The 57,671-nt window shown below is 55.1% G+C and carries 51 protein-coding genes, 2 tRNA genes and 1 pseudogene; 24 read left to right on the forward strand and 30 right to left on the reverse strand.

The window, feature by feature from the left end:
• Positions 1–102, forward strand: a pseudogene (locus tag VPK24_RS17865) (IS5/IS1182 family transposase); the annotation flags it as partial.
• Between the two features lie 578 nt (positions 103–680).
• On the opposite strand, the gene VPK24_RS17870 reads toward VPK24_RS17865, so the two are convergent.
• From VPK24_RS17870 to glmU, 3 genes are all read right to left on the reverse strand, one after another.
• Positions 681–818 (reverse strand): photosystem II reaction center protein K, encoded by a 138-nt coding sequence (locus tag VPK24_RS17870; RefSeq protein ID WP_099532854.1) that lies wholly within the window; start codon positions 816–818, stop codon positions 681–683.
• A 462-nt stretch (positions 819–1,280) separates the two neighbouring features.
• Positions 1,281–1,499, reverse strand: a complete 219-nt coding sequence (locus tag VPK24_RS17875; protein ID WP_393015433.1) for a hypothetical protein — start codon at positions 1,497–1,499, stop codon at positions 1,281–1,283.
• A gap of 424 nt (positions 1,500–1,923) precedes the next feature.
• A complete protein-coding gene (gene glmU / locus VPK24_RS17880; protein WP_393015435.1) occupies positions 1,924–3,279 on the reverse strand; it encodes a bifunctional UDP-N-acetylglucosamine diphosphorylase/glucosamine-1-phosphate N-acetyltransferase GlmU in 1,356 nt (451 codons plus the stop codon).
• Positions 3,280–3,889: 610 nt separating this feature from the next.
• Between glmU and VPK24_RS17885 the strand changes: the two genes are divergently transcribed.
• Complete coding sequence (locus VPK24_RS17885; RefSeq protein ID WP_393015437.1) at positions 3,890–4,267, forward strand: phasin family protein; 378 nt, start codon at positions 3,890–3,892, stop codon at positions 4,265–4,267.
• Here the strand turns inward: VPK24_RS17885 and nrtS are convergent.
• A complete protein-coding gene (gene nrtS / locus VPK24_RS17890; RefSeq protein ID WP_393015439.1) occupies positions 4,264–4,626 on the reverse strand; it encodes a nitrate/nitrite transporter NrtS in 363 nt (120 codons plus the stop codon). The genes VPK24_RS17885 and nrtS overlap by 4 nt on opposite strands.
• Positions 4,627–4,853: 227 nt before the next feature.
• Here nrtS and VPK24_RS17895 point away from each other — a divergent pair, with 227 nt between their 5' ends.
• On the forward strand, positions 4,854–6,155 hold the full coding sequence (locus tag VPK24_RS17895) for an HhoA/HhoB/HtrA family serine endopeptidase (RefSeq protein WP_393015441.1): 1,302 nt from the start codon (positions 4,854–4,856) through the stop codon (positions 6,153–6,155).
• A gap of 113 nt (positions 6,156–6,268) precedes the next feature.
• Here the strand turns inward: VPK24_RS17895 and glcD are convergent, their stop codons facing one another.
• Positions 6,269–7,756 (reverse strand): glycolate oxidase subunit GlcD, encoded by a 1,488-nt coding sequence (gene glcD / locus VPK24_RS17900; protein ID WP_393015442.1) that lies wholly within the window; start codon positions 7,754–7,756, stop codon positions 6,269–6,271.
• 291 nt (positions 7,757–8,047) lie between these two features.
• Entirely contained in the window at positions 8,048–9,988 is a 1,941-nt protein-coding gene (locus tag VPK24_RS17905; RefSeq protein ID WP_393015444.1) for an ABC-F family ATP-binding cassette domain-containing protein, read from the reverse strand.
• Here VPK24_RS17905 and VPK24_RS17910 point away from each other — a divergent pair.
• Entirely contained in the window at positions 9,959–10,519 is a 561-nt protein-coding gene (locus tag VPK24_RS17910) for a hypothetical protein (protein ID WP_393015445.1), read from the forward strand. The two genes, VPK24_RS17905 and VPK24_RS17910, sit on opposite strands and share 30 nt — an antisense overlap.
• An 88-nt stretch (positions 10,520–10,607) precedes the next feature.
• On the opposite strand, the gene VPK24_RS17915 is transcribed toward VPK24_RS17910, so the two are convergent.
• Positions 10,608–10,967, reverse strand: a complete 360-nt coding sequence (locus VPK24_RS17915; RefSeq protein WP_393015446.1) for a XisI protein — start codon at positions 10,965–10,967, stop codon at positions 10,608–10,610.
• Positions 10,955–11,371 (reverse strand): element excision factor XisH family protein, encoded by a 417-nt coding sequence (locus VPK24_RS17920; protein ID WP_393015448.1) that lies wholly within the window; start codon positions 11,369–11,371, stop codon positions 10,955–10,957. Before VPK24_RS17920 ends, VPK24_RS17915 begins: the two co-directional genes overlap by 13 nt.
• Positions 11,372–11,556: 185 nt before the next feature.
• Between VPK24_RS17920 and VPK24_RS17925 the strand changes: the two genes are divergently transcribed.
• On the forward strand, positions 11,557–15,282 hold the full coding sequence (locus VPK24_RS17925) for a tetratricopeptide repeat protein (protein ID WP_393015449.1): 3,726 nt from the start codon (positions 11,557–11,559) through the stop codon (positions 15,280–15,282).
• Positions 15,283–15,522: 240 nt separating this feature from the next.
• On the opposite strand, the gene VPK24_RS17930 is transcribed toward VPK24_RS17925, so the two are convergent.
• The gene (locus VPK24_RS17930; protein ID WP_393015451.1) at positions 15,523–16,920 is read right to left on the reverse strand and encodes a hypothetical protein; all 1,398 of its coding nucleotides are present in this window, start codon (positions 16,918–16,920) and stop codon (positions 15,523–15,525) included.
• On the opposite strand from VPK24_RS17930, the gene VPK24_RS17935 reads away from it, so the two are divergent.
• Complete coding sequence (locus tag VPK24_RS17935; protein ID WP_393015453.1) at positions 16,919–17,863, forward strand: DMT family transporter; 945 nt, start codon at positions 16,919–16,921, stop codon at positions 17,861–17,863. The two genes, VPK24_RS17930 and VPK24_RS17935, sit on opposite strands and share 2 nt — an antisense overlap.
• Positions 17,864–18,016: 153 nt before the next feature.
• Here VPK24_RS17935 and rpsU read toward each other — a convergent pair whose 3' ends face one another.
• Positions 18,017–18,196, reverse strand: a complete 180-nt coding sequence (gene rpsU / locus VPK24_RS17940) for a 30S ribosomal protein S21 (RefSeq protein WP_099532024.1) — start codon at positions 18,194–18,196, stop codon at positions 18,017–18,019.
• Positions 18,197–18,381: 185 nt separating this feature from the next.
• The gene (locus VPK24_RS17945) at positions 18,382–18,864 is read right to left on the reverse strand and encodes a DUF2752 domain-containing protein (protein ID WP_393015454.1); all 483 of its coding nucleotides are present in this window, start codon (positions 18,862–18,864) and stop codon (positions 18,382–18,384) included.
• A gap of 198 nt (positions 18,865–19,062) precedes the next feature.
• Here VPK24_RS17945 and VPK24_RS17950 point away from each other — a divergent pair, with 198 nt between their 5' ends.
• Entirely contained in the window at positions 19,063–20,430 is a 1,368-nt protein-coding gene (locus VPK24_RS17950; RefSeq protein ID WP_393015456.1) for a UDP-N-acetylmuramoyl-tripeptide--D-alanyl-D-alanine ligase, read from the forward strand.
• A gap of 42 nt (positions 20,431–20,472) precedes the next feature.
• Here the strand turns inward: VPK24_RS17950 and VPK24_RS17955 are convergent, their stop codons facing one another.
• The 4 genes from VPK24_RS17955 to VPK24_RS17970 all read right to left on the reverse strand — a co-directional run bounded on the left by VPK24_RS17955 (position 20,473) and on the right by VPK24_RS17970 (position 25,394).
• Complete coding sequence (locus VPK24_RS17955) at positions 20,473–21,147, reverse strand: pentapeptide repeat-containing protein (protein ID WP_393015458.1); 675 nt, start codon at positions 21,145–21,147, stop codon at positions 20,473–20,475.
• A gap of 46 nt (positions 21,148–21,193) precedes the next feature.
• Positions 21,194–22,516: a DICT sensory domain-containing protein gene (locus tag VPK24_RS17960; RefSeq protein ID WP_393015460.1), complete on the reverse strand. Its 1,323-nt coding sequence runs from the start codon at positions 22,514–22,516 to the stop codon at positions 21,194–21,196.
• Positions 22,517–23,530: 1,014 nt separating this feature from the next.
• Complete coding sequence (locus tag VPK24_RS17965; protein WP_393015462.1) at positions 23,531–24,262, reverse strand: hypothetical protein; 732 nt, start codon at positions 24,260–24,262, stop codon at positions 23,531–23,533.
• 907 nt (positions 24,263–25,169) lie between these two features.
• Positions 25,170–25,394, reverse strand: a complete 225-nt coding sequence (locus VPK24_RS17970; RefSeq protein WP_190526143.1) for a hypothetical protein — start codon at positions 25,392–25,394, stop codon at positions 25,170–25,172.
• 583 nt (positions 25,395–25,977) lie between these two features.
• Here VPK24_RS17970 and VPK24_RS17975 point away from each other — a divergent pair.
• Both VPK24_RS17975 and VPK24_RS17980 read left to right on the forward strand, forming a co-directional pair.
• The gene (locus tag VPK24_RS17975) at positions 25,978–26,865 is read left to right on the forward strand and encodes a Tic22 family protein (RefSeq protein ID WP_393015464.1); all 888 of its coding nucleotides are present in this window, start codon (positions 25,978–25,980) and stop codon (positions 26,863–26,865) included.
• A 124-nt stretch (positions 26,866–26,989) separates the two neighbouring features.
• Positions 26,990–27,790, forward strand: a complete 801-nt coding sequence (locus VPK24_RS17980) for a Tic22 family protein (RefSeq protein WP_099534511.1) — start codon at positions 26,990–26,992, stop codon at positions 27,788–27,790.
• Positions 27,791–27,916: 126 nt separating this feature from the next.
• Here VPK24_RS17980 and petA read toward each other — a convergent pair whose 3' ends face one another.
• Positions 27,917–28,879: a cytochrome f gene (gene petA, locus VPK24_RS17985; protein ID WP_393015466.1), complete on the reverse strand. Its 963-nt coding sequence runs from the start codon at positions 28,877–28,879 to the stop codon at positions 27,917–27,919.
• A 52-nt stretch (positions 28,880–28,931) separates the two neighbouring features.
• Positions 28,932–29,471 carry a cytochrome b6-f complex iron-sulfur subunit gene (gene petC, locus VPK24_RS17990; RefSeq protein WP_190526138.1) on the reverse strand — a complete coding sequence of 180 codons (540 nt, stop codon included), beginning with the start codon at positions 29,469–29,471 and terminating at the stop codon, positions 28,932–28,934.
• Positions 29,472–29,943: 472 nt separating this feature from the next.
• Here petC and VPK24_RS17995 point away from each other — a divergent pair, with 472 nt between their 5' ends.
• Positions 29,944–30,261, forward strand: coding sequence for a DUF3067 family protein (locus VPK24_RS17995; RefSeq protein WP_393015468.1), 318 nt, complete (start codon positions 29,944–29,946; stop codon positions 30,259–30,261).
• 121 nt (positions 30,262–30,382) lie between these two features.
• Here the strand turns inward: VPK24_RS17995 and VPK24_RS18000 are convergent, their stop codons facing one another.
• The 5 genes from VPK24_RS18000 to VPK24_RS18020 form a co-directional block, all read right to left on the reverse strand.
• Positions 30,383–30,778, reverse strand: coding sequence for a GlcG/HbpS family heme-binding protein (locus tag VPK24_RS18000; protein ID WP_393015470.1), 396 nt, complete (start codon positions 30,776–30,778; stop codon positions 30,383–30,385).
• 168 nt (positions 30,779–30,946) lie between these two features.
• On the reverse strand, positions 30,947–31,648 hold the full coding sequence (gene ubiE / locus VPK24_RS18005; RefSeq protein WP_393015471.1) for a bifunctional demethylmenaquinone methyltransferase/2-methoxy-6-polyprenyl-1,4-benzoquinol methylase UbiE: 702 nt from the start codon (positions 31,646–31,648) through the stop codon (positions 30,947–30,949).
• 217 nt (positions 31,649–31,865) lie between these two features.
• Positions 31,866–32,705 (reverse strand): prephenate/arogenate dehydrogenase, encoded by an 840-nt coding sequence (locus VPK24_RS18010; RefSeq protein ID WP_393015472.1) that lies wholly within the window; start codon positions 32,703–32,705, stop codon positions 31,866–31,868.
• Positions 32,706–32,809: 104 nt separating this feature from the next.
• Complete coding sequence (gene psb34, locus VPK24_RS18015; protein ID WP_393015474.1) at positions 32,810–32,980, reverse strand: photosystem II assembly protein Psb34; 171 nt, start codon at positions 32,978–32,980, stop codon at positions 32,810–32,812.
• Positions 32,981–33,066: 86 nt separating this feature from the next.
• On the reverse strand, positions 33,067–33,927 hold the full coding sequence (locus VPK24_RS18020; RefSeq protein ID WP_190353830.1) for a thiazole synthase: 861 nt from the start codon (positions 33,925–33,927) through the stop codon (positions 33,067–33,069).
• A 395-nt stretch (positions 33,928–34,322) separates the two neighbouring features.
• Between VPK24_RS18020 and nblR the strand changes: the two genes are divergently transcribed.
• Entirely contained in the window at positions 34,323–35,042 is a 720-nt protein-coding gene (gene nblR, locus VPK24_RS18025) for a response regulator transcription factor NblR (protein WP_393015476.1), read from the forward strand.
• A 371-nt stretch (positions 35,043–35,413) separates the two neighbouring features.
• Here nblR and VPK24_RS18030 read toward each other — a convergent pair whose 3' ends face one another.
• From VPK24_RS18030 to VPK24_RS18055, 6 genes are all read right to left on the reverse strand, one after another.
• Positions 35,414–35,833, reverse strand: a complete 420-nt coding sequence (locus VPK24_RS18030) for a peptidylprolyl isomerase (protein ID WP_099534504.1) — start codon at positions 35,831–35,833, stop codon at positions 35,414–35,416.
• Positions 35,834–36,094: 261 nt separating this feature from the next.
• On the reverse strand, positions 36,095–36,847 hold the full coding sequence (locus VPK24_RS18035; RefSeq protein WP_099534503.1) for an HAD-IA family hydrolase: 753 nt from the start codon (positions 36,845–36,847) through the stop codon (positions 36,095–36,097).
• Positions 36,844–38,049, reverse strand: coding sequence for a tRNA epoxyqueuosine(34) reductase QueG (gene queG / locus VPK24_RS18040; RefSeq protein WP_393015478.1), 1,206 nt, complete (start codon positions 38,047–38,049; stop codon positions 36,844–36,846). Before queG ends, VPK24_RS18035 begins: the two co-directional genes overlap by 4 nt.
• Before the next feature lie 193 nt (positions 38,050–38,242).
• A complete protein-coding gene (gene rnhA, locus VPK24_RS18045) occupies positions 38,243–39,130 on the reverse strand; it encodes a ribonuclease HI (RefSeq protein WP_393015558.1) in 888 nt (295 codons plus the stop codon).
• A 561-nt stretch (positions 39,131–39,691) separates the two neighbouring features.
• Positions 39,692–39,764 (reverse strand) — tRNA-Phe (locus VPK24_RS18050).
• Between the two features lie 107 nt (positions 39,765–39,871).
• Positions 39,872–40,330, reverse strand: coding sequence for a PPC domain-containing protein (locus tag VPK24_RS18055; RefSeq protein WP_393015480.1), 459 nt, complete (start codon positions 40,328–40,330; stop codon positions 39,872–39,874).
• A gap of 361 nt (positions 40,331–40,691) precedes the next feature.
• On the opposite strand from VPK24_RS18055, the gene VPK24_RS18060 reads away from it, so the two are divergent.
• From VPK24_RS18060 to VPK24_RS18090, 7 genes are all read left to right on the forward strand, one after another.
• Positions 40,692–42,002 (forward strand): peptidylprolyl isomerase, encoded by a 1,311-nt coding sequence (locus VPK24_RS18060; protein ID WP_393015482.1) that lies wholly within the window; start codon positions 40,692–40,694, stop codon positions 42,000–42,002.
• 302 nt (positions 42,003–42,304) lie between these two features.
• Positions 42,305–42,715, forward strand: a complete 411-nt coding sequence (gene aroH, locus VPK24_RS18065) for a chorismate mutase (RefSeq protein ID WP_099534499.1) — start codon at positions 42,305–42,307, stop codon at positions 42,713–42,715.
• 44 nt (positions 42,716–42,759) lie between these two features.
• Positions 42,760–44,184: an MFS transporter gene (locus tag VPK24_RS18070; RefSeq protein WP_393015484.1), complete on the forward strand. Its 1,425-nt coding sequence runs from the start codon at positions 42,760–42,762 to the stop codon at positions 44,182–44,184.
• Between the two features lie 147 nt (positions 44,185–44,331).
• Positions 44,332–44,403 (forward strand) — tRNA-Gln (locus VPK24_RS18075).
• 410 nt (positions 44,404–44,813) lie between these two features.
• Positions 44,814–45,239 (forward strand): YkgJ family cysteine cluster protein, encoded by a 426-nt coding sequence (locus VPK24_RS18080; protein WP_393015486.1) that lies wholly within the window; start codon positions 44,814–44,816, stop codon positions 45,237–45,239.
• A 236-nt stretch (positions 45,240–45,475) separates the two neighbouring features.
• On the forward strand, positions 45,476–45,748 hold the full coding sequence (locus VPK24_RS18085; RefSeq protein ID WP_099534496.1) for a hypothetical protein: 273 nt from the start codon (positions 45,476–45,478) through the stop codon (positions 45,746–45,748).
• On the forward strand, positions 45,748–46,596 hold the full coding sequence (locus VPK24_RS18090) for a prepilin peptidase (protein ID WP_393015488.1): 849 nt from the start codon (positions 45,748–45,750) through the stop codon (positions 46,594–46,596). The genes VPK24_RS18085 and VPK24_RS18090 overlap by 1 nt, the downstream gene beginning before the upstream one ends.
• Before the next feature lie 7 nt (positions 46,597–46,603).
• On the opposite strand, the gene VPK24_RS18095 is transcribed toward VPK24_RS18090, so the two are convergent.
• A complete protein-coding gene (locus tag VPK24_RS18095) occupies positions 46,604–47,728 on the reverse strand; it encodes a squalene/phytoene synthase family protein (RefSeq protein WP_393015491.1) in 1,125 nt (374 codons plus the stop codon).
• Positions 47,729–48,835: 1,107 nt separating this feature from the next.
• Between VPK24_RS18095 and accD the strand changes: the two genes are divergently transcribed.
• The 6 genes from accD to VPK24_RS18125 all read left to right on the forward strand — a co-directional run bounded on the left by accD (position 48,836) and on the right by VPK24_RS18125 (position 54,285).
• Entirely contained in the window at positions 48,836–49,822 is a 987-nt protein-coding gene (gene accD, locus VPK24_RS18100; RefSeq protein ID WP_393015493.1) for an acetyl-CoA carboxylase, carboxyltransferase subunit beta, read from the forward strand.
• Between the two features lie 711 nt (positions 49,823–50,533).
• A complete protein-coding gene (psbV, locus tag VPK24_RS18105) occupies positions 50,534–51,031 on the forward strand; it encodes a photosystem II cytochrome c-550 (protein ID WP_393015494.1) in 498 nt (165 codons plus the stop codon).
• A 334-nt stretch (positions 51,032–51,365) separates the two neighbouring features.
• On the forward strand, positions 51,366–51,821 hold the full coding sequence (locus VPK24_RS18110) for a YtxH domain-containing protein (RefSeq protein WP_190526127.1): 456 nt from the start codon (positions 51,366–51,368) through the stop codon (positions 51,819–51,821).
• A 26-nt stretch (positions 51,822–51,847) separates the two neighbouring features.
• Positions 51,848–52,738 (forward strand): hypothetical protein, encoded by an 891-nt coding sequence (locus tag VPK24_RS18115; protein ID WP_393015496.1) that lies wholly within the window; start codon positions 51,848–51,850, stop codon positions 52,736–52,738.
• A gap of 9 nt (positions 52,739–52,747) precedes the next feature.
• Positions 52,748–54,004, forward strand: coding sequence for a CCA tRNA nucleotidyltransferase (locus VPK24_RS18120; RefSeq protein ID WP_393015498.1), 1,257 nt, complete (start codon positions 52,748–52,750; stop codon positions 54,002–54,004).
• Between the two features lie 98 nt (positions 54,005–54,102).
• On the forward strand, positions 54,103–54,285 hold the full coding sequence (locus VPK24_RS18125; RefSeq protein ID WP_099534512.1) for a hypothetical protein: 183 nt from the start codon (positions 54,103–54,105) through the stop codon (positions 54,283–54,285).
• Between the two features lie 584 nt (positions 54,286–54,869).
• Here the strand turns inward: VPK24_RS18125 and VPK24_RS18130 are convergent.
• On the reverse strand, positions 54,870–57,239 hold the full coding sequence (locus VPK24_RS18130) for an NB-ARC domain-containing protein (protein ID WP_393015499.1): 2,370 nt from the start codon (positions 57,237–57,239) through the stop codon (positions 54,870–54,872).
• Positions 57,240–57,671 lie beyond the last annotated feature (432 nt).

Consider the following 57,671-nt stretch of genomic DNA (forward strand, 5'->3'; position numbering starts at 1 on the left):
TTGAGCAAGGACTATGAGTTGTATTCGGAGACGAGTGAAGGGATGATCTATGGCTGCTTAATGCATTTGATGGTGAGAAGATTGGCTGCTCTAGATGCTTAATAATTGATTTATAAATCAGCTCTAATATATTGGGCTTAATATATTGGGCTTAATATATTGGGCTTCATACATTGGGCTTCATACATTGGATCAAAGTTGCAGAGCCAGTCGTGGTAACAAGGGGCTTGACATCTTGCTGCTTAACGATCAGGTGACGGTAACAGCCATGTCATTTAACCCAACAAATTAAGGCAGCCACGCTACTACAGGCTGCCAGCGCAATTCCAAAGTGATTCCAGTGCAATTCCAGAGCAATTAACTTGGATGTTGGAAGACACAAAAAAAGCGCACGATCGTACGCCTTTTTGGTCAGAAGATAATGAAAATCTGAGTTGATCTAATTCAGGAAAGCTGCGTTGAACTGAGCTGAATCAGTGGGCGATCGCTCTCGATCGCGCGCTCAAATGTCCAGTCGTTAAGCCACAACCTAGACAGGGAATCTCAGGTCATTAAGCTCAGAGAAACTTAGAGAAACTCAGCGAGGCTGGGACAGAATTGGACGCTTTTGGACAATCTTGGATGAGGACGGATTCAACAGGCTGGTTTTTAGCCCAGGTCGAGCCGAAGGGTGTTGTGCTTTAGCGGAAACCAACAGCAGCTTGCCACACAAAGGCCAGCGCCAGGAACAGCAAAGGGATAATCGGCAGAACGTCAACCAACGGCGAGAAGGCGGAGTAAGCTTCGGGCAACTTGGCCAACAGCAAGGCGGCTTCCATTGTGTGTATCCTCTCCAACACGAATTTTATTAAAAGCTGCCGAAAATTTTATCAGAAAACAGGGTTCCAGCCCCGCCCTTTTGGGGCTGCAACGATCGCCGCCTGTCCACCACAATTCACCGCTGGCCGATCGGGATCCAGTTCTGAGCCAGGAGAAACCGAAAAAAACACGAAAAAAGCGCCGGCTCTGTCGGACGGCGCTTTAGCTGTGCTGAGTGTGCTTTAAGGGCTTTAGGCATCTCAGGGGTTGCCTAGAAACCGCACTGAGATACAAAAGCGGTGTGGATTTGACTGGCGCGATCGCGAGGGAATTGTGATGCTGCGGCCCAATCGTTGGAGTCTTTGCCCTTGGGTGGATGGCGGTCAAAGGGGTTGACCGCCGAACCCGGAACGATTGTTGTGACTGAGCTTGGGGATATCAAGGCAGCCTTCAGGACTGAATCCCATGAGCTGCTGACCCCACTACACCAGTGTGGACAAATCGCTCACTATCTCCACCCGCCCACGACGAATCGATCGCAAAAGACGATCAATAGAGGCTCGTTCTTCTTCCGTGATCGAGTCGTCTAGGAGCGCTGCGAGCAAGCCGTAGCGATCGGCGAGGGTGAGGCGACCGGTCGCCGTCACTTGGGCAAATAGCTCGGACAATGCAAAGGGCAATAGTCGAACGGGCGGTTGCATAATTCACCCCTGCATCGACATTCGCAGTCGAATCTACGTTTCTAATATGACGCTTTGGGTGTGCTGGCTAGGTGATTCACCCCAGTAAGGGAGCGTGATCATTGCGGAAGATCAAGGCGATCGCAATAGACCGTATTCTGTGATACATATCTTTACTTGCTGCGATCGAGATCGCCATCAGGCGTGCATTGTGTCACTGAGCTTCCTCAAGTCTGTCAGCGACGGGGCTTGCGCCAAGCTACTCGCGAAATGGCCACGCTCCAGGTGTTTTTTAGCGAAAAAGCCATTCTGAATCGGTAATTTGGCAGATTTTTCTAAAATTTTCCTTAAATCACTCTGAAAATCACTCTGAAAAAACATCGGGCGCTAGGAACTGCAACAGTTCGATAGCGCCCAATGGGAAGAGGCTATTTGGAGCACGAGCCTAGTCGGCACTGGGCAAGCGCCAACCGGGTTTGACGACCTGGCGCGATCGGGCAATCACCAAGGCATCGTCGCTCACATCTTCGGTGACCGTGGAACCGGCGGCGATCGTCACGTCTTGGCCAATGGTGATGGGAGCCACCAGCACTGTGTTTGCACCGGTTTTGCTGCGATCGCCGATCGCGGTGCGGTGTTTGTTCACGCCGTCGTAGTTTGCCGTGATCGTTCCTGCGCCGATGTTGACCCGATCGCCCAAGGTGGCATCACCCAAATAGGACAGATGGGAGGCTTTGGTGTTGCTACCCAATTGCGCATTTTTCAGTTCCACGAAGTTCCCCAGGCGACAATCGGGGCCCGTGCTCGCATGGCCGCGCACATGGGCAAAGGGCCCCACTTGGTTGTTAGGGCCAATTTCGCTGTCGGTGACGACGGAATAGAGCACTTGGCAGCCGTCCCCGATCGTGGCGTTTTCAATCAGTGAGCCGGGGCCAATTCTGGCTCCGGCTCCGATCGAGCTGTGACCGCGCAAATGGGTTTGGGGTTCAATGATCGCATCGGGGCCAATGGTGACCGTATCGTCGATCGTGATGCTGCTGGGATCAATCAGGGTCACGCCCGATCGCATCCATTGTTCCTTTGTGCGTCGTTGCAGCACCTGGGCCGCCGCCGCCAGTTGCACCCGATCGTTAAATCCCCAAATTTCCTCCGGATCGGCCACATCCAAAGCCATGACCGGATCCAAGGCCCCGATCGCGTCGGTTAAATAATATTCCCCTTGGCTATTGTCATTTTTGAGATGGGGTAAAAAAGCCGCCAATGCCGACCAGCGAAAACAATAAATTCCGGCATTAATTCGGCAATTTTGACATTGCTCAGGGCTGCAATCTCGGTCTTCGATAATTTCTTGAACAATCAGATTTTGATCACAAAAAACGCGACCGTATCCCTGAGGATTCGCCAGTTGTGCTGTCAAAATGGTGGCAGCATTTTGATGAGTTTGATGAACTTTCAGAAGGTTGGCTAGGGTTTCTGGGCGCAAGAGGGGCACATCCCCATTGAGCACCAGCAAATCACCTTCATAGTCCGCTAAAGGGTCGAGTAATTGTTGAACAGCATGGCCAGTTCCTCGTTGCTCCCGTTGTTCCACAAATTCCATTTGGGGCCAGGCGACCAGGTGCGATCGCACTAAGTCTGCTCGATGGCCAACAATGGTCAGGCATCGATCGACCGATAATTGAGACAAGCTATCCAAGACTCGGGCGATCGCGCTTTTGCCCCCCAATTCATGTAACACCTTGGGTAAATCAGATTTCATGCGCGTGCCTTTACCGGCCGCAAGAATCGCAACGGCAACCACAGGAATTTCCTCAAGAAACAACAAGAAAGAGCAACAGAAGAAAACAGCGAAAACAAGCAGCAAAAACAAGCCATTTTGTCAGCAAGCTGCTCAAGCAAACCGGGCCAGCAAGCGGAGCCAGTGACCAGAGCAAACAGGGCAGACGATCGCCCATTCAGCCGCAAAACCGCCGGGCGAACAAGCGTTTTGGCCATCCCTGGCAATTTTGACCAGGAATCGATCGTGTTCAACAACGCTCTACAAGTATCTCTCTACCCGTATCGATACCAGTATCGATGGATGATTTATGGATGAAGATGATCCTGATGATCCTATAGGTGATCTATCGTGATCTATCGATGAGCCAGATAACGATCCAGACAACAAGCCAGACAACAAGCCAGACAACCGTTGCCGCTTGCCCAATCTCGACAACACCATAGCCGTTGATCGGCCCTGAATTTACCCAAAATTCGCTGGAAAGAACGGCGCGATCGGGGAACTCCCGCGCTAGGCTGGATGCGAATCCTTGGCGGGTTTGCCCCGGTGCTGGGCCCTTGGGCTTTGGCCCCGGCCGCCGCCCGATTTTGCCCATCCGTTCGATCGACCCGTTTCCTCAGGAGCAAGCAACATGCCTGACTTCGGTAACTTGGTGCAAAAAGCCCTGTATTTAGGTGTTGGCCTTGCCAGCTATGCCGGTGAAAAGGCCAGCGAAACCTTCACCGACTTGCCCAGCAAACTGCAACAACTGGCCGATGAGATGGTGGCAAGAGGTGAAATGTCCACCGAAGAAGCTCGCCGCGCCGTGGAAGCCCTGATTCAACAATCCCAAGACAACGCCCCCAGCCGCGAGCCATCCGCCGGCCAAGAGCCGCGCCGCATTGAAATTTTGGACGCGGAAGTGAGCGCAGATCCGGCCAATGGTGGGGCCAATCTGGATGCCATGCGCCAAGAAGTGGAACGGCTCCAGGCAGAATTGCGACGGCTGCGGGATCAGGCGGGATCCTAGTTACCCTTTTCCTCGCGATCGGCCATGGGCGATCGCCCCAATTCCCGCAGGGTGGAAACGGAAGCAAAGGTGGCAACCAGATAGGGAACCATGTAAGTTAGCCCAATTTTGGCAAGGCGATCGGGCGGACAGTCGCGCCGCAGCAGAGCATCGCCGTGATTAATACCCACCAGGATCGTGCCCACCAACAGCGAGGTACGCAGGGCCCGCTGCACCACGGAGCGCTGGCGGGCCAGCAACCACCAATCGGGCCCGCTGGCGGGCAGCTTGGGGGAAGCGGGGGCATTGGGTGGACTCAAGCGGGGCGATCGGGAATGGGCGGACGGTTCAGGTTGCGGGGGAGATACCAAAGGAGCCATAGCGTCAGAGGATAAGAACCCAAAATAGGAGATCTGGACAGCAAGATCCAGCAATCAAGATCCAGCAATCCCCTCGTTATCATGGACTAAACGTGGCTCTCCGCTGGCTTAGCGTGAACCGTTTGCCGCGCAAGCGTCATCACTGCGTCATGTCTGTACCATAACCCCGTCAAACAAGCTGACTAGATTGGGGTCAAACAGGCCAGAATGGATAAGGACACAGCCCGATGACGTTTCGACTGCCAAAAGCTGCCATGACATCTCCCAACGATCGCCCCGATCGGGTGCAATTTCAAAATCCCCCCAATCGTTCCGGTGGCGGATCGAAGGCCCTGCTCTACGTTTCCCTGATCCTGTTTGGGGCGGGGGCGGCTTTGGCAGGGGTGCGGATGGTGTCGCCTAATGCCTGGGGCATTTTAGCCAATGGGGGCGAGCCGGCCTTGCTGCCCAACACCAGTTCCGTGCCGGTGTCGCTGCCGTTGGGATCTGCTGCCAATGCCAACAACCCTGGTAACTTCGTCACCACCGTGGTCAATCGCGTGGGGCCAGCCGTGGTGCGCATTGACTCCGCCCGCACCGTTCGGAACGAAATTCCCGGTGAATTTAGCAATCCCTTTTTCCGTCGCTTCTTTGGAGAAGAAGGGCCCGCCCCCCAGGAACGGGAAACCCGTGGCTCCGGTTCGGGCTTTATTGTGACCAATGACGGCAAAATTTTCACCAATGCCCATGTGGTGGAAGGAGCCACTTCGGTGACCGTGACCCTGAAGGATGGGCGCAAGTTTGACGGCAAAGTGGTTGGGGCGGATTCCCTGACGGATGTGGCGGTGGTGCAAATCAACGCGAAGGATTTACCGACGGTCAACTTGGGCAACTCTGACCAATTGCAACCGGGGCAATGGGCGATCGCGATCGGGAACCCTTTGGGGCTGGACAACACAGTCACCACTGGAATTATTAGCGCCACCGGGCGATCGAGTAATCAGGTCGGCGTACCGGACAAGCGGGTGAACTTCATCCAAACCGACGCAGCCATTAACCCCGGTAACTCCGGCGGCCCGCTGATCGATGAGCGGGGAGCCGTGATTGGCATGAACACGGCCATCATCCGAGGGGCCCAGGGGATTGGCTTTGCCATTCCGATCAATCGGGCCCGCCAAATTGCCGAGCAACTGGTGGCCAAGGGCCGGGCGGATCACGCCTTCGTGGGGGTGCGGATGGTGAAGCTCACGCCCGAACTGAAGCAGCAAATCAACGAAGACCCGAACAGCAACGCCAAAATCGAACTGGATGCGGGGGTGCTGATTGTGCAAGTGATGCCCCGATCGCCCGCTGCGGAAGCGGGTTTGCGCCCCGGAGACACGGTGTTTCAGATTGATGGCAAGGTGGTGGAAGATCCCAGCGAAGTGCAGCAAATGGTGGAAGCCACGGGCACAACCCGTCCCCTCACCTTTGCCATCAATCGCAACGGTCAAAACCTGTCATTGCAGGTGAAACCCCAGGTTATGAGTCCCGATCGCGCCAATGAGTGATGAGCAAGCAGTGGGATGACGGGCGATCGAGCAATTTTGAATCAAGAACTCGATCGCCCCATCTCTGCCCTGCTCATTGATTCCCGGCCGGATGGGTATTTAGAGATGAGTATTTAGAAGCGATCGGCTCCCTCAACCAATCGCTGTGCTGGAGCCTGAGCATTCGCCGCTTCCCCGCAGGTTTTGGGCGTGGGAAATACCTTGTCAGGATTGGCTAACCGCAAGGGATCAAAGGCCGATCGCAGCCATTGCATTGTTTCTAAATCCGCCGCCGAAAACATATCGGGCATGTAGCAGCGCTTCTCGGCACCAATGCCATGCTCGCCGGAGATTGTGCCGCCCGCTTGCACACAGCGCTTGAGGATTTCGCCGCCCATTTCCTCCACCGCTTCCAGTTGTCCCGGCACGGACTTATCGTACAAAACCAACGGGTGCAAATTGCCATCGCCCGCATGGAACACGTTGGCTACTTTGTAGCCGTATTCCTCACTCAGCTTGGCAATTTCTTGCAAAATCCAAACTAATTTGCCGCGTGGTACAACACCATCTTGCACATAGTAATCGGGGCTGACATGGCCGGCAGCGGCAAAGGCAGACTTGCGACCTTTCCAGAGCTTGAGGCGTTCTTGGGGATCTGTGGCGATCGCAATATTCCGCGCCCCATTCTCGCGGCAAATTTGGGCCACCCGATCAGTATTGGCTTCCACTTCCACCGCCAAACCATCCAATTCAACCAATAGAATTGCCTCCGCATCTCGGGGATAGCAATTGGTTTTGGCCACATCCTCCACCGCATTAATGCTGAGGTTATCCATGATTTCCATGCCACCAGGAATAATCTTGGCAGCAATGATATCGGCCACACTCTTGGCCGCCGCATCCATACTGGTGAAATCTGCCAGCAAAACAGCAATTTCATCAGCGGTTTTCAGAATTCGTAAGGTGACTTCCGTGGCGATTCCCAATGTGCCTTCGGAACCCACAAAAATTCCCGTCAAATCGTAACCGGGCATCTCCGGCACGGCGCTGCCCACTTCCACAATTTCCCCATCGGGTAACACCAATTTCAACCCCAAAACATGGTTAGTCGTTACGCCATATTTGAGGCAATGAACCCCGCCGGAATTTTCCGCCACATTCCCCCCGATCGAGCAAATAATTTGACTCGATGGATCGGGCGCGTAATAAAATCCTGCACCGCTCACCGCCTGCGTCACCCAATTGTTAATTACCCCCGGTTGCACCACCACCCGTTGATTGTCCAAATCCACCTTCAGGATTTGTTTCATCAGCGCCGTGACAATCAGCACCGAATCCTCGATCGGGAGTGCGCCGCCGGAGAGGCCCGTGCCCGCCCCCCGCGCCACAAAGGGCACGCGAAACCGATTGCAGAGCTTGACCGCCGCCGCCACCTGCTCCGTGGTGCGCGGCAACACCACCAGCGCCGGCCGGTGGCGATAGCTGGTTAGCCCGTCGCATTCATAGGTCAGCAGTTCATCTTTGCGGCGAATCACCGCCCGATCGCCCAGCGCATTCACAAATTCCCGGGCGATCGCTTCCCAATCGGGGCGAGTAGCCGATAGCGACGGTGCAAAAACCATGGTGGGTTACACAGAAAACAGTGAGGAAAACGGCGACAAACCTTCAACCACTACTATAGAAGATCTCGATAGAGCTATTAGCCAAATTGTCGGGGGCAAGGGGCTTAGGGCGTGTCATCAAATACCCAAAAATCTGATTCTTGCGTTGCGAGATCGTGGGGAGCAAGAGGCTTAAGCCCCTTGTTTAGAGCGGTTGAGCTGGATAAATAAGCCATTTCAACGCCGATCAATTGCAATTGATAATACGCTCTAAGCTCCTTGTCTTGGGGAGTTGTGATCGAATTCTGAATCCTAGGATTCGGCTAGCTCAGATAATTCAAGCCAACGCTCCGTTCCTTGATCAATTTGGTGACTGAGATCCGCCAGCTTTTGCGATAATTTCTCGACCTCGCTATAGCCACTGGGGGGATTTTCATAGAGGCGCTTTTCAATAGTTGCTTTTTCCTCTTCCCACTGGGGCAAATGGGTTTCCAAATGTTCCAGTTCGCGCTTTTCCTTGTAGGACAATTTGCGCGATCGCCCCTTGGATGAATTACTTTGATCCGGCTCTGGCGTAGTTGCAGCACTAGCCTTCTTCTCAGCCGATCGCCCGTTTTTCTCAGAAGTATCGCTGGTCGAATCAGGCGATCGCAAATCCAAATACACCGAATAGTTACCGGGATATTGGCGAATCTGACCAGCTTGCTCAAAGGCGAAGATTTTCTCAACGGTGCGATCGAGAAAATAGCGATCGTGCGACACCACAATCACACAGCCATTAAACTCCTCCAAATATTCTTCCAACACCGCCAAGGTCTGCACATCCACATCGTTGGTCGGTTCATCCAAAATCAGCACATTCGGCGCTTCCAGCAACACCTTCAATAAGAATAAGCGCCGCCGTTCGCCCCCCGAAAGTTTGCTGATCGGCGCATATTGTTGATCAGGCGGAAATAGAAACCGCTCCAACATTTGCGAGGCGGTGATAATTTGCCCATCGGCGGTTTTCACCAGTTCCGCCGTTTCCTTCAGGTAATTCAGCACTCGCAGATCGCCCTTATCAGACAAATCATCGGAGTGCTGATCAAAATAGCCAATTTGGATCGTGCTGCCCCGATCGACCTGGCCCGCTGTGGGTTCTAACTTACCCATAATCAGGTTCATCAGAGTTGATTTACCCACCCCATTACCGCCAATAATCCCCACCCGATCGTTCGGCAAAAATTGATAGGTGAAATCGCGAATCAAGACCCGATCGCCTACTTCATAGGTCAAATTCTCCAGCTCGATCACCTTCTTGCCGATCCGCCGGCCCGCCGTGGCGATTTCCACCTTGCCCGAACTGGCTTTGAACTCCGTTTCGCGCATATCTTGGATTCGATCGATTCGAGCTTTTTGCTTGGTGCTGCGCGCTTTCGGGCCGCGCTTCAGCCACTCCAGCTCCCGCCGCAACACCCCTTGAAATTTCCGTTGACGGCTGTTTTCTGCTGTTTCCGCTTCTGCCTTTTTCTCCAGGTAATAGCCATAATTACCGGCATAGCTGAACAGATCCCCGCGATCGAGTTCCAAGATCCGATTTGTCACCCGATCAAGAAAATAGCGATCGTGCGTCACCAACAACAACGCCCCGCGAAACTGTTGGCGCAAATAATCTTGCAACCAGTTCACCGAGTCCGCATCCAGGTGGTTTGTTGGCTCATCCATTAACAACAAATCTGGCTGCGCCAACAGCGCCGCCGCCAGGGCAATTCGCTTCCGATAACCCCCGGAAAGCGTTCCTACTTTTGCTTCAAAATCCTCAATTCCCAACTGAGACAGCACAATTTTCGCCTGGGTTTCCAATTCCCAAGCGCCTGCCGCCGCCATCTTGTCGCCCAGGCTGGCCAACTGTGCCATCACCAAATCCAACTCCGGCCCCGTGGTGTGGCCCAGCCGGTGGGACAAATCCTCATATTCCCGCACCAGCGCCATTTGCTCGCCGCTATCGGCAAATACCTGCTCCAGCACCGTGCGATCGGGGTCAAGCGGCGGATCCTGCGGCAAATAGACCAGCCGATAGTTGGGGTTCACCAGCCGATCGCCCCGGTCGATCGGCTCCAGCCCCGCCAGCATCTTCAGCAGCGTGGACTTGCCCGAACCATTGGTGCCAATCAAGCCAATTTTGTCCGTCGGCTCGATGCTAAAGGTTCCATCCCGCAGAATTTCTTTGATTCCAAAATCCTTGTGGGCATTCTTCAGAGACAGCAGACTCATGCGATCGGGCAGGGGCTAAACACTACTGTCTATAATTCCACGGCCCGCCCCGATCGCCCCCACGACCTTTGCTACGATCGACCCATTGCCCCGACACCGACTAGCCCCATGACCGCGACCCTCAGCCCCACCGAGCGCCAAGACTACCAGACTCTGCTAGCCGAATATGGCCCCGGCCTGCGGGCGATCGATGCCCTCGATCAACACGATGGCGACCTGATCAGCGCTGTTGAAACCCTCTGGAATCAGTCAGAAACCCCCAGCACCTTTGGGCGCGGTCAAAAACTCTGGGAAACCCTTTTAAAAGTCTTGCGAAAAGAACTCTGCGGCAACGAAGGTGTGCGCGCCCAGTTTCAGGAATACACCAAAAATCCCGGCAGCGCGCCCCTACTAACGGGCTTGATCGTGTCGGTGACCACGGCGGCGGGCTTACCGATCGACCCAGCGATTTCCACAATTGTGGTGTTGTATTTGCTCAAGATCGGTCTGAATGTGTTTTGTGAGTACACCGAACCCAAATCCGAGTCATAGCCGGTCTATTTCTTCACCACCAATAGGTCAAGTAGGTTGGGTTGAGCAGTGCGAAACCCAACGCGGTCACAACTAATTCTTGCTGGGATTAATCGATTGCGTAGCCCGTATATTGCCGAACGGTGGGAGCATGGAACGCTAAGACGATGTGATCTTTCGGAACTCCCAACTCTGTTAGCTCATTGGCAATTCCGCCTTCAATGCCATCGTAGTGAATCCAGATTTTTTTGTTCCGAATTTCAGCATGAACTAGGCAACCATGCACTCGCCGATTTTCTTCCCAGCCTTCTTGCATGAGCAGGAAATGATTGCGATCCTGGTCAACCACCAAATAGGTCGTCACATCTCCATAGCGATAGGGTAACTTGGCATAATCGCTAAGGATTTTTTCTAGGAGTGATCGCCATTGTTCGAGATTAGGGGCTGTCTTAACTTCTAAGGCTTCCATTCTGCAATTTTCTCCGTTTCTGCATCAAAAACAACCAAATGAAAACCCGGTTCTTCTAATAAAAGTTGACCGATCGGCTCTTGAAAAATCGTATTAAAAGTTTCTTGAGTCACGGCCAAGTACAGAATCCGATCGGGTTCGCGTTTCTCTAGAGCGCGAGCATACATAAAAAACTGTCCCCAGGCATTTTCGAGATCACTGACAAGAGAGGCACTGAGAAAGCTTTTAATCTCGATCGCAATCTTTTCGGAACCTCGTTCAGCCGCAATCAGGCGTTCTGCACCCAAATCGACAAACACCGATCGCGCACCAATTTTGAGAATCAAGGGATCATCCGTAATCGTCCAGCCATCATCAATTAGGGCATTGCAAACAGTTTGGTGATAGAGATCTTTAGCAGGCATGACCCTATTTTAGTTGAGTAGTCGAGTAGGTTGGGTTGAGCCTCGCGAAACCCAACGCAAGATCTAGACCATGCGCTCGATTAGTTTCAGAAAATAGCGTATTGATTGTGTTGGGTTTCGTGCCTCAACCCAACCTACCGGTCTTGCCCCTCACGATCGGCTAGTGCCTTGGTGAGGTTGTTAGGATGGGCGGAGTTGCTGGCCCGATCGCCCCACCTATGCCGACTATCCAGATCCGCGAAGTTGCCGCCACCGATGATGGATTCACCGCTGAAGTCACGATCGCCCAGGATCTCCACACCGGCCAAACCTATCCCGTCACGTTGCGGAACCCGTTTCAGAACAACGAAGAAGCGGATCTGGAATTTTTCTTTGAGGAGTGGTATCAGTTCCCGACGCTCGATCGGGAGCGGGCCGATCGCGCTCGGGCGGCGATCGCCCAATATGGCCAAGAGCTGTTCGGGCAACTGCTGAAAGCCAACCCCGATGCCTACGCGGACTATCGGGAACTGAGGCGATCGCACTGCTTTGAGCAGGGCACGGTAACAATCGAGATCATTGGCTCGCCAGAGTTTCAGGGGTGGCATTGGGAAGCTATGCGCGATCCGGAGTTGTCGGAACCGCTGTCACTGATAACCCCGATCGTGCGGCGCGATCCGAAGCGATCGGTTTCCAATCCGGCCCGGGTGCAGCCGTCCGGGTGGCTGAATTTGTTGGTGGTGACGGCGCGGCCCGGGTGGAGTCGGGATGTGAACTACCGGACGATTTCCCGGCCCCTGGTGGAGGCGATCGCCAATGCTGAGTTGCCCGTGAAGGTGGCGCTGTTGCGGCCCGGCACTTGGGAAGCGCTCGAACGCCACTTGCAAGCCGTTGGCCCCGGTTTCTATCACGCCGTTCACTTCGATTTGCATGGATCGGTGCTGACTTACAACCAAGCCAACCAACTGATGAAGCTCCCCGCCCAAGCCAGCGGCCAAACCTTTCGGCGTGGTCATAACTTGGGGGATTTGCCCGAATATGACGGCTACCGAGCGTTTTTGAGCTTTGAAGGGGAAGCGGCGGGCCAGTCGATTTTGGTGGAAGCGGCGGAAGTGGCGGCCCTGCTGCAAACTCGGCAAATTCCCCTTTGCATCTTGAATGCTTGTCAGTCCGCCAAGCAGATCTGCGACGGCGAGGGGCCGGCGGCGGAAACCAGCCTGGGGGCCAAGCTGCTGGAGGCGGGGATGCAGGCGATCGTGGCCATGCGCTATTCGGTGATGGTGCGGGCGGCGGAACTAATGATGACGCGGTTCTATCAGGCGTTGTTTACGCAGCAGCCGGTGATGGAGGCGATTCGGTTGGGGCGGCGGGAGCTGTGGCAAACCAAAACCCGCCCCGGCCGGTTCAATCTGCCGATCGAGCTGGAGGATTGGCTGTTGCCGGTGGTCTACAGCGGCGGCACGGTGAATTTGAATTTGCGGCCCCTGACTGCCGACGAAGAGGCGGCCCGGTGGACGGCGGAGGCCGAGCGCGATCGCTTTGAGCCGCCGACCTATGGCTTTGTGGGGCGGGACACGGACATTTTGGAACTGGAGCGGCGGTTGTTGCAGCCGGAGCGCAACGCCCTGTTGTTACAGGGGATGGGCGGCACGGGCAAAACCACCCTGCTGCGTTACTTGCGCGACTGGTGGCAGCGGACGGGGCTGATTGAGCGATCGTTCTATTTTGGCTATGACGAGCGGGCCCACAGCCTGGAGCAAATCGCCGCCAGTATTTTTCAGCAGCTCGATCCTGAGGGGTGGTTGCAGTTCCAGTCGTGGCCCTTGGCGGCGCGGTTGGCCAAGCTGACCCAACTGTTGCGATCGCGCCGCTATGCCTTGATTTTGGACAATTTGGAATCGGTGACGGCGGCGGCCCTGTCGATTCCCAACAGCTTGCCAGAGTCGGAGCAGCGGGCCTTGGCCCAATGGTTGCGGGGGCTGGTGGGGGGCAAAACCCTGATTTTGCTGGGGTCGCGGGGGGCGGAATCCTGGCTGGAGCCGGTCTATGGAACCAATCGGCTGGGGTTGCGGGGGTTGGATGCCGATGCCCGCACGACCCTGGCCCAAAAAATTCTGGAGCGGCAGGTGGGCGACTCGCGCCGCATTGCCAAAATCAAGGATGAGCCAGCTTTTGGGCAATTGATGAAGCTGTTGGATGGCTATCCGTTGGCGATGGAGGTGGTGTTGGGGAATCTGAAGCGCCAAACCCCCAGCGAGATTTTGGCGGGGATGCAGGCGGCGGACGTGAACCTCGACAATCCGCAGGCCCAGGGCGACAAAACCCAAAGCATCATTGCTTGCATTGACTATTCCCACGGGGCGCTGTCGGCATCGGCCCAGCAGGCGTTGCTCTGCTTGGCTCCCTTCAGTGGGTTTATTAATTGCGATGGCAATTGCTTGGAGCAGTATGCAGCGCAGTTAGCGGAGCAGCCGGCCTTGGCGGCTTGGTTTGGGGAGTCGGGGGCGGAGATTTTGGCGGGGGCGGTGCAGGAGGCGGTGGATTGGGGGCTGTTGTCGCCCATTTCGCCGGAGATGCCGCGATTGCTAACGATTCAGCCGACCTTGCCCTATTTCTTGAAATTGAAACTAGACATGCATGGTTCAAGTGTTAAGGCGGCGATCAATTCTGCTTTTCATAACCACTGCCTGGGTCTAGCATCGGCTTATTACCAACTGATGCAGTCCTCGGAGATAAATAGTCAACGACTAGGTTCTTTTTTAGCTGGAAAAGAATATGAAAACATTCACAGTGCAGTATTAGAATGCTTGAAAAAGCATAAAACCCTAACACCATTTTTTTGTCTTTATCAGAGCCTTTTTATAGCTCAAGATTACAAGGGAGCATTACTTTTGTCTCAAGAGCTAATAGATATTTTACCAGGAGCTAAAGATCTAGAAAATGATTCGAGCTTAAAGATGGAAGCGTGTGTTTTTTGGGAGAGGCTTGCTTTCTGTCAGTGCATTCTCAACAAGTTCGATGATGCCAAAAAATCATATCTCGCAATTTTTAGTCTGTGTTGCGAAGATTCAGACCCAAGATTTCGAGAGATGGTTTCTCATATTATTTTTAACATCGGAAATATTCATTACTCCTATCAAGAGCTAACAAAAGCAGAAGAGTTCTATGAGCTTGCTATTAGCTTGACTGAATCCAGCGAATCTCAATCCTATATCTGTGGTCAAATTGCAAACATTTTTAGAGAGAAAGGTTCAACCTCTCTTGCAGAAAATTGGTATCAAAGAGCCTACAAGATTATACAGCCAGGTAGTTTAGCCCAGGGAGTGCATTTCTATAACTATGGCCTATTACTAGAAGATACTGGAAACAAAAAAGAAGCCATGAAAGAGTATGAGAAAGCATTGCTTATATTCAATGAGTATAGAAATCATCATGGTCAAGCATGTGTTTATCAGCAAAAGGCTCTCATCTATGAAGATTTGGGAGATTTGAATGCTTCAAAAGAAATGTGCAAAATTGCTTTAGAAATCAGAATTCAATCAAATGATGAAATCAATCAAGCAGATATCTATCATCAACTAGGTAGGCTATGCCGCCTTGAGAGATCGTATGAACAAGCCTTAGCATACTTTGAAAAATCTCTATCTATCGACTATAAGCATGGCGCTCCAGAATTTAAAATTGCTAAGACCATTGGTGAATTAGGATTGATAGCTCAATGCCAGGAACGCTTTCCACAGGCTCTTGATTACTTCCTCCAGACTCTTCAAAGCTTTTTATTATTAGATAATAAGACTTATGCAGGCCAAACTCTACAAAACCTTGCACGTCTTTACCAACAAACCCAAGACCCCAACATCCTCACCGCCACCGCCGAACTCCTCGGCCGCACCCCCGACGACCTCGCCACCGCCTTCACCCAACAGCCGTAGGGTGCGTAGGGCAACGGTTGGCGGCTTACGGAGATTGGGTTTGTGCCCTACGCACCGTCGCAATGGGGCAACCCAACCGATCAGGAATCGTCGTGAATGGCGTGGCGGTTGCGGTGCGTGGGAGATGACCGGGCAATGGTCGTGATGAGGATGGCGCGCTCCCACACACCCTACACGATCACATGGGGCAGCCATAGAGACTGTGCTCGCTCACCCGGGAAAGGCTGGGTCGTTCTTGCCCTAGCGAGCTTGGGTGGCAGGAGCATTCGGGGCAACATTGGGCTGCGGAGTCATGGGTTGGTAGCGCTGGAGCGCTTGGTTCGCAAACTGGCGCAACTGTTCAGCCTTGGCGTAGGCAGTGCTGGCCGGGTGAACCCGCTCCAAGTTGTTTTCGATTTCCTGGAGCGTTCCCAACAGTCGGGGATTGCTGGGGTCAGCGGCGGCCAGGGTGCGCCATTGGGCGATTTGCCGATCCGCTTGTTCCAAAGACTCGATCGACTGGCGCTCCAAGGCCTCCCGCTGCTTGGCAATTGCCAGATTTTGCGCATATTCCGCTCGGAGTCGCTGGGCGGCCGCAAATTGCGGATCGTCATCCTTAATTTGGGTCAACAGGGCCAAGGCCTCTTGCCACAGGTTTTGCACCACCCGCCACTGTTCCACCGGGTGAGGAGGTTTTTGAGCCGCCAAGGCCGCCCGAAACCCATATTCCTTGGCCCCCGTGATCAGGCTGCCCGATTGCTGCCGCCCCACCGCCCGGCCGGTGATCGATTGAAAGTCTCGATCGATCCCAACCAATTTGGCGCGTGCTTGCCGTCCGGCCAAGGTTTTCTGGGGCACTTCCCGCAGGCGATCGATTCCCGACTGCCAATCACCGAGAGCCGCGTTTTGGGCGCTGCTGTCCTTAGCGCTTTGGTGCTGTTGGCGGGCCGTTTCCACGGTTGCCAAGGCCTGATTTAACAAGGCTTGGGCATTGCGCTCCTGAAACACTTGCGCTTCCAAACGGGCCACGGTTTGGCGGGCGGCGGCAAATTCATCCAACGTGAATCGCCACCGGCATGAAAACAGAGTGCAATAAGTCTTCGGCCGAGACCCCAAAAACCAAACGGGCAGGCGATCGAGCGCTGCTTGGGCCGCTTGGGTTTTGGTGGCTCCCAGTTCAATATCGGCCGCACTGGTGGCATTGTCGAGCAATTGCTTGGCCTGGGCCGTGGCGGCGGTGGCGGCTCGATAATCTTGATCCATCATCCAAAAGCTGGGCAGCAACAGCAATGGCGCGTTGTCTGCCACCACATTCCGAATCGGCGGCAATGGCAGGTTGGCCAAGGCAATCCCCCCCGTCGCCACCACCACTCCCGCCAAACCACAGCCCCAAGATCCCCAAGCCCAAAATCCCCAGCCCATCTTAGGCTGGTTAAGGCGAGCGGCGGACTTGAGCAAGCCAAGATCAAAATCCGGGAAAGCATCACTCACGATCGCCCGTAGATCCTCAAAACCGGCCGGCTCGCCAGACTGCAACCGCAACTTTTCTAACCGCTGCCACAGCACTTCCTTGGGAATCCGGGTGGCGGGTTGTTGTTGATAGCGGGCACGGATAGCTCCCTTCAGGAGTTGGTAAGCACGATCATTGAGGCGAGACATGATCCACGGGGTAGAAAGGGCCGATCGCGAGCAATGGTTGAACCCGATCGCGCTGTTAATCGCGGGCGTACTTTGGGGAAGTACCTATGTTGTTGTCAAGTCTAGTTTAGAGGCCGTTTCCCCGAGCGTTTTGATGTTGGTGCGGTTTGGAATTGCCACCATTGCTCTGTTGCCGATCACTCTTTGGAGCGGTTTGCCGAAAAATTCAGCCGCTTGGGCGGTCACGGGGCGCGGAGGCTTGGAATTGGGCTTCTGGATGGCCTTGGGCTATGTGGCTCACACGATCGCGCTGCAATACACCACGGCGGGGCGTAGCGCGTTTATCACCGCCCTCTATGTGGTGTTGGTTCCGTTGCTGACGGGCGTTGCGGGCCAGCGGCTGTTTCCTAAGGTTTGGTGGGCGGCGGCGATCGCGGCGTTGGGGGTGGCGTTGCTGTCCTACGATGGCGCACCGCCCAATATTGGGGATTTGTGGAGTGTGGGCACAGCCATCACTTGGTCTTTTTATATTTGGCGGATGGAGGCCTACGCGGCTCGGGCCCAAGTGCTGTGGCTGTCGTTGATTCAGTTGGGGATCACGGCTCTGGCGGCGGCCCTGTGGGTATGGGGGTCTTCATGGGCGATTTCGTCTGCAATTTGGAACGCCCAGACCATTCCTTGGCTAGATTTGGTCTATTTGGGAACCTTTGCCACGGCGGGCACGGCCTGGTTGCAGGCGATCGGCCAGCGATCGGTGGCGGCTCCGGTAGCAGCGATTTTGTATACCTTGGAGCCAGTTTGGGCAGCCCTGATGGCGGCGGCTTGGTTGGGGGAACAATTGGGCGATCGGGGCCGGGTGGGAGCAGCTTTGGTGCTGGGGGCCTGTTTGTTGTGCCAGCTCCCGGTGCGATCGTTGGGGCGACAACTGGGCCGGGCGATCACCTCAGTTTGGCATCGACCGTAACTGTTGACTAACCCACTGTTCCTTGTGGAGTATTTGCCAGCATTCCCTAGTTTTTTGATCGCAACAAACCTTAACAACCAGCCAAAAACAGAGCGGGGACATAGGCTCACCTCCCTTGTCCCCGCTCAATACGGTGCAATTGCTCAAAAAACTTTACCGATAACGGCGCTTCCGGCGGGCAGCAGCGGCCTTACGCTTGCGCTTTTCGATCGGGGTTTCATAGTACCGGCGATATTTCACGTCCGCCAAGATACCGGCTTTCGAGACTTGGCGCTTGAAACGGCGTAGCGCGGATTCAATTCCTTCGTTTTCACCCAAAACCACTTGGGTCATGCGGTTTCACTCCTTGCGATAGGTGGACAAAATATGGCGCACAGGCCCAAAGGCATGACGCTGACTCTTTTGAGGCAAATTGGGCGCTGGCAAAAGAGGGCGATCGCTGGGTAAATCGCCGAATATCTATCCTACCAAATGGAACCACTTTGGGCAGAATCGTTTGCAGGAGTTGTGGCCGGGTGCTAACCGCCAAGCCACTGACCCAGGGGCGATCGGCTCCAGTCCAGGGCTGCCGCACCGCTGCTCCACAGGCCGTAAAGCCGGGCGCTGTACCAAACCAGCCCGAGAATCAGCAGCCCGCGCCCGATCGCCCGCCGAAGCGATCGCCCGATCGGCCAAACCAGTCGCCGCCGCGCCCGTAGTTCCACGGCCCATTGCAATCCCAAACCCAGCAGGGCCGCGAACAACAGGGGGCCGAAGGGATGGTAGCCGATCGCCCCCGGCCAGTCTCCCCGGGCGATCGCCACGAACGATCGGGTTAAGCCACAGCCGGGACAGGGCAACCCCGTCAACCAGTGAAAGGGACAAATCAGCGGCGAAGTTTGGTGACTGTGGGCCAGCCAGTGGGCCGCAATGATCGGGGAGGCCACCAACGACAGGCCGATCAACCGATGCTGGCGATCGGCGGGGGCGAGGGGAAGGTAAACCAACAGCGGTCGTTGCATCACGAAACGAGGTTATGGGTTTTCAGGAATCGGGTTCTCAGGAATTGGGTCGATCTCGATCGCCTGTGGGAGCGGCCGGCGGAAAGAGTTCATGGCCAGCATCATCCCAACCAATCAGCCCAAGGTTTAGCAACGGCTGATCCGGTGCGACGATATTAGGCAATATCTTTCAGAGATCTTGAGCATAAGGGTAGGGTCATGGGCAATGGCTTAGGAACGATCGCGCCATTTTCTTTGCAGGAAGTGGCCCACATCACGGGAGCAACGATTCAGCACTTACCCGATCGCGCCTTGGCCCAGCCGATCACCCAAATCAACACCGATAGCCGCGAGATCGGCTCAGGGGAGCTGTTTGTGGCCCTGCGTGGCGAAAATTTTGATGGGCGATCGTTTGTGCCGGGGGCGATCGCGGCGGGGGCCGTGGCGGCGATCGTTGAGGAGCCGATCGACCAGCCCTGTCCGCAACTGATCGTCCCCAATGCCCTGACGGCCTATCAGGCCCTGGGACGGGCCTGGCGCGATCGGGCAAACATCCCCGTGGTGGGCGTGACCGGTTCGGCAGGCAAAACCACCACCAAGGAGCTGGTCGCCGCCGTTCTAGGCACAGCGGGTCAAGTTCACAAAACCCATGCCAACTTCAACAACGAAATTGGCGTACCCAAAACCCTTTTGCAAATCACCGGAGCGCATGATTTCGCCGTGGTGGAGTTGGCCATGCGCGGTCGGGGACAAATTGCCGAGCTAACCCAAATCACTCGCCCAAATGTGGGGCTGATCACCAACGTGGGCACGGCCCATATTGGATTGCTGGGATCGGAACAGGCGATCGCGGAGGCCAAGTGCGAACTGCTGACGGAAATGCCGATCGACAGTGTGGCAGTGTTGAATGCCGACTGTGCCCGGCTGATGGAGACAGCCAGCCGCCTTTGGCCGGGGGAAGTAATTGACTACGGTTTTGCTAACGGAACCTTTCGCGGTCACTTGCTGGATGCCCAAACCCTGAGCGTGGAAGGCAAAACCTTTCCCCTCCCGTTGCCTGGTCGCCACAATGCCCTCAATTTTCTGGGCGCTTTGGCCGTGGCCAAGGTGTTGGGGGTAGATTGGGAGCCGATCGCGGCGAGCTTGACGGTGGAATTACCCGATGGGCGGGCCCGTCGCCACGAGTTGCCCAATGGGGTGACCCTGTTGGATGAAACCTACAACGCTGGTTTGGAATCGATGACGGCGGCTCTGTACCTGTTGGCGGAAACACCGGGGCGGCGGCGCTTGGCGGTTTTGGGAACCATGAAGGAATTGGGCGATCGCGCGCCCGAGTTCCATCAACAGGTGGGTGAGTTGGCGCGAGATTTACGCCTGGAGGGCCTGTTAATTTTGGCCGATGACCCCACGGCCTTGCATCTCGCAGTGGGGGCCGAGGGCATTCCCTGCGAAACCTTCACCACCCACGAAGCACTGATCGATCGCCTGCAAGGGGAGTTGCGATCGGGAGATGTTTGGCTCCTGAAGGCTTCCCGATCGGTTGGCCTCGATCGCGTGGTGCGGGCCCTGTTGGCTCCGGATCGCTAAACCCACTTGAAACCAACTGGGCCAAGGGCTAAATGCCCAGGCTCAGGACTGCGGGGGTTCCGGCGGCAGATCCAAGGCGATCGCCCCTCGCTGGCTCACCCCCGTCACACGCGCTTCCAACCAGTTGGCACAAAGTCCGTAGGCATTGGTGAAATCAGCCCCCGCTAAATTAGCCCCCTGGCCATTCACCTCTTCCAAATTGGCTCCGGTTAAGCTGGCTCCGGCCAAATCGGCCTGGCTTAAGTCCGCCCCCTGCAATTGGGCCTGGCTCAGGTTGGCTCCCCGCAAGTCGGCTCCTCGCAAGTCGGCTCCTCGCAGATTGGCTCCGGCGAGGTTGGCCCCACTCAGAACCGCCCCGATCGCCATGGCCCGAGTCAGGTTCGCCCCCATCAGGATCGCTCCCCGAAAATTAGCCCCCCGCAGATCCGCTTCCGCAAAATCCGCCTGGGTTAAGTTGGCCCCAACCCAAATTCCCCGGGCGATCGCCCCAGTTGCTTGCAGCCCCACCCCATTCACGCCCGAAAGCACCGCCCGGTTTAAGCAAGCGTGGCGCAGGTCTGCCCCGGTCAAAATGGCTCCCACCAACCGACTTTGACTCAAATCCGCCCTGGATAGCTGGGCCTCCTCCAAGTCCGCACCCGTCAGATCCCGATCAGCTAGCTGCAAAAGCTGGCCATCGCGAATGGCATCCAAATCAAGCGGAAAAAGACTAGTCATAGCACCGGCCAAACTGAAAGTGATGGAGATGAACAGGGGGTATCGCCTAGGAGGTCGCCCCCTCATCCAACAGCCACAGCCCCGAGGAAGCTCGCAGTGGCATCTGTGGCAATTCCCAGCCCTGTTGCAATCCCTGAGCCAACAGCGTCAAAGCCTCCAAGAGCTTTGGATCCCAGCGCCCTGACTGATCGCGGTAGTGCTGCAAAATTTCATTCGGTTGCTCACCGCGCGATCGACGGTGCTGGAAGTCGGCACAAAGGGCCACCACTCGCGACTCCAGCGGAATAGCATCCCCCGCCAACCCCGAAGGCTGCCCGGAGCCGTCCCAATGCTCCGTTAAATGGTTCAAGATGTGGGCGATCGGGCGCAAGCGCGGCATCACTCGCAACACCTGCACCGCACTGAGATCGCAGCAATCGGCAGATGGGTCAGCCAGCCCTTCGCGCCAAACGGCGGGCCAACGGCCCAAGCGATGGAGCGCGGCGGCCAACCGCATCCGTTTGAGTTGGGCTGCTGGCAAATCCAGCAATTGCCCGATCGCCTCCGTCAGCGCCGCCACTTCCGCCGCCGATCCGGAATTTTGCCCATCGGACAGCTCCAGCAGTTCCGCTAACCGCAAAAATGCCTGCAATTCGTTGGAAACCAGGTTTTGATCCAGAGGGGCCCCCACTTCAAACCCCAATTGCCCCGGTTGCAATGCCGGGTGGCGATGTTGATGGGTGGATTGCAAGTAGTTCACCACCTGCTGGGTAATGGTCAACCAGTCTTCTCCTGGGGCCGTGGCCTGCTCTTGGGCCACCGCTGCCAATTGCCGTTGAAGCTGTTCTGCCAGGGCTGGTTGATAGCGAGCCACCCGTTCCACCAGCAAGGCCGCACCGCGATCGACCCACTGGGGCACAAAAGTCCACAAGCCATAGAACTTACGCTCTAAGTCCGATTGGGGCAGCCCTTCGGGGCCATAGTCCGCCGCCGTCAATTCCTGACAAAGCACCATGGCACAGTAGGACGGCGACACGATGGTTAAGTGCCATTCTTGGGCAACCGGATCCGTGGGACTGAGGGGCACAATCGCCACGTTCGATCGCTGGCTGGTGGGATGTTCCGCAAATCCCGCATCCGGCGCAGCTAGAATCACAATCTGGCGCGATCGATCCGCCAACTGCCCGTAACGATCGGCCTCTTGCAAATACCATTTACCCAGTTGAAATGCCGCCAGCACCACCGGCCGGCCCTGGGACTGGGCGATCGCATCTTCCAAGGCATGACACAGGGCCACGAGCGTGTTTTTGTAATAAACCCCCAAGTGGAGCGTTGCCCCGTCCACCCGGGCCAAATCCGTTAATTGCTTCAGAATCGATTCAGGTAACACAAGCGATTAACTACAAGCGAGGGATGAGGGCGATCAAAATTGGGGCGATCGTGCAATGGCGGCATTACCAGCCCAACAGTCCTTCATTCTCGCCTATTTCCAGGCCCCGGCTTGCAGCCAACCGCAAAGAAGCACCATCACCCCATTGTCATCTTGGCCTCATCATCATCAGAATTTCCCCCCAACGGCAGCGATCTCCGCACCCGATCACTCGCCAGACTTTCGCAACTTTTTTAAAGTTTTGATGAAGATGGTAGCCAAAAACTTGTCGAATCCCCTTCTCCTAGGGAATAATCAGGACAGCAACTCAGGCGAGAGAACACGGATGCTGACGCTCTCTTGAGTTTGTTCTCGTTCTTGCCTCTGTCCCGGGTGATTGACGGATAGCTCTAAGGTTCATCCGCAGCCCTAGATCAGCTTTACCTGAAACCTTAATAGTTAAGGCAGGTCAACGTCGAAAGCCGCCAAGCAATGCTTGATGAGTTACGGGGGGTAACTCACTAGCCGGTGGCTCAACAGAAGCCTAGTTTTGCCAAGATTTCGATAAAAAAATCGGAATCGCGAGGGGGGAAGGCGACTCCGAATTCGTCTACGTCTTTTGGGAGGAAAACTTGAGGGCTACTTGAACGTGGCCCTTTGGCTTTCGCTCTGATTGGATATTAGCATCTCACGCAGCAAAAGTTTAGTCTTCTTGTAGAATTTTTACCAATTCTGGGTGGGATACGGACTAAGAAGCCTCCCAATCGTCAAAATTGAGGCTCTTCACCCTGGAAACATTGAGGCTCTTCACCCTGGAAACCAGAACCGCCATCCAGGGGCTGCGAGCCGGTTTGGTTATCCACGGGAAAGCATTGAAACATGATCCTGGGCGTAAATCGGGGATGACGCAAGGGAGTGATGAGACACCCCCATCCCCAGGTCTCCAGGATAGTTGGTTGGTGATTGGCGAGTGCCTCAAGCTACTTTTCAGGCATCCCCTAAGCCATCCCTTAAGCTCAGCGTTGGCGATTCAGCTTAGGGGGCTGGTGAACCTTGGGGCGTGGAAACTGAGGTGGTGCTCAAGACTTTTTGAGTTTGTAGATCCAACTCTGCCACATTCAGCACTTGGTCACGGGTATAAAACACCGAAAGGCGCTGATCTTTCACACCCGATGCGCCGTGAAACTGATCTACATTCTCAATCAACAATGCAAAGCGCTCACCGTTGGCATCGGAAATTGCCAGGGTTTTGCGATCCTTTTCGGTCAGGCGGCGATCCTGATTGCTGTCGGTTGTAATGACCAGATAAACAAACCCAACTGGTGTTGTGCTCGGAGGATCCGTGGGCTTTGCGGGAGCGGCTAAAAGTTTTTCATCCACCCAAATCAGTCCCCGATCGGGTGGTTTGAGCCAATAGGTTTGACGTGTCAGCTCGTTAAAAAAGAGATAGTTCTGTAGGGAATCTGCCTCTTTGGAATAGGAAGAGCTGCCGAAGCCACGGCTTTGTTCATAATCCTGGGTTAGGTGCAGTGGTGCGCGTAAGGTGTTGGTTCCCTCGATTCGTGCAAAGTTTCCCAATCGGGTTCGGGTTTCAATCGATTGGGTTTGGTCAATGTTCATCACCTGCGAAGCTGAGTGCGATCGCGAGTTGTGCAGCAGCATTGAGATCAGCGCCAATCCCATTAAGCCCAAAGAGAGTAGACCACCCAACAGGATCAGAACTGCATTCACACGCCAGATTTGGACAAAAACTTGTCGAAGTTTCATAGACAACAGGCGCAATAGTTAGAATTAGTTGATTGAATTGATTGAATTGGCATTGAGTTAGCGTCGAGTTACCATTCACGCCAGTCAGCCAACTCAGCCGATCGAGCGCTAGGCATGAAGCCATTTCAGAAAGCCGGTTCCAATTCTCAATTAAAATTCTATCGATCATTGAAACCCTGGTGATTCAAGTATCGGCCACTTTTCGGCGTGACTGATCGTCATTGCATGATCAATTATTGATTTTTGATGAATCATCGATAATTTTCAGATCTCAGGCTGTTTTCTCTAGTTCATTAGAAATTAATTAGATTAATTAGACTTAAGTAATCGACAATTAACTAAGATTAAATTCAAAGCAATCTATTTCAATTTAGAACTTCTTCTTACTGATCAGTTTTCCAGAAAATAGCAATAAAAAAATCCCCCAACGGAGGATTCTGTCATAACAGATCAGTCCAGGTTTTAGGGCATTCATGCAATCTTAGAGGTCACATGGTGCTTAGTCATAAAACAGCCAAATGATGGAAAACACGATGCTCAGAAGCCAGCTTCAGCAACTGACTCATTGGCTTTCAAGTTGCCTCAAGCCATACACCTGAATTTCGCCCATGAGCATGACTGGGGAGTGAGACAGCATTGCCATGATGAAGCTCGATCGATCCCAACGAGGCAGTTGCTCCGGGCCATCTCAAATCGTCACCACAATTCAAACAATCAGAGGTCAAGACTTGCTAAATCGGCGCTAAATTAACCTTCAGCCAACCCTAAACCAACGCTGAACCAGTAATGAAAAGATTTGATCGATTGAGATCATCTTTGTCTCTGGATTGATCAAATATTGTTGGTTTATTGTTGGTCAGTTCTGCTAGTTAGGTTGTCTAATTTAGCCGCGCCTTTAGCCGCGCCTTTAGCCACGACGTTCATCACCACGACGCGGGGGGTCTTGATTGCTAACCGCGCGGGCCACAACCAAGAGGGCTTGGGATGAGTCTTGATCATGAGCAGAGGTTGCCTGAGCGACCAACGGGGCAGCATTTTGGATCACGCCTGCCGCTGTGATGGTCACAACCCCAGTGGCGATCGCTGCACCTACGCGGGCAAACAGGGACGGCTTGGTAGGGGAAATGTGCATTTGAGTCATACAACCTCGTGCAATATTGAGAGTCTCTAGTCCTTCTTTCGGTTGACCTTTCGCATTTCGGGAAAACTGCAACCGATCGCTCTAAAACTGACAATAGAAGGCCTCAAAACCAGCACGAGGATTGGTATTTTCACTTTCGCGACTGAACTTCAGACTTTGATTGATCCGGATCAGTTCATAAATTGACCTTGAGCACAGTAATGTTGCTCTCTCAAGGGTTTGGAACGTTTCAGCCACGCCAGAAGGGATGGTGCTAAGCGGGGCAATTTAGAAACTGGCACGAATACTTCGCGAAATTTTTAAAAATCTTCAGCTTTAACAAGAGGTCGTATTATGAGATGGCAATTCCATCGAGACTCCAAGCCCGATCGCCCCGAACAGGCTGACACTGGCGCGTAAACGTTTTTCATCACCAGACGCTCTGGCACTGTTGAGGGTGAAAGCGTGCAAACGACAGCGTTAAATCACTAATCGACTTGGGATCGACTCGTTTGGGTATCTAACTCGCTTCATTTAGACAGCCAGCCAGTGCATTCACCCGGGCTGTCGCTTTCCGAGACTCAGGAGGCTTTTCGTGAAATCGTTGTTTTCTCGCGCTTCAGCCGCAACCCTGGCCGCCGTAAGCGCGGTGCTGGGATCGATGGTCTGTTTCCCTTCGATCGTGCAGGCCCTGAGCACCGATGAAATTGTGCGGCGCTTGGATGTGGTGCCGTTGTTTTCCGTCACCCAAGAAAATGGCCAGCCCATTTTGGTGTTCCCCAAGCAACAGAACCAACCGACCGCCGAACCCAAACCGGCTGATGGCGCAATTTTGCACTTTGTGGATCCGGAGGATGTGCGGGCCTTTGCGAATCGCGTTCAAAGCGAAGCACCGCCTGAATCCCGCAAAGTTAGCTTGGCTCTGTTGACGCTGGGCCAGTTCTATCGGATGTGGACTGAGGCTCAAAATAAGCCAGAAATGCCCGACTTGGTGGTCACCCCCAGCAAGGAAGATGTGGAAGCGGCGATCGCGATTTTGAAGCAACAGGGCCAGTCCGTTGAGCAATTTGCGGGGATTCCGTTGTTTTATGCGGTAGATCCCCAAGCGGAGGATGCGCCTCTGACGCTGCGGGCGGACAATCGCGAAGTGGTGCCATTTTTCTTCAGCAAGCGAGACTTGCAAGCGATGCTGGATGATTACAAACAGCGTCAACCGGACATCATCAACCGGGCCCAACTGCGGGTCTTTACGCTGGATGGACTGATTGAGGAGCTGAAAAAGGCCACGGATCCTAACTCGTTGGTGGGCAGTGTGCGCTTGATTCCGTCCTCTTCGGCAGCGGCGTTTTATATGCGGGCCATGCGATCGAACCAACCCGGCCAGCCCAATGGTCAGGGTGCTGGGCAGTCGGGTGCTCGCCCTGCCACTCCGGCTCCCGCGAGCGGGGCTGCTGGGTTGGGAGGGCAACCGGCTAATCGCTAATCGCACCCGTTAAATGGTGTGCAAAACCGACCGGGGCAATTAGTGCACTGGTCGGTTTTGGTTTTGGAAAGCGGGTTAGCTCCTAGACTGGTTTGGGAATCGCCTTGGGCATGGAACCGGGCGCATGAACGGTTTGATCAACAGGATGGAATGGACGATGGTGAGTTTGGGATTGCGAGAGCGTTGGCAGTCAGTGAGATCGAACTGGCGGCACCTGGCTGGAGGCTGGGCGATCGGCTCCCTGGCTTGGTTGGCCGCGATCGGCCCCTTGGCAGCGCTGCCCCCGGAGGAAATTGCCCGCAAATTAGAAGCCGTGCCGGTTTTCGCCCTCACCGATGCCCAAGGTACGCCCGCCCTGATTGATGTGGGAAATGCCGATGGCCAGCGCACAACGGTGGCTCGGATGTTTTTGAACCCACAAGATGCCCAAGAGTGGCTGAAGCGACTGCAAGCAGGAGCCGTGAGTTCATCCAGTGAATTACGGGTCAATGCCATTCCCCTGTCGGCAATCTATGAGCTGTTGCAGAAGCCATCCACCGAATATCAATTGCAACTAATCCCTGATTTGGAAGAGGTGAAATTAGCCCGGGAACTGTTGGCATTAAATCAACAACCGCCGGAAAAATTGCAGGGAATTCCACTATTTTTGGTCACCGCAAGCGATGGGTCAGCCCCTACCTATGTCACGGTCGATCGGGATGGAACGGAAGAAATTCGCTTCTATATGGATCGGGCCCAAGCAGAAGTGGTAGCCAAAACCTTTGCAGAGCAAAATCCCGAGCTAGCCGCCACTGTTCAAATTCAGGTGGTGGATTTTGATGAGTTTCTTTCGGTTCTTTCGGAACGGGAAGACGAGTGGCTATCGCGGGTGCGAATTATCCCGTCCCAAAATGCCCAGGCGTTTTTTGAAGCCATGGGCAACTAGGCTGTTTTTGAAACCCAAACCAAGCTTGAACCGTTGATTACCCCCAAAACAAAGCCCCCACTCACGAACTGAGCAGGGGCTTTGCGATCGGGCAATGAAGGCACGAAGGAACCTAGGCAGCGGATCCTAGAAGTTCATTTCGGCGGCTTGCACCTTCTCCACCTGTTTCTTCTTCAGCACCAACAGGATTTGGGTGATCATCACTGCCACAAACAGGGCCAGCAGACCCAGGACACGGTTGGGATCTTGCAACACGATTTCCGTGTCGGTTTGGCCAAAGCCGCCCACGTTCGGATCGTTGGTGATCGCTTGACCAGCCGCTACCACATCACCTTCCTTGACGATCGGTTGCGGGCCAGCAGGAATAGCATCTTCCGCCGTCGAGCCATCTTCCTTGATGATGGTCACGAGGTAGCCACCATCATCGGTCTTGCCGATCGCGCCGATCGTGCCAGCGGCCGAAGCGTTGAAGACCGTGTTGTTGCTCTTGTCGCCCGTGGGGTAAACCTGGCCGCGGCCACGGTTGCCACCCACATGCACCGCGTACTTACCGAACTTGATCGCCTTGTCCTCAGCGGGGTTGGGCGACAGCACGGGAAACACGATTTCTTGGTATTGATCGCCGGGCAGCGGGCCCACGATCACCACGTTATCTTGACCTTCCGCGTAGGACTGGTAGAACAGGCCTTCGGTCTTTTCCTTCAGTTCTTCAGGAATCCGGTCTTCGGGCGCAATTTTGAAGCCCTCGGGCAGCATTAACACCGCACCCACGTTCAGGGGGCCAGGTTCACCCGTGCCGGTCACCTGTTGCACGCTGGTGTCGTAGGGAATCTTCACCACCGCTTCAAACACCGTATCCGGCAGTACCGATTGGGGCACTTCCACGAGCGTTTCTTTCTTGGCCAGGTGGCAGTTGGCGCAAACGATCCGACCCGTGGCTTCCCGGGGGGTTGCCGGAGCCACTTGTTGGGCCCAGAACGGATAGGCCATGGCAGCCTGGGGAGCTACGAAGTCGCCACCGATCAACAGGGCGATCGCGGCGATCGCGGCGATCGCACCGCGAGTCAAAACCTTGAAAGCAGTCTTCATGAGTTGTCTAAAAAGTACGGTCAGCCGCGATATTGATGAGCAATTGTAGAAATTACGACCACCAGGGTTCTTCGCCGGTGCGGAAGTCGGTTTCCGGCCAGGGGCTGAGGCTAACGTTGTCGTCATCAACCGACACGTGAGCCAAGGCGAGGGACAGGGGCGCGGGGCCGCGGACAACCTTACCTTCGTTGTTGTACTGGGAACCGTGGCAAGGGCAAATAAATTTATTGGCGCTGGCGTTCCAGGGCACCACGCAGCCCAGGTGAGTGCAAACGGCATTCAGACCGTAATCGGCGATCGCCTCTTTGCTGTTGACGACCAGATAGGTGGGGTCGCCCTTGAGGCCTTGTACCAACACCCGATCGCCCACGTTGTGCTCGGCCAGGAACGAGCTGAGTTTAACGCTGTTGCCCAGAGCATCCTTAGCCGCTACGCCGCCACCAGTACCACCGGTCGAAGGGGGAATGAAGTAGCGCACAACGGGGTACAGCGCGCCCAGGGCGATACCCGTTGCCGAGCCAAAGGTCAGAAAATTCATGAACTGGCGGCGACCCATGCTGGGTACGTCCGCAGGGCTGGAAGCTTGAGCCATAATGCCTACTCGCGTGCCTTCTCTTGGGGGTTCTATAACGAATCTTAAAGATTGTATGACTGCAAGGGTGGGGTTTGAACGGGTCAAACAAAGCCACCGCAATTGCTAGGGTATTATTGCATCTCTCGGGCCAGGTGATCGCGTTGCTGAGGGGCGATCGGGCGGTCGTAACAGATCCGTATAAAACTTCATATTGCGTTACAAACAATAATCATCCATCTCCCTCAAAAAGGCGCTTAGGGCCTGTTGTCAATTAGCCAAAAACCCTGATTCCACCGCTGCGGGATCGTTGGCAGCAAGGGGCTTGAGCATCTTGTTACGACGACTGGGGCACGGAAGATCAACCGTTTCAGCCTCGGATCGAGAAGTATCGAGAAATGACGACACCCCCTAAACCCCTTATCTTCTTAGGGCCGGTTGCAAACTGACCCGAACCCCGCCACACCCTTTATCACCATCACTCGATCGCGCCATGACTGGTCAGGACTTACACCAATGGATTGTGGACAAGTGGGGCTTTTCCTACGATGTGCAAGTCCGCAAAATCAAAGACAAAATTTTTGTACAGGTGATGTGGCGCTACCTGGAACAGGTGTCGTTTCCGATGACGGAAGCGGAATACTTTGAGCACCTGTCCACGGTGGCCACCTACATCCAAGGCTGGGGCGCGGCGGAGCAGGTGCGATCGTTTATTGAAACCACCAAAAACCGGCCCCGGCAGGGCAAGGCCGTGAGCATCCCGATCGACCTGGGCGATCGCGCCTCCGAGTGGCTACTGGACTTGTCCTAAACCCAGACCCGAAACGCCCGAACGGGGGCGCAAGTTGCACCTCCATTCGGGTTTGTGGGCCTCAGTTTGGAGTTTGGCGATCGCCTGAAGTCGATGAGGCTGGAACGTTCCAGAACACCGCCTAGAACGCCGCTGCGCCCGCTGCGGCCACCGCGTGATCCTGTTCGCCGGAACCGCCGCTGACCCCGATCGCCCCCACCACTTGCCCATCACGATAGAGCGGAATTCCACCGGCAAAAATCATGATCCGGCCGCCATTCGACGCATGAATCCCGAAGAATTGACCGCCAGACTGGGAATGCTCCGCCAAATCCTTCGTGGCGATGTCAAACGCCCGTGATGTGTAGGCCTTATTGATCGAAATATCAATACTGCCAATCCAAGCGCCATCCATTCGCACGTGGGATACCAGATTGCCACCTCCATCGGCCACGGCAATGTTCATGGGTTGCCCCAGTTCGATCGCTTTTTGTTCCGCCGCCGCAATTACTCGCCGCGCATCCGCTAGCATCACCATATTCGGTCAGCCTTCGTTTTTGGGTAGATGTTTGATGGACGTTGTAAATGATCGACATTAAGCAACGGCGATCGCCTTTGGCCCAATGGCTGGTTCGATCGCCCTGTTGCGTCCTAGCCCACGATATCTAATGATCTCCATAATCTACATGGATTTACTGGATATACCCTAGGGCTTGGTCGCCACCAACACGCCCATCAAGCCGCCCACTAGGGGATAGTGCCGCACCGATCGAAAGCCGATCGCCTGGGCCCGCTGCACCTGCTCGCGCCCCACGGGGAACCGCTGCAAACTGGGCAGGATGTATTCGTATTCAGCCGTTGCGCCAAATTGCTGGGCGACGGGAACTACCAGCCGATCGAGATAGAGTTGCTGAAATTGCTGGGCGATCGCGCTGTCGGGCCGATGGAAATCCAAAGCCGCCAGGGTCGCGCCGGGTTTCAGAACGCGATATAGCTCACGCAGGGCTTGGTCAAAGTCGGTCACATTCCGCAAGCCATAGCCCACCGTGGCACAGTCAAATTCCTGATCGGCAAAGGGCAAATTCAGTGCGTCCGCTTCCACCCAGGCGATCGGGGCCAACGGCCGAAATCCCTGGGGGCGCTCCCGAGCGCGATCAAGCATTTGTGCCGAAAAGTCCGCCCCCACCACCTGACCGCCGGGGCCCACCGCCGCCGCCAACCGCAGGGCCAAATCACCGCTGCCGCAACAGAGATCCAACGCGCGATCGCCCGGTTTTGCGCCGCTCCATTTCACGGTCATCTGTTTCCAAACCCGATGCAGCCCCAAACTCAACCAATCGTTGAGATCGTCATAAACGGGCGCAATTCGGTTAAAGATGCCTTGGACGCGATCGGCGGAAGCAGTCATAGGAACCCGAAAAATCTGAAAACTATGGTTGTCTTGAATCGTTTTAAAAAAAGGGAAGTCAACCCCCAATTCCCGTAGGGGCGCACATCGGTGCGCCCTCGATCAATTAAGCCACTCAGCGATCAATGTCGCCGATTGATGGTGTTGGAATCGGTTGGTCGATCAATACCGCAATTACTGAGGGCGCAAGCGTTGCGCCCCTACCAGATTAGGTTGCTTAATCGACAAAGGCCGATCGCGCCTGTTGGGTTTGTTCATAGCAGATCTGGAGCGCGGCCCAATCCTGTTGATCGATCGCCTCGATGATCTGATCCAGTTGGTCACGATAGCGCTGGAGCGATCGCAGTAATTCTGGCCGGTTGAATTGGGCCATCATCACCCCTAATTCCGGATTGCCACCGCCCACCCGGCTGGTGTCCCGAAATCCCGAACTAGCCAAGGATTGAGCCAGCGCCAGAGTTTCGGGATCCGGTTCGGCCCCGCAGGCCGCAATCAGGCTGGCGCTAATCGCCACGGGCAAGTGGGAAATCCAAGCCACGGCGCGATCGTGCTGTTCCGGGGTGCAACGGTACAGAGTCGATCGCAAATCCTGGGCGATCGCCGTGACCCGGGCGATCGCCTCGGTGGGGGTGCGATCGGTGGGCGTAATCGCAAAGGGGCGACCCACAAACAAGTCCGGCAGGGCTGCTTCAATGCCACTGTCCGCCGTGCCCGCCATCGGATGGGCCCCGACAAAGTTGGGCCACAGGGGTTCGATCGCCTGGACGATCGCCTGTTTCACCGACCCCACATCGGTTAGCACCGTGCGGGGGCTGAGGCGGGGAATCAGTTGGCGCACCGTCGGTTCGATCGCCCCGATCGGCGTACACAACACCACCAAATCGGCTTCAGCCAGCAGCGACAAGTCACAGCCAGCCCGATCGGCAATGCCCAGCTCGATCGCCCGGGCCGCCGTTTCCGGTCGCCGCGCCACCCCAAAGATTTGGTGACCACAGGGGCGCAATGCCAACCCCAGCGAGCCACCAATCAACCCCAAGCCAACCACACCAACCTTCATAGCTCCCCAGTCCCAGAACAATAGGGCAAAACAATGGGGCACGGCACGGCCGCACCCCAACCCCACAGCAGTCTTGATGATTCGGATGATCCGATGGTTGGCCCCTAGGACACCACGAAGGCGATCGCCATCACCCCGAGCACCAATCCCAGACCCAGAGCGCCCAAAACAAAGTAGTTCCGCTTTTCCGTTGAAGAGGGCGTGTCAGCGGTATACATCTTCGGTTCTTTGGCGAAATTATTCAGGCGACCGCCATCTTCCGTGGTGTAAGGCATTTGTTACAGTCCTTTGCAATTGTTAGCAACACAGCATTAACTCGCCACTGTAACAAACATCGACCGGCCCCGGTCAAGAGTCATCCCTAGCTGCTGGTCACCAAACCGGTCAGGGGCGAGCTGGCGCTAGCCAATCCCTTCACCGGAATTCGCCCGGCCAGGTAGCCCAACCGACCGGCCGCCGTACCCAGGGCCATGGCGCGGGCCATGGCGGCGGGGTTTTGGGCCTGGGCGATCGCGGTGTTAATCAACACGGCCGAAGCCCCCAACTCCATCGCTTGGGTGGCTTCGCTGGGCGTGCCGATCCCCGCATCCACCACCACGGGAACCTTGGCGTTTTCCACAATGATTTGGATATTGGCGGCGTTTTTCAGACCCTGGCCCGACCCGATCGGGGAACCCAAGGGCATCACGGTGGCGCAGCCCGCCTCTTCCAAATGCTTGGCCAAGAGCGGGTCGGCATTGATGTAGGGCAATACGGCAAAGCCTTCTTTGACCAACTGCTCGGCGGCCCGCAAGGTTTCGATCGGGTCGGGCAGCAGGTATTTCAAATCGGGGATCACTTCCAGCTTCACGAAGTTGTTGTCCTCTTGGCCCAGCAGCTTGGCCATCTCGCGCCCCAGCCGCGCCACCCGAATCGCCTCATCGGCCGTCTGACAGCCGGCCGTGTTGGGCAGCATCCAAATTTTTGACCAGTCGATCGCCTCGGCCAAGCCTTCATGGCCCGGGGCTTGGGTTTGCACCCGGCGCACGGCCACGGTCACAATTTCGCAGTCACTCGCGGCAATGCAGGCTTGCATTTGCTCGATGCTGCGATATTTACCCGTGCCGGTCATCAAGCGCGATCGAAAGGTGCGACCGGCGATTGTCAGGGGCAAGTCAGACACCAAATCAGTGGGGATCCAATCTTGGGCCGCAAGCGTCGGTGCATTGGAAATCTGCGTCATGGGAAATCCTGGCTGGAAATAAGCTGAGAGGGCGAACCCTTATTGTCTAACCAGTCGGACGCTCCAGGGGGTGGGATTTTGCGATCGGCTGGGGGCAGTCCCCGAGATCGTTGCGATCGCCCTGCGCCATCTCTTCGAGTCCTGTGGGCGCTGAAGTTGAACGAAAACCAGAGTACGATCGAATCAAGCGGGATTGGTTTTGCTGGATTCTTAACTTCAGCGAACCATCGGCCAATGATGCGCAGATTTTGGATGCTGCTTGATCCAAAAATTGCCCTTCAATTGCCCTTCAATGGTTGTCTTTGGAGTTTAAATTATCTTTGCTTTGGTCTTGTTTGCCTTGATCTGGACTGATTGGATTTTGACTGATTGTTGCTGTTTTCTTGTCGCGTCCTATGGCCGGAACTGAATCCTCGATCGCCCCACCCACTAGCACGCTCAACGCTCCGATCTTGCTCGTGGAAAGTGATGATTCGATCCTCGATCGGGCCATGACGGATCTCAAAAACGCCGGGTATGCCGTCGCCGCAGCCAAGGATGCCCAAGCCGGTCTGACCTATGCGCGAGACTTGCCCGTCTCCCTGATTGTGGTTGATCGACTGTTGGTTCCCGGCGAATCGGGGCTGTGGCTATGCAATCAACTGCGCGAGCTGGGGAACGTGGCCCCCGTGTTGTTGATCATGGCCCGCGATGAAGTGGAAGACCGGGCCGCTTGCCTGGAAGCCGGGGCCGATGACTATTTGCTCAAGCCCTACCGCAGTGAAAAATTACTGGAATTGGTGCGGCTTTATCTACGCCCCACGGAAACGGGTACACCCCTGTTGCACTTTGCCGATTTGGCCTTGGATCTCGATCGCCGCACAGCCATCCGCAACGGCCACACGATCGCCCTAACCATGAAGGAATTTGAGCTATTGCGCTACCTCATGGAAAATCCGCGCGAAGTGCTCACCCGCGAGCAAATTCTCGAAAACGTTTGGGGCTACGACTTCATGGGCGAATCAAACATCATCGAAGTCTATGTGCGCTATTTGCGTCTAAAGCTCGAAGACGAAAGCCAAAAGCGCCTGATCCAAACTGTGCGCGGCGTGGGCTATGTGCTCCGAGAAACCTAGGCGATCGCCCCTCAGTCTCAGCCCCTCAAAACAATAGACCTCTTGCACAAATTAACCCCTTCTGATCAAGATGGGCTAATTAACGATCATTTCGTAGGTTGGCTTGAGGTACGAAACCCAACAGCAGCAAGGCTTGCAGTGATCGAGTTGGGTTTCGCAAAGCTCAACCCAACCTACGGAACAACCCAGTGTTTGAGTGTTTTTCAGTCAATCAGGGATCTGGGAGCGGGATTTGGGATGAGGTTCTTGATTGATGCAAGAGGTCTAAAGACAAGGGGCTGAAGCCCCTTACCCTCGCGATTTTGCAACACCAGAATCAAGGGTTGAAGACCCTCATTTTGAATCCTGGTTTTTGATTCTGGAGTTAGAGCCTAGTGCTCAATTTTCACGGACAGAATCTTGTCATTGGCACGAATTGCATTCACCACATCCATGTCCTCCGTGCGACCAAACACCGTATGCACACCGTCCAAATGCGATTGGGGCGAATGGCAAATGAAGAATTGGCTGCCACCCGTGTCGCGACCGGCATGGGCCATCGACAGGCTCCCCGCCATGTGCTTGTTCGAATTAATTTCGCACTTGATCGTATAACCCGGGCCGCCGCGACCATCACCATTGGGACAGCCACCTTGGATCACAAAATTGGGGATTACGCGGTGGAAGGTCAGACCATCGTAAAAGCCCTTTTCCGACAAATCCACGAAGTTTTTCACTGTGTTGGGAGCATCATTATCGAACAGCTCGATATGAATCGTGCCCTTGGCGGTTTCCATAATGGCGCGCGTCATGCGGTTGCCCCTTGTGTAGTCAGTTGAGATTGTTAGGTTGAATCTCTGGTGATGCAATGCTGAAAATGGGCAATCCAACGAGGTAGCCCACAGTCCGCCACTGTCGCCAAAGAATGCTGTCTGAGTTTACCGCTGCCGGGGAATTTCGATCCCCACACAAGGATTAATCTCTGCTTAATTCACCGTTATTTGACCGTTGATTAAACCTATGCATTCATGCCCGATCGCCCCGGGAATTAATGCTGCATTCACCCAGCTCGTTTAGGCATGAGTTTGGGATTTTTCCGAGGCCGCAGCGGTCGATCGCACCCAAGTTAACAGCTCCTGAGGATGCTGAAACAGCATATCCGGCTGGCTGTTGCGCAACGCTCGTTCAGAATTAAACCCCCAAGCCACGGAAAGGCTGACCACGCCCGATCGGCGGGCCGCTTCCACATCCCTTGTTTCGTCGCCCACGTAGGCAACGGCTTCGCGCTGAAGGCCGGCCTGCCGCCGCACCCGCGAGATGGCGCGATCCTTGCTGAACAGGCGCAAACTGGCATCAATCCAGGTGAAATAGTGCCGCCAGCCCATCAGGGTGAGGAAGCGATCGACGGTCGATCGCTGGTTGGAAGTCACAATCCCCAGCCGGTAGCCCGCCGATCGCAGTTCTCGCAACACGTCCTCAATGCCCTGAATGGGCTGGAGGCGATGCAAATCGGCCTGGAGTTCCCGTTTCAGACAATAGATCAGCCAAGGGCGCTGCCAAGGGGGCACATTGCTGTTTTGCAGCACCATGCGGGAATCGCAATCCCGCAGTCGGGCAATTCGTTCCGGGGTCAGGCGAGGATAGCCAAAGCGTCCCGAGAGGCGATCGAGAATTTCAACCACCGCCTGAAAGGAGTCTGCCAACGTGCCATCAAAGTCGAACAAAATTAACCGCAAGTGCTGAGGGTCAACCAATGCAGCACTGGTGGGCAAAGACTGCGGCCCGCCGGCCGCCGCCGTAGACGCAAGCACGTGATGGGCGTTCAAGGATGAGGCTCAGAATCCAGTTGGGGATCGATGGAAGGATCAATGGGGCGATCGGGAGGGAGATCAACCGATCGGGGCGGGGACAACGACGAAGCTTGCAACGAAACATCCGAGTCTGATTTCAGACTAGCACGGGCATTTCGTCGCCACATCGCAGGCTTAATGCGTCGTAAAGCGGATCCTCGAAAGGCTTGATCCCAAACCTCATCACTGAGTTGAGCAAGCTGATCCAAGCGCGGAGCCACCACCCCCGATCGAGGTCGAAAGTCTTCAATATCCGTCGGCTGGGCAAATCGTTGATTCCAGGGGCAGACATCCTGACAAATGTCGCAGCCCGCAACCCAACCCTGAAGGTTCTCGGCAATTTCCGAAGGCAGGGTCTCCGCACGGTTCTCGATCGTGTGGTAGGCAATGCAGCGGTTAGCATCCACCACAAACGGCTCGGGAATCGCCCCCGTGGGGCAAGCCTCCAGACAACGGGTACAAGTGCCGCAATGGCTGGTATGCGGGCGATCGGGCAATAATTCCAGCGTGGTGAACAGCTCCCCCAAAAACACCCAGGAACCATACTGGCGCGTAATTAAATTGCCATTTTTGCCAATCCACCCCAAACCCGCCTCCTGGGCCCAGGCCTTGTCCTGCACCGGGCTGCTGTCCACGGCCCAGCGGCTCTGTGCTCGGGGATCCAACGTCACTAACCACTGAGCCAGGGCCTTCAGGCGGGTTTCCAAAACTCGGTGGTAATCCCGTCCCCAAGCATAGCGGGCAATCTTGCCAAATTGGGGCTGGTCAAGTTGGGGCTGAGCTTGGGCAGGCTCGATCGCTGACTCAGCTTGGGAAAAGGATAGGTTCGAGGGCCGCTGTTCGAGGGGCCGTTGTTCAAGGGGCCGCTGTTCAGGGCTGTAGTAATTCAGGGCAACGCAAATGACCGATCGCGCCTCGGGCATAAATTCTCGCGCATCAAATCGCTTGGGAGCCGCCATCCATTTCATTTCGGCGGCAAACCCGCGATCGAGCCAGCGTTGGAGGGCTGATACGGCCGATGGTAAGGGTGGGTACTCTGAGCTTATAGCTGCTATTCCCACCTGATGAAACCCCAGGGCGAGAGCTTTCGTTTTCACTTGGTATGTGTTTCGGCGAGCGATCGCCACTGGGGAAGACCCGCCCACAGCAGGGTCATACTCCAATGCGGTTGTGTCCATCGCGATTGGCTCACAAGACACGGCAGAGTAGTTGAGAGCCGGTCATGAACGATTGGTGCAAAAGACTGCGAGGGATCGTCATGGAGGGCGGTGCGGTTACTGCAAACGAGATGTGTTTGGTTACTCGGGTTGAGGATGCTAAAGCGGATCAGCGCCCCAGCGTCCTTAGACTTGAACTAGCCAAGCACCTCGTTTAGTCATCTTCGAGGATCCGTTCCAGTTGCCACAGGATTTGGTTGCCTTCACGTCGCACGCGAGTCACAATCCAGTTCCGCCAGACCCAGTTTTCACCCCGACTGGTCACGGCACTGGCGTTAACGTCCATCAAATCAGCCAATTCCGAGCTGGCAATCAGATATCCTCGATCGGCGACCTCATCCGCAATGCGTAGGGTTTCGATCAAGTTACGCAATTGGCCTACACGCACATCGCGCAGATCGGCATCCGTTGGCGCGATCGCCAGTTGATCCAAAACAGGTTCAGACATGGTTTCAGGTATAGCTGCTATCGAGACTGTAGTTGTGTCTGAAGCATCGAGATGAGATTTACTCGCAGGCTCCGATTCCGAAAACTCCGAGCGATCAAAAATCTCTAGCTTCAATTGATCTAATTTAGGCGATCGGCCGGCCGCAAAAACGCGGGCAATTTCATCACATCGCTCATTTCCCGCCTCGCCCGAGTGGCCGCGCACGTATTCCCAACGCACAGCGGGGTTGTTCAAAGCATCCAGACGCTCCCAAAGATCTCGGTTGAGCACCGGTTGTCCGCTGGCAGTTTTCCAGCCTTTTCGTCGCCAATTTCGCACCCATTCTGTAATTCCTTTAATAACGTACTGACTATCCGTTAGCAAAGTGATTGATTCGCCTTGACCGTATTGATGCCAGAATTGCAGCGCTTCAATGGCAGCTTGCATTTCCATCCGATTATTAGTTGTGTTGGAAGTGCCTCCACCCAGTTCATGGCAAGAGCTGTTTGAAAATCGCACTAAAACGCCCCAACCGCCGGGCCCTGGATTACCGGAACAAGCCCCGTCAGTATAGATACGCGAAATCTGATGTGAGTTGATTGACGATGGGGGCATGGAGGCGATGGAAGAGGATGTCATTGTTAGTGGTGGGGCCGTTGGCAATCAATTGTTATATTTTTATGACTTTGTTGGCTAGAAATTCTAATGGTTTTGGTTTTTCTAAATATCCCTACTAGACCTTGCTGAGCCTAAAGCGCTCAATCTAGTCGCATTCTTGATTGGGTGTTGATAGATCTCGGTCGATCGAGAAGCAGCAGGGGGATTCTAGAATATACGTTTTCAAAATGCACGTTTTGCCAATGCACATTCTGCCAAAAGCCTTTTGATCACCCGATCAGCCTTTAGCTCTCAATCTATTCAAGATTTAGCGACAAGTGGGGAGACAATTGCTCACACCCAGTTCAACAGCCGCGACGTTTAGCATCAACAGACCACTTAGTCTTTCACTCAGTTGCCGCTCATTCTTGGCTGTTAGGCTGTGATCAACCGCTGACCCCGTTACCTGCTCAGGGCTATTACCCTACCCGTATTTTAGTCGTTGAAGAGACAACGGGGATCGAAAGATAATACCCAAGATTGAATGATCTGTGAGAATAGTTTTTGGTCTTGCAGCGATGCCAGGAGGCGGACTTGAACCGCCGACACGAGGATTTTCAGTCCTCTGCTCTACCGGCTGAGCTATCCCGGCTAGGGTTTTTAGGCGCTGCTGTTTTCAGCGCCTAAATAAATTAGCAAACTTGATCAGGATTGGCAAGGGATTCGCTAATTTTTTTGGAAGAACCAGCTTTCTAACGCCTATTGGATCGGCTGCAGGCGGGTGACCTTGAGCTTGAAGGGGCCGCCAACGGCTTTGCCAAAGGTTTGAACCCGCACAACATACTCGCCTGTGTTCTGAATGCTGGTGAAAATCAGGGAGTTTGTGCCGCTGTCGGGGCCGTCGTCATTCTCGGCAATGCTGGAACCGTCATCAGCAATGAGCATCAGAACGGTGTCGAAGCTGTCGGAGCTGGCGGTGATTTCAACCCGATCGCCTGCCGTGAGCGAGATTTTATAGTCCCGGGCAAATCCTCCTTGGCCGGTGGGGATGTCCTTGGTGGATAGGGTGTCGTTCAACTCGCTGCTGCTGGAAATCGTGCCCGGTTGATAGGTCGGGCTGGTTTGGGCGATCGCCCCGCCACTGCCGGCCATGACCAGGGCGATCGCGCCCATCACTCCCACTACGCCACGCCGCCGTAAAAAAGACCAAAAAAGCATGAAATCACCGTCCCAAGGGCATCGCTCCGATTATAGCCAGTCCAATTGAGAATCCCAGTTCCGGGCTAAACCCGATCGCCCTGAATCCCCGGATTAAACTGAGCGATCGCCCGACTCCGAAACTCTGGCTAGTTCGATTACGTCACCGATCTAACGGCGGCCAGTCCCCAGTTCCGGAAAATCAGCCCAAACAGTTCCAGTGATTTCTGAACGGCCAAAAACCTTGGAGAGGTTACCAAAACCTTGCCCAAACGTTCCCGGTTCGGAACCCTTGGCGGTTGAATTTTTGATTGGCTGAAAACCCAGGGTCTGGACTTGCCTGATATTTTGGTTTTGAAGCAACCCAACCGATTTTGCGAATATGGCTCCTGCGGCTCGTTTAAATGGTTCCGCCACCGTAATCATGCTGGTGAACGGTCAGTCCGTCGAAATGGCGATCGATGGGGCCAATGCTCCCGTCACAGCCGGTAATTTTGTGGACTTGGTGGAGCGGGGATTTTATGACGGCATTTCGTTTCACCGCGTGGTGCGATCGCCCGATCCCTTTGTGGTGCAAGCGGGAGATCCGGCGAGCAAAGATCCCAACGTGCCGCTCAGCAGCTTGGGAACGGGCGGGTTCATTGACCCAGACACCAACCAAGCCCGCAGCATTCCCCTTGAAATCAAAGTTCAGGGCGCAGCGGAACCGATCTATAGCCAAACCACCACTCAGCCGGTGGCCTTGCCCCACAAGCAAGGAACCCTGGCCATGGCCAGGGCCCAATCGCCCGATTCCGGCTCGTCGCAGTTCTACATTGCCCTGAAGGAATTGCCGTTTTTGGATGGTAATTACGCCACCTTTGGCCAGGTGACCCAAGGGTTTTCGGCAGTGGATGCGATCCAAGCGGGCGATCGCATCACGGCGGCCAAAGTGGTGGATGGAGTTTTGCCGGGGCGGACTTCAGTGGTGCTGACGGATGCGACCCGCTTGAATACTGCGCACAATTTTCTGAACCGGGCTGACCTGCCCCGCCAATTCACCTTCCTCACAGAAGCGGCAGAGACCGTGACCCTGACGGCGGCCCAAAGCCAAACTACCCCCAGCGGCGTGCGGGGGTTGGGGGGCGATGACGTAATCACCGGCTCCAGTGCGGCGGATATTGTCTGGGGTGATGCGGGCAATGATTCGCTCTTCGGTGGCGACGGAGATGATTATCTGCGCGGCATTGATGGTAATGACTTGATCAACGGTGACGGGGGCAACGACTTCCTCAACGGTAATCAGGGCAACGATACGGTCAATGGCGGTGCGGGTGATGATTTTGTGCGCGGCGGCCAAGGCGATGATGTGCTGCTGGGAGGCGATGGCAATGATGTCCTTTGCGGTGACTTTGGGGCTGATACCTTGACCGGCGGCGTGGGGGCCGATACGTTCCTGCTGCGCACTGATACGGCGATCGGGATTCGGGCGGCGGCGGATTTGGTGGTGGATTTCAGTGCGGCTCAGGGCGATCGAGTCGGCATTGTCGGTTCCGTGAGCTTGGAGCAACTGACGCTGCAAAGTCAGGGAGGCTCCACGGTGCTGCAATTGCCCACGGGTCAGACCTTGGCCACCATCACCGGAGCCACTCCCGATTTGGTGCGATCGGCTCTTGTGGTCGTCAGCGCCAGTGATGCGGTCATGCGCCTATAGGTTTCCTCCGGCTCAAAAAACGCCATCTAGCTCAGGCTTGGGGTCAGCATTTTCAAGCACATCTGGCGAATCGCAAAGCGTGTAGCATTGCCCTAGCCCGGCCTCGCAGTCGATTTTCAGGCGGTTTTAGGTGTTGTTTCTCGGCTTGATTCTGCACAGTAGAGATGCAACCCCAACTGAGCTATAACTAGCTATTAATCAGTCACTAATCAGTCACGAGTGACTGATGCTTGGGCGATCGCCACGACAGGCCAAGCCCAATCGTGACATTCACCCTCATATTCGATCGGGAGGACAGGAACGTGGGTTGGCGAGTCCGGGCCATTCGAGGAGCAACTACCGCAACCGAAAACACCATTGAAGCCATTCGGGAGGCGGTTCATGAGCTACTCGACGCTTTGGAAACCCACAATCGTCTGGAGATGGATGAGGTGGTGAGTGTCACCTTTTCGGTGACCCGTGACCTGGATGCCGTGTTTCCCGCCAAGATTGCCCGCGAGCGACCCAACTGGCAAAACGTGCCCCTGATGGATGTGCAGCAAATGCATGTGGATGGCAGTTTGCCCCAATGCATTCGACTGCTCGTGCATTTCAACACCCCTGACCCGATCGCCCGGATTCATCATCCCTACCTCCGAGGAGCCAAGCACCTACGCCCCGATTGGGTTTCAGCCCAAGAAGTGCGCCAAAAGGAACTGATCGTTAACTCCTAATTCTTTCAGGAGTTAAGCTAGCGGCAGTTTTGAGACTGAGATCTGTGACTGCTGAGCGTGCTTCTATTCCCGATCAGTTAACCTTCCCGGCCAAGCTGGCCTATGGGGCCGGCGACGCAGGCCCCGCCATCACCGCCAACCTGCTTGTCTTTTTGCAGTTGGCATTTTTAACCGATGTGGCCGGGTTGCCCGCCGGGTTAGCTGGCTCGGTGCTGATGGTGAGCAAAATTGGCGATGCCATCAACGACCCGATCATCGGCGTAATGAGCGATCGCACCCGCTCCCGTTGGGGTCGTCGATATTCCTGGATGCTCTGGGGAGCGATTCCCTTCGGCATTTTCTTTTTCTTGCAGTGGCTTGTGCCGCCGGGCAATACCTGGCTGCTCTATGGCTACTACGTGGTCTTGGGGCTGCTGTTCAATATTGCCTATACGGCGGTGAACTTACCCTACACAGCCCTCACCGCTGAGCTAACGGATGATTATGACGAACGCACCAGCCTCAACAGCTTCCGGTTTGCCTTCTCGATCGGGGGCAGTCTCCTCTCGCTGATTTTGGGCAAGGTCGTTGCCGATCAAATTCCCGACCCCGTTTGGCAATACGTTTGGTTAGCAGCCATTTGCACCCTGTTTTCTGTGTTGCCCATTCTCTGGTGCGTCGTGGGCACATTTCGGTATGGCATGGCCGCCGAGCGCCGCTGCGCCGAACGCAACGAAACCGCCCCCAGCTTGGGCCTGAAACAACAACTGGCGATCGTCTTTCAAAATCGCCCCTTCCTCTACGTCATTGGGATCTATCTCTGTTCCTGGCTGGCTGTTCAACTCACCGCCTCCATCCTGCCCTACTTCGTTGTGAGCTACATGGGGCTACAGCAGGCAGATTTCTTCATGGTCGCGATCGGGGTGCAGCTCACCGCCTTTGCCATGTTGTTTGTGTGGAGTAACCTCAGCCGCCGTTGGGGCAAACGGGGGGTCTATTTCGCGGGCATGAGTCTTTGGATCATTGCCCAAGCAGGTTTGTTGTTGCTGCAACCGGGGCAAACTGGCTTGCTGTACCTGTTGGCCGTGATGGCTGGCGTTGGGGTCTCCACGGCTTATCTAGTCCCTTGGTCGATGCTACCGGATGTGATTGAGCTGGATGAGCTAACCACTGGGCAACGTCGGGAAGGTGTGTTCTATGCCTTCATGGTCTTCTTGCAAAAGTTGGGGTTGGCTCTGGCGCTTTGGCTGGTGGGGATTGCGCTGGAAGTGGCTGGTTATGTGCCCACAGCCGCCGGAGGCACGCCGGCCAACCAACCGGCCTCAGCCCTGTTGGCAATTCGGCTGGCGATCGGCCCCTTGCCCACGGCAGCCCTGATTGGCGGCTTGATTTTGGCGTATTTCTACCCCATTACCCGCGACATCCACGCGGAAATTTTGCTGAAGCTGGCAGAGCGCAAACGTGCCCATCAACAGGCCAGTCAGGACTAGGGAAGTGCTAGGCAAGGATCCATCCCCCGGGGCGATCGCCCCTGTTCCTCGGCCTTGCGAACCCGGTTCAAAAAAATTCAAAAAAATTCAGAAAACCCCTTGACCCTTCTCGGAAGTTGTTGTTACTATACTCAAGCCTTCGGGCAATGGGGCGTCGCCAAGCGGTAAGGCAGCGGGTTTTGGTCCCGCCATTCCTAGGTTCGAATCCTAGCGCCCCAGTTAGAAAATTAGTTAAAGAAAGCTTGTTGACTGCGCTTCAGCCAGGCAAGTCAATAGAAAAGAAAAAATAAAAAAGCAAACTATAAAATCAAGAGTAATCAAGATCAAAAATAGTGTCTTGGTAATTCATGCCCTTGGTCATTTATGCGGGCCTACACCCAGACGTAAACTTAGAAACCCACTTAGGAATTGAGATATCAATCACTGAGGCGCGATCGAGACCCGATCGAGGCATGATTGAGAAATCAATTTGGCAACCGAGTTTAGAAACTGAGTTTAGAAACCGAATTGAGAAACCGAATCGGAAACTTAATTGGCAAGGCCCCCGGCGAACTCCAGCACGGGAAAAAGCAAGTCATCGGTGGTCAATTTTGCACAATCCATCAACCCTACTGACGAGGACAACTGAGGTGGCAACCTGGCAATGTATCAAAGGCTGTGGAGCCTGCTGTCATCTCGATCCGAACGAACGCCCCGACCTGGAAAGCTATTTAGAACCCGAGGATTTATTGCTCTATCTGAGCATGGTGGGGCCCGATGGTTGGTGCATGAATTATGACCAATTGAACCGAGAATGCACGATCTATGACGATCGCCCCTGGTTCTGTCGGGTGCAAGTCGAAACCTTTCAGCGGATGTTTGAGATTGAGCCAGCGGAGTTGAACGACTTTGCGATCGAGTGCTGCCGTGATCAAATCAGCGGAGTCTATGGCGATCTGAGTTTGGAAATGCATCGGTTCGATCGCGCCGTGGGCCTCAGCACCAACGCCCCAGCAACCCCCGAGCCATTGGATCCGTCGAGATTGGATCCGTCTGGATTCGATCAATATCAATAGGCATTTGACCAGCAGAATTCAACCAGCAGAATTCAACCAACGGAATTAAGCCAACGGAATTAAGCCAGCCGAACACTCAATGCCACAAACCAGGCAACAACCAACGCAACAACCAACGCAACAACCAACGCAACAAAATGCAATGCAACAAAATGCGCAATGAGTGAGATCCCAATCGCGCAGAGGGCTGCATTCGGATTAAATTGAGGATTGGTTCTTTCAGTTTCCTGAGTTCCATGTCTGACCCTAACGCTTTACCCGACTGGATTCGCCAAATCGTGCAGGATCAACCCCTCAGCAACGAGCAGGCGACTTGTTTGCACTGGATTGGCGATGCTTACCAACTGCTGATGCAGCTCAATAGCTTTAGCTTGAGTGAGTATTCTGAGCAGGTTCAGCATCTCGATCGGGTAGCGGAAATGGCTCGGGCTGGGAGTCGGCTGGCTCAACATGCGCCGGAAGTGGTGGAAGCCTTGGTTCAACAACAACCGGTGGGCCGCTCGTCCTGATGTTCACCCCCGAGCAATTGGCGCTGGCGGTGGTGGCGATCGCCCTGGGAGTTTCCGTCGGAAGCTTCTTGAATGTGGTGGTTTATCGCCTCCCCGCTGGCCTGTCGCTGCTGCACCCGCCCTCCCGTTGCCCCAAATGTTTGCACCGGCTGGCCCCCCACGACAATGTGCCGGTTTTGGGCTGGCTGTGGTTGCGGGGCCGTTGTCGCTATTGCGCAGCCCCGATCGCTCCGCGCTATCCCTTGGTGGAGGCGACCACCGGGCTATTGTTTGCCACGATCGCCCTGCGAATTAGCGCCGCCGAACCGGAGTTAGTGTTCAGTCCTTGGGGCTTGAGCATGATTTTGGGGGGATGGATCTTCGTGAGCTGGCTGTTGGCCCTGGCGCTCATTGATTGGGACACCCTCACCCTGCCCAACTCGCTCACCCAATCGGGCCTGTTGTTGGGATTGGGATTCAGAACCGCTTTCGGAGCGATTGACGCGGGCCAGGGCAGCGGCGCGGCGGCCGGACTACTGGATGCCCTGTTGGCCATGGCGCTTGGTCTGTGGCTGTTTCAAGCGATCGCCACCCTGGGCAGCTTGATTTGGGGACGCACGGCCATGGGGGCCGGAGATGTGAAGCTGGCGGCCATGCTGGGGGTTTGGTTGGGCTGGAAATTGCTGTTGCTGGCGAGTTTTTTGGCCTGCGCAATCGGGGCAGTAGCCGGTTTGGGCGCAATTGGCCTGGGTTGGCTACGGCGCGATCGGGTCTTGCCCTTCGGCCCATTTTTGGCTCTGGGCAGCCTAATCGCCATGCTGTGGGGCCCAGAAATCATCACAGCCTACTGGCAATTTTGGGTGCACTAGGCCTGACTCATGGCCTGGCCGCCACCTCCTCCACTGACGATGGCCAATAGTTTCCCCAAGCTAAATTCAGTAACGTTCCTTGCATCTCACAGAGGCATTGCACCAGCCGCTGGGCAGTCCGCACCATTAGCGGACTCGTTTTTAAAAAAGCAGCCACCTGAACCGCCTGGGCCGATCGCTGCAAGGTGGGTGAAATGGCCGTCGCAGTGGTGATGAACGATCGCTCCTGCCATTGATCCAAATCCTCGCGAACCGCTTGCCAGTAAAGGACTTGGAATTGCACAAAATCAAAATCGCACTCCCGCAGCACCCGCTCAATACGGGCATAGCGATGCAGACACCAGTTGCGCAAAATCACCCAGGATGGGTGTAAATCCCGCGCCAAAACCAGCTTGAACGCCCGTCGGCGTAACTGCGGCAAATAATCATCCACCCAAAAAACCATCATGTCGTGATAGTCCGGCGTGCCGATGCACGATCGATCCAAAACCGCCGCCCGATCAACCCCAAACCGATCCAACACCTCCTGGGGAAAGTAGCAGATCCCTTGGCGCGCATCCTCATCGATGTCGCGCAGGTTGTTATAGAACTGATCGACTGCTCCAAAGTGATAGGCCGCCTCCCACTGGGACGGACTCAAAAACGGCAGAATCTGGAAAAAGGAACCCGCCAACGTCTCCAGCATCGTTTCATAATCAGCCAACGTTTCAATCCGTAGATTGTCCGTGTGGTAGGTCAAGATTGCATCCAGATACCGATCCCACGACTGCACAGATAAGCGATCGCTCAGACTTGCCTCCGCGTGAAACCAGCGCTGTTGCATTGTCATCAGCAAACTGGCATCTTCTGTGACCACGGCCGCCGGGCCATGACTCAGCAAACGCTTCCAAGAGCGATAGAACGCGAGAAAACTAGGCTGCTCCGTAGATGTGTGATTTTCTTTACAGACAAGTTCTGCCTCCGCCAATCGATCGACCTTACGAATCCAACCAATCCGTTCAATCCATTCCCGTTGCACATCTGACTCGAGTCCTAAGACCCAAGCAGCGTTATCTTCATCCTTAAGAGAATCATCAGCAATCGCGCAGTATTGCGACGATTCGACCAGCTTGGCCACAGCCGATCCGTTCATGATGCACCCGTGAAATCCCTGACGCACTCTATTAGAACTTTAGCCCCTTGTTCTGGTAGATGAACAAATACCACCAATTTCTAAGGAAGTCTTAGCCGTCAGGGGCGATCGCCCTTTGTTTTAGCAAGAAATGGTCAGACTTTATTGCTGTGTGACACCCCCTAATCTCAGGAATTGAGAACATCAGCCAAATCTAGCCAGGATTGAAATTTAAAGCGCTTGTTTTCAGGCATGAAATTCTTTTTTCAGGCCATGAATTAGTGATTATTCTCAATCTTTAAAACACTTGTATTTTCTACTACATCAATTCAGGGAGAAATCTCTTAAGGTATCCCGTCGCCCAATTGGTTGTCTCCGCAAATTCTCGGAGCAAGTGCCCCCAAGTGTCAGCCTTTGGTATGCGCAACCCGGGCGGCAACACGGAAGCCCCTAAAAAAAAGGCACAGGTCAACGGGGCGCAAGTTCAGAACAACTGCCACCGTTAACTGACCCGATCGCCGATCGAGTGCGCGCTGGCTGATGACTCGACTCAATCAAGGGACTATCATGCTGAATCAAGGTTGTCTTGAGAACACATTGAGGCTGCTGAGTCCGATGCCAGCCTTAGGCTGACCCAAAACCGATAAAACCGAATGAATACGATAAATACGATGAGTGATCGCGGATCGCGCCAAATACATCGCGCCAAATACAATGAGTGATCGCAAGATCGCACCGATCCCGATCCTTGCAAAATTGTGCTGATTGCACCTAATCACGGAAAGAGTCGCTGGATCATGACCCTGGACTGCACAACAGGGCGATCAGCAAATCCAAGCGCATTATGGCTAAAGGAAGAATTTTGGGTTCTGGGCCAGAGCGTGGGAAACTAGGGCAGCGATCACCCGCTGCTGGTAAGGGCGCATCTGGAAGCAGGTAAACTGCGCCGGCCGAAAGCAGCAACGCATTTTGATAGCCCTGTTGGAACGAATCCGCCGAGCCTCTGGGATGGTTTACAACACCCCCAATCGACCGTTACCAGTGCCTTTGACGCAGCCGTTTCTGGTGTCCGCAAGAGTATTGTAACGCCCCGAGGGGCGGGGAATCTACCCGGAGAGTATTGAACCCATGTCGTTGTTTGATTGGTTTGCAAATCGTCGTAAGAGCGATCCGGCTGGACATTCAGGCCAAGAGCGAGAAATCGCCGATGGTCTCTGGACGAAGTGTGAAGCCTGCGGCGTTCTCGCCTACACGAAAGACCTTCAGGCAAATCAGATGGTTTGTCTGGATTGTGGGCATCATATGCGGGTCTATAGCGATGAGCGGATCCAGCAATTAATTGACCCGGGCACTTGGGTGGCGTTGGATCGGGATGTGCGCCCGGTGGATCCTTTGGGCTTTTTCGATCGCAAGTCCTACAGCGATCGAATTGTGGAGGCCCAAACCAAGTCCGGCCTCATTGATGCGGTGCAAACGGGCTTGGGTGATTTGGAAGGCCAGCCGATCGCCCTGGGAGTGATGGACTTTCGGTTCATGGGCGGCAGCATGGGATCCGTGGTGGGCGAAAAGCTAACTCGGGCGATCGAACGGGCCACCGCTGAACGCCGGGCCATGGTGATTGTCTGCGCATCCGGGGGGGCCCGAATGCAGGAAGGAATGCTGAGTTTGATGCAGATGGCCAAAATTTCCGGGGCCCTGGAGCAGCATCGCGAGGCCGGCTGTCTCTACATCCCTGTGCTGACCCATCCCACCACGGGCGGCGTGACGGCCAGTTTCGCCATGCTCGGCGACATCATCATTGCAGAACCCAAAGCGTTGATCGGGTTTGCAGGTCGGCGGGTCATTGAACAAACCCTGCGCGAAAAGCTCCCGGATAATTTCCAAACGGCGGAATATTTGCAACAAAACGGGTTTGTGGATGCGATCGTGCCGCGAACCCAACTGAAGTCTACGTTGGCCCGCTTGGTTCGGTTGCATCACGCTTCCCGACGGGCAGTGTCCACGGCTCCCACCAATGGGGCCCGGCGGCGGGATGAGGGGATGCTGGATGGTCAACGGGATGGGTTGCATGTGGAACGTTCGATCGCCCCTGGCTCGATCGCAGCCCAGCCCTAAATCCTCGTAACCAGCTATCAGTGATTCGATTCGCTCAATTCGATTCACTCCAGCAGCCATCTTCAAGATTGCGATCCAAGATTGTGATCCAAGATTGCAACCCGAGATTGCAACCCGAGGTTGCGATATGTTTCCGAACGATGGTTTCGGAATCCAGGCTCGGCGGGGGATCATCCCGCCCCCAAAGCGAGACTAGGGCCATGGGCTGAAAGCCTTGACCCCCAACGGTTATTCAGCCCCCGATCTCAAAAAGTCATGCCCACCGATGCGGCTTGAGTTGATAACTTGCCATCTCCCGGAGCCTGAAAGGCGGGGGCTTTGCCCTCAATCCGGTAAGATTAAAATCAACTTTTGGCTACCGCATTTTTTCTCCAAAACATTTATCGTTTAGGGCTTTGCCGGCCAAAGGCAACCGTTATCATTACCCGGCGATCGCTGGGTGAGACTCGGACACTTTGAAGAGACACCGGGGCCACCCCCGCTCCCGTCACTGGGCAGTGGAGAAGGCTTTGGGGTCAAAACACCGATCAACGCAGCCGTTTTAGCTGGCTGCCTAGATCGGGAATCCCCGTTGCTTTAGCATGGGGAGGATGTGAATTGTGGTTAGAGTGCCGCAGCGGGGGCGATCGCGCGATCCGAGCGACAATCTAGCCGGCTATAACATCGGCCTGACTTTGATCGAGATCAAGAGACTCAAGTCTAGAAAGAACCATGCTGAAAAAGGTTGTTTTGCTAGTTGTAGCGGTGGCGTTTTTTGCCTTCCAACTGGCCGTTAGCCCCGTAAGCGCGGCGGAAATGAAGCCGGAACTGCGCACGGTCAAGGTCAACGAAAAGGGTGATACCGTCACCTTGACCCTGGAGCAAGTGGCTCTGGGCAAGAAACTGTTTAATGACACTTGTGCCCAGTGCCATGCGGGCGGTGTGACCAAGACCAGCCCCGATCTGGATCTGTCGCCTCCGTCCTTGGCAGGTGCCATTCCTAGCCGCGATCACATCGCTGGCCTGGTGGACTACATGAAGAATCCGACCACCTACGACGGTGAAACGGAAATTTATGAACTGCACCCCAGCACCCGCAGTTCTGACATTTTCCCAGAGATGCGGAACCTGACCGATGAGGAATTGGAAGCGATCGCTGGTCATATTCTGAGCCAGCCCAAGGTGATTGGTTCCCGTTGGGGCGCTGGTAAGACTCGTTATTCGACTTGATGGATGAGTGAATAGGGAGGGCGATCGAGCAACAGGGTAGATGATGCCCGGTAGCGATGCCCTCAGGGTTCCCTGGATGGTTGTTTGATTCAGTTGCCCCATTCAAGGCTCATAATCGATTGCTTGCCCGGTTAACCCAAGGATGGTGGCCGGGTATTTGTTTGGGATGAATTGGGTATTGGAATTAGTTGAGCATTGGACTGAATTAGGCTTTGGGATTCCTTGAGCGGTGGCCACCCCGCAATTTTGCAGGGTAGAATCGAAAGGTCTCTGGGCTAAGGTTCCATGGCCGCATGAGTTCCACTAGCTGTGCCGTTTGCCCCGCGTCATCATCATGTCTAAACGTCAGTCCGATCGATTTGCGCTGGGGATCCTGTTGGGGGCGGCAACCGGAGCCGTAGCAGGATTATTGTTAGCTCCCCGATCGGGTCGAGCCTCCCGCCAGCGTCTACAACAATCTTTGCAAAACACTTTGCAACACACCTTACAAAAAACGGTGAAGCAATCGGGCGATCGCCTGCCGGGAGCGTTGGAGGAGTTGGGGCAAGTGGTGCGCGACCAAGCGGCCATTTGGTCCGATCGCACTCGCGATCGCCTAGAAGGGGCATTCGATCGACTGCGAGACGCGATCGCCAGCGGTGTGGCCGCCAGTCAAACGGTGGATCAAGAAGATGTCAGCTTATCGGAAGAGGGCGACGCAATCCCAACCGGCTCAACCCCAACTCCGAAGCCCCGCCAGTTGGCCTATAACCGTATGGCCGCCCCCATGACCCAAACGGGCGATCGCTAACGGCGCGCATTCCGTCCTCTGAACCCATGATCGATCCGTTATTTTGGCTGGGGCTATCGTTTTTGCTCGTCAGCATTTGCTTGGCGATCGCCCTGGCCGCTGCCATTCCTGCCCTGCAAGAATTGGGGCGGGCCGCCCGCAGCGCCGAAAAGTTATTTGACACTCTCACGAGGGAATTGCCGCCCACCCTGGAAGCCATTCGCCTCACGGGTTTGGAAATTAGTGACCTGACGGATGACATGACCAATGGTGTGCAAAGCGCCGGTCAAGTGGTGCAAAAGGTGGACAGCAGCTTGGATACGGCCCGGCGGCAGGCGCGGCGAGTGGGAGCCACGGCCCGGCGGGCGGCGGCGGGTCTTCAGGCCGCTTGGCAGGTGTTGGTGAAGCCTGGTCGCGATCGCCGTCGAGATAACCGGTTGGAAGGGCGCAGTGAGCGGAATGAATTGCGGGGCGAATTGCGGGGTGACCTCAGGGACGATCGCAACGATCGGAATGATCGCAGTGAGCGAAACGATCCAAGAAATGAGGGGCTGAACCGGCGAGCGGAACGGCCGGGACTGCCGAGTGGATCCGCTTGGCAACCGCCCGATCGCTACGCGGAGGCCTACCTAGAAGACGAGCTGGATGATGATCTCGATAATGATCTCGATGATGATTTGGAGGATCTAGATTTAGAGGATCTGGATGAATTAGATCATCTGAGCCATCAAGCCAACTATGGAGATCAACAAGCGCTCCAAAATTTGCAAGATTTGCGAGGTCTGAACCATTCGGCAACCTCTGGTGAACTGGAACAGCTAGGTGATGATTCCGGTTCGGGCAGCGATCAAAATGCAGGTCATAATCGCAACACTGCAGCAAGCACGAACTCAGGCCCTGAATCTGGAGATGGAACCCTGGTTGAGCGATCAAAATGAGCCTTCGAGATGAGCCTTGATTTGCAGGACTGGCCCCTAAAACTCACTCCCTTAAAACTGACGGATTTACCCGAAACAGCTTATCTAGTCGGCGGGGTCGTGCGGGATGCCCTTTTGGGGCGGCAACGCGACGCGGTGGATTTGGATGTGGTGCTGGCAACGGGGGCGATCGAGCTAGCCCGATCGATTGCTGGGCGCTACGATGCGGGGTTTGTGGTGTTGGATCGAGAACGCCAGATTGCGCGGGTGGTTTTTGCGCAGGGAACGCTGGATGTGGCGGCCCAGGTGGGCGGTTCGATCGAGGCAGATCTGCGACGGCGAGACTTCACGGTGAATGCGATCGCCTATCAACCCCATCGTCAGGAGTGGGTTGACCCCCTCGAGGGCCGGCGAGACTTAGCCGATCGATCCCTGCGGATGGTGTCCGTGGAAAACCTGCGGGAGGATCCCCTGCGATTGCTGCGGGCCTATCGAATCAGCGCCCAATTGAACCTTCAAATGGAGCCGACCACAGCCCAGGCGATCGCCCAACAGGTACCGAATTTGCGGCTTGTGGCCGCCGAGCGGGTGCGGGCTGAGTTGGACTATTTGTTGGAAACGCCCCGGGGCGATCGGGCGCTGATGGCGGCCAGCGCAATTCAGCTTTTGCGCGATTGGCTGCCCCCTTGGCAAGGAAAGCATGGGGTAACGCTCCCGGCCCTATCCAAGGCGATCGAGCAATTACAAGGCCTTTGGCCCGATGCACCCCTCAACTGTCCCCTGCCCAATGGGCGATCGCCCTTGGCGGCGGCCCGACTGGCCTGTTTGTTGGGGTCAGATTTGATGATCGCCCAACGGGCCCTGGATCGACTCAAAACCAGCCGGGTTGATCAGCGAATCCTGCTGGCAATTCTAGGGGCCAAGGCTAGCCTACCGGCCGATCGCCGATCGCCTCTCGATCGCGCGGCTCAGTACCAATTTTGCAAGGCGGCTGGGGAAGGATTTTTGGCGGCCGTGCTCCTGGCTTTGGCGGAAGGAACGGCCCCGATCGCCCTGGCCGAGGCGATCAGCCGTTGGCAAGATGCCGCCGATCCGGTAGCCCACCCCAGCCCACCGCTCACGGGTCACGAGTTGATGACGGAATTTGGCTTGCCCCGGGGGCCGATCGTCGGTCAACTATTGGCGGCCTTGGAGCGGGCCCAGGCCATTGGGCAAATTCAGGGTTCCGAAAGCGCTCGGCAGTTTGCCCAAAGCTGGCTCCAGTCAGCCCAATCCTTCCCGACATAGCCAACCTTTGCGGGCCAACCTTTGCGGGTCGATCGCGAAAGGCAATCTCAAGGCGATCGAGATGCGCTATGCTAGGTGGGCTGAACGGGAAATGGAACATGGCAAAGCGCCGTAACCTCAAAAAAGAAAAAGCACAGCGTAACTTGGCTTACGCACGTAAATTCCGCAAGCGCTCCAACAGTGGACGGATGCACCGCTCTCGTCGCCCGTCTGCATCGGCCGAAGCGGAAACCAATGAAGAGGAAACGACCACCGACGTTCAAGACGGTGCAGCGGTCTAACCCAACCCAAGTCTCTCTTCTGTGGCCGAAGCGGCCTGTGGCTAAAAACGTTTTGGGTTTCCTTGCTCCGTCGTGGATCCAATTTTCCATTAACCTCTGGGTTGTGCCATGGATTGGGTCTAACCCACGACCGGAGTCAGAAGCACCCGATCGCGGCTTTGAGGAAGCGCAGCAGTTTTATTAACTGTTGCGCTTCTCTGCTTTTGCCATTTGTTTTGAGCATTTATTTTTGCCATTTGTTTTGAGCATTTATTTTTGCCATTTATTTTGAGCATTTATTTTGAGGATCATCTCCCTTGATCAAGGGCAACGGCCGAGTCAGGCGTTGCAGGCGTGGGAAATTAGACCTCTTTCACGAAAATCCCTTTCCTCCAGATCGGCCGATCAACGATCATTTTGTAGGTTGGGTTGAGGCATGAAGCCCAACAACAGCAAGGTTTGTAGTGATCGAGTTGGGTTTCGCAAAGCTCAACCTAACTTACCGAAGAACTAAGCATTTGAGCGTTTTGTCAGTCAATCAGTAATCTTGGAAAGGAATTTATAGTTGCTTTATCAATCAGCTCTAAAGACCTCGTTAAAAATGTTTAGAGATTTTTCAGAAAATCCTCCATTTCTTGGGTCTCGGTAACCATTCCCAAGGCTTGGAAGTGATCGATCGCCCGTTCGGCCCAATTACGCGACTCCTTGCGCAATCGCCCCGCTAAGGCGGCGCGGGCTAAATGCTTGCAGCAATAGGCACAACACCGCTGATCAACAATCACTGCCGCCAACCGGTAGCTGGCTTCCAACTCCCGCAAGGCTCGAGAATATTGCCCCTGCGCCATCCGCACCTGCCCGATCGAGGACTGAATGTAGGCCGTCCCCCGTTGCCAACCCAAAGCCTGTGCTTTTTTCAGGGCTGTCGTATAAAGTCGCAAGGCTTCGGTGGAATTCTGTGCCTGCTGGGCCACATCGCCTTCGTAGTAAAGACTCTGGCACTCCAAGCGCAACCGGTGCTCAGCGTTGAACTGGGGATGGTGAATGAGTTGCTCAACACGGTGTTTCCACCGATCGCCATGGTCGATCGATCCCTGCTCATAGGCCAAGCGCAGTTGGTTAATGGCTAAATCCGCTTGCAAATCCAGATCCAGATGATCCCGCAATTGCCAAACGGCCTCAAAGTCTGCGCAAGCCTGGCGAAGGGATTGGGAGTCGTTGCGGAGGGCATGGGTCCAACCGCGATCGAACAAAAAGCGTGCTTCCAAGGCCGAGTTCTGTTGCTGACGAGCCAGTTGGATGGCCTTCGCATCGCGGGCAATTCGCTCCGACCAATGGCCGCGAAAGTGGCTGTAGCCCCTGAGGGGTTGAAAAACCTGCCAAAATGCCTCCAAGCGTCCGGCCGCCAAACACCAATCCAAGACCTGGCTCAGGGTGTCCCAATGGCGATCGATCGCCTGGTGATCGGTTAACCACTCCAGGCGATCGCCCTGGCCATGTTGCTGCACGTAGTCGATCGCCCATTGCAACCATCGCTCACGCATCGCCATTTCTTGAGTTGGGGCCAGGCGATCAGCCCCCACCGTGGCCACATAGCGCCGAGCCAAGGACGACAGACCATAGCGCCCGTCACAATGGAGGGTCACCATGGACTGCTCAGCCAGTTTAGCCAAATGGGCCCAAGTGGCGTGGGCTTCTGGATTCACTCCGGCCACTTGGGCTAACAACGCCGGTTGCACAGGAACCGCAAACCAACTGAGGGCCAACAGGAATTGCCCCGCCAACTGCCCGCCCAAAGCCTCCAGGGTGTTGGCACAGTAAAACTGCGTCACCCAGTGATCCGGTTGTTCCAGTTGGGCAATGACCCAGGCGATCGGTTGGCCCGCCGCCAATTGCCCCAACCCCCAAGCGATCGGCCCCGGCAGGGAACCCGCCGCCGCCACCAAACGCCGATATTGCCCCAGGGACCAAGGCCAACCCGCTTCCGGAACCCGCTGCATGATCCACCGCAGGGCTGCCTCTGGTTCCAGGGGATCTAGGTGGAGCGATCGGGCGATCGGCAACCGATAGCGACAGGTGAACAACACCTTGACCGTGGCCGGCAGTTCATACAGAAACGCCAACGTGGCCTGCGGATCCGTCATTTCTTCAAAACTATCCAAAATCAACAACATGGGTTGTTGAGCCATCAAAGTCCAAGCTTGTCGCATTCGATCGGGCAACGGGCGATCGTTCCATTCACTTTCCACCCCATCAAAATCAGATATCAGGTGTCGCAAAATTTCCGATAATAACTGCTCTAGGTTTTGTTGCGATCGACATCCTGGCAGCAGCCCCATCCCCGTTAAGTAATGGGTTTTAGCGGAAGTGAACAAGACCCGCTGAAAAGGGCAGGAATTTTGTTGAACTAAGTCATGAATGCTCGCTAAAGCCAGGGCTGTCTTACCGGTTCCGCCGGCTCCTTCAATCACCAAAAATCGCTCTTCTTGATTCTGTTGCAGCCAGTGAATCAGGTGTTCCCAATCCCGATCGCGGCCCTCCAAAATCGCACTATCCTGAGCTGGCAGATAAACCTTCAAGTTTTGATACTCCGCGATCGGAGCTGAGGAGATTCGATAGGGACGTTCTGTTAACATCGCCAAAATTCGGCGACGACAAAAACGCCCTTTCCAATTTAATAACGCTTTAAGATAAGTGTAAAGCTTATTTGTGAGTTCCGTTCGGAGAGCATTAGCATTAACTTCAAGCACTTTAGCCAAGGCTTCAATGCTCATTCCTGTGAGAAATCCGCGCAAATAGAGTCGTTCAGTGCGGCTGAGTTGCGATCGCCGAGGATCCCCAGTGGCGGGAAACTCCGGACAGGGCGACCCCTGCTTTGCCCACAGCAGCCGGGCCTTGACTCGGCCCAAGTCGCGATAGAGACCTTCGAGATTCCATTCGTACCCCACCTCCTGAAACAAAGTGCTTTTGCTATCCATCGCTCGCTGGGTCAACCTCCTTCGGAAAATGCTCGATTAGCCAAAGTGCGTGGCCGGGATTCAGGTCAGTTTCATCGAATTGATCAAAGATTTTAGATTTACCTAAGATTTTAGAGTTTTACCTAAGACTTTGGCTTTAGCTCTTACAAAACGGATCGAGATATTCTGATTTTCAAGCTGATTTCGCCACCGATTCCGCGCCGATCGCATGGGGGAACCGATCGCTCAGCCCTCGTGAATTCCTGTTAGTTCAGGGGACTCGTTCAACAAATTCGTTTAACAGACAGACCTGGGGCCGATCGCCCCTGGATCTAGTCCAAAAGCCGCGAGCAATTCATCTGGGTTCTGTGCCAAAGCCCACTGTCATTGGCCGCAGCCGGATCCAAGCCAATGGGCTGCTGATGGTTTTTGGGCTAAATCAACAACAATTCC

The sequence above is a fragment of the Limnothrix redekei LRLZ20PSL1 genome (genome assembly GCF_043235035.1).
Lineage (GTDB): Bacteria > Cyanobacteriota > Cyanobacteriia > CACIAM-69d > CACIAM-69d > CACIAM-69d.

Excerpts from the sequence above, each read along its gene's own strand:
- VPK24_RS17870 (WP_099532854.1), bottom strand. The coding sequence starts at position 818 with ATGGAAGCCGCCTTGCTGTTGGCCAAGTTGCCCGAAGCTTACTCCGCC.
- VPK24_RS17875 (WP_393015433.1), bottom strand. The coding sequence starts at position 1,499 with ATGCAACCGCCCGTTCGACTATTGCCCTTTGCATTGTCCGAGCTATTT.
- VPK24_RS17885 (WP_393015437.1), top strand. The coding sequence starts at position 3,890 with ATGCCTGACTTCGGTAACTTGGTGCAAAAAGCCCTGTATTTAGGTGTT.
- nrtS (WP_393015439.1), bottom strand. The coding sequence starts at position 4,626 with ATGGCTCCTTTGGTATCTCCCCCGCAACCTGAACCGTCCGCCCATTCC.
- VPK24_RS17895 (WP_393015441.1), top strand. The coding sequence starts at position 4,854 with ATGACGTTTCGACTGCCAAAAGCTGCCATGACATCTCCCAACGATCGC.
- glcD (WP_393015442.1), bottom strand. The coding sequence starts at position 7,756 with ATGGTTTTTGCACCGTCGCTATCGGCTACTCGCCCCGATTGGGAAGCG.
- VPK24_RS17905 (WP_393015444.1), bottom strand. The coding sequence starts at position 9,988 with ATGAGTCTGCTGTCTCTGAAGAATGCCCACAAGGATTTTGGAATCAAA.
- VPK24_RS17915 (WP_393015446.1), bottom strand. The coding sequence starts at position 10,967 with ATGGAAGCCTTAGAAGTTAAGACAGCCCCTAATCTCGAACAATGGCGA.
- VPK24_RS17920 (WP_393015448.1), bottom strand. The coding sequence starts at position 11,371 with ATGCCTGCTAAAGATCTCTATCACCAAACTGTTTGCAATGCCCTAATT.
- VPK24_RS17925 (WP_393015449.1), top strand. The coding sequence starts at position 11,557 with ATGGGCGGAGTTGCTGGCCCGATCGCCCCACCTATGCCGACTATCCAG.
- VPK24_RS17935 (WP_393015453.1), top strand. The coding sequence starts at position 16,919 with ATGATCCACGGGGTAGAAAGGGCCGATCGCGAGCAATGGTTGAACCCG.
- VPK24_RS17930 (WP_393015451.1), bottom strand. The coding sequence starts at position 16,920 with ATGTCTCGCCTCAATGATCGTGCTTACCAACTCCTGAAGGGAGCTATC.
- rpsU (WP_099532024.1), bottom strand. The coding sequence starts at position 18,196 with ATGACCCAAGTGGTTTTGGGTGAAAACGAAGGAATTGAATCCGCGCTA.
- VPK24_RS17945 (WP_393015454.1), bottom strand. The coding sequence starts at position 18,864 with ATGCAACGACCGCTGTTGGTTTACCTTCCCCTCGCCCCCGCCGATCGC.
- VPK24_RS17950 (WP_393015456.1), top strand. The coding sequence starts at position 19,063 with ATGGGCAATGGCTTAGGAACGATCGCGCCATTTTCTTTGCAGGAAGTG.
- VPK24_RS17955 (WP_393015458.1), bottom strand. The coding sequence starts at position 21,147 with ATGACTAGTCTTTTTCCGCTTGATTTGGATGCCATTCGCGATGGCCAG.
- VPK24_RS17965 (WP_393015462.1), bottom strand. The coding sequence starts at position 24,262 with ATGAAACTTCGACAAGTTTTTGTCCAAATCTGGCGTGTGAATGCAGTT.
- VPK24_RS17970 (WP_190526143.1), bottom strand. The coding sequence starts at position 25,394 with ATGCACATTTCCCCTACCAAGCCGTCCCTGTTTGCCCGCGTAGGTGCA.
- VPK24_RS17980 (WP_099534511.1), top strand. The coding sequence starts at position 26,990 with ATGAACGGTTTGATCAACAGGATGGAATGGACGATGGTGAGTTTGGGA.
- petA (WP_393015466.1), bottom strand. The coding sequence starts at position 28,879 with ATGAAGACTGCTTTCAAGGTTTTGACTCGCGGTGCGATCGCCGCGATC.
- petC (WP_190526138.1), bottom strand. The coding sequence starts at position 29,471 with ATGGCTCAAGCTTCCAGCCCTGCGGACGTACCCAGCATGGGTCGCCGC.
- VPK24_RS17995 (WP_393015468.1), top strand. The coding sequence starts at position 29,944 with ATGACTGGTCAGGACTTACACCAATGGATTGTGGACAAGTGGGGCTTT.
- VPK24_RS18000 (WP_393015470.1), bottom strand. The coding sequence starts at position 30,778 with ATGGTGATGCTAGCGGATGCGCGGCGAGTAATTGCGGCGGCGGAACAA.
- ubiE (WP_393015471.1), bottom strand. The coding sequence starts at position 31,648 with ATGACTGCTTCCGCCGATCGCGTCCAAGGCATCTTTAACCGAATTGCG.
- VPK24_RS18010 (WP_393015472.1), bottom strand. The coding sequence starts at position 32,705 with ATGAAGGTTGGTGTGGTTGGCTTGGGGTTGATTGGTGGCTCGCTGGGG.
- psb34 (WP_393015474.1), bottom strand. The coding sequence starts at position 32,980 with ATGCCTTACACCACGGAAGATGGCGGTCGCCTGAATAATTTCGCCAAA.
- VPK24_RS18020 (WP_190353830.1), bottom strand. The coding sequence starts at position 33,927 with ATGACGCAGATTTCCAATGCACCGACGCTTGCGGCCCAAGATTGGATC.
- nblR (WP_393015476.1), top strand. The coding sequence starts at position 34,323 with ATGGCCGGAACTGAATCCTCGATCGCCCCACCCACTAGCACGCTCAAC.
- VPK24_RS18030 (WP_099534504.1), bottom strand. The coding sequence starts at position 35,833 with ATGACGCGCGCCATTATGGAAACCGCCAAGGGCACGATTCATATCGAG.
- queG (WP_393015478.1), bottom strand. The coding sequence starts at position 38,049 with ATGGACACAACCGCATTGGAGTATGACCCTGCTGTGGGCGGGTCTTCC.
- rnhA (WP_393015558.1), bottom strand. The coding sequence starts at position 39,130 with ATGCCCCCATCGTCAATCAACTCACATCAGATTTCGCGTATCTATACT.
- VPK24_RS18055 (WP_393015480.1), bottom strand. The coding sequence starts at position 40,330 with ATGCTTTTTTGGTCTTTTTTACGGCGGCGTGGCGTAGTGGGAGTGATG.
- VPK24_RS18060 (WP_393015482.1), top strand. The coding sequence starts at position 40,692 with ATGGCTCCTGCGGCTCGTTTAAATGGTTCCGCCACCGTAATCATGCTG.
- VPK24_RS18085 (WP_099534496.1), top strand. The coding sequence starts at position 45,476 with ATGTCTGACCCTAACGCTTTACCCGACTGGATTCGCCAAATCGTGCAG.
- VPK24_RS18090 (WP_393015488.1), top strand. The coding sequence starts at position 45,748 with ATGTTCACCCCCGAGCAATTGGCGCTGGCGGTGGTGGCGATCGCCCTG.
- VPK24_RS18095 (WP_393015491.1), bottom strand. The coding sequence starts at position 47,728 with ATGAACGGATCGGCTGTGGCCAAGCTGGTCGAATCGTCGCAATACTGC.
- accD (WP_393015493.1), top strand. The coding sequence starts at position 48,836 with ATGTCGTTGTTTGATTGGTTTGCAAATCGTCGTAAGAGCGATCCGGCT.
- psbV (WP_393015494.1), top strand. The coding sequence starts at position 50,534 with ATGCTGAAAAAGGTTGTTTTGCTAGTTGTAGCGGTGGCGTTTTTTGCC.
- VPK24_RS18110 (WP_190526127.1), top strand. The coding sequence starts at position 51,366 with ATGTCTAAACGTCAGTCCGATCGATTTGCGCTGGGGATCCTGTTGGGG.
- VPK24_RS18115 (WP_393015496.1), top strand. The coding sequence starts at position 51,848 with ATGATCGATCCGTTATTTTGGCTGGGGCTATCGTTTTTGCTCGTCAGC.
- VPK24_RS18120 (WP_393015498.1), top strand. The coding sequence starts at position 52,748 with ATGAGCCTTGATTTGCAGGACTGGCCCCTAAAACTCACTCCCTTAAAA.
- VPK24_RS18125 (WP_099534512.1), top strand. The coding sequence starts at position 54,103 with ATGGCAAAGCGCCGTAACCTCAAAAAAGAAAAAGCACAGCGTAACTTG.
- VPK24_RS18130 (WP_393015499.1), bottom strand. The coding sequence starts at position 57,239 with ATGGATAGCAAAAGCACTTTGTTTCAGGAGGTGGGGTACGAATGGAAT.